Origin of the sequence: Streptomyces sp. NPDC057136, from assembly GCF_042670885.1 — a bacterium.
Taxonomy (GTDB): Bacteria; Actinomycetota; Actinomycetes; order Streptomycetales; family Streptomycetaceae; genus Streptomyces.
Genome location: NZ_JBHUUV010000006.1, coordinates 113,991 through 170,845 on the forward strand (window position 1 = coordinate 113,991; position 56,855 = coordinate 170,845).

49 protein-coding genes and 4 pseudogenes (2 of these 53 cut by a window edge) are annotated in these 56,855 nt (G+C 70.2%); 28 read left to right on the forward strand and 25 right to left on the reverse strand.

Annotation, left to right across the window (positions count from 1 at the left end; genetic code table 11):
* The 5 genes from ACFT7S_RS10210 to ACFT7S_RS10230 form a co-directional block, all read right to left on the reverse strand.
* Positions 1-248, reverse strand: the 5' portion of a protein-coding gene (locus ACFT7S_RS10210; RefSeq protein ID WP_382729414.1) for a DUF1772 domain-containing protein. 211 nt of this gene lie to the left of the window's left edge; the window shows 248 of its 459 coding nt (coding positions 1-248); its start codon is at positions 246-248; its stop codon lies beyond the left edge, outside the window.
* A gap of 77 nt (positions 249-325) precedes the next feature.
* Positions 326-1,924: a von Willebrand factor type A domain-containing protein gene (locus ACFT7S_RS10215; RefSeq protein ID WP_382729416.1), complete on the reverse strand. Its 1,599-nt coding sequence runs from the start codon at positions 1,922-1,924 to the stop codon at positions 326-328.
* Positions 1,925-2,050: 126 nt separating this feature from the next.
* Positions 2,051-2,929, reverse strand: a complete 879-nt coding sequence (locus ACFT7S_RS10220) for an ABC transporter permease (RefSeq protein ID WP_382729418.1) — start codon at positions 2,927-2,929, stop codon at positions 2,051-2,053.
* Positions 2,926-5,577: an alpha/beta fold hydrolase gene (locus ACFT7S_RS10225; RefSeq protein ID WP_382729420.1), complete on the reverse strand. Its 2,652-nt coding sequence runs from the start codon at positions 5,575-5,577 to the stop codon at positions 2,926-2,928. The genes ACFT7S_RS10220 and ACFT7S_RS10225 overlap by 4 nt, the downstream gene beginning before the upstream one ends.
* A 263-nt stretch (positions 5,578-5,840) precedes the next feature.
* Complete coding sequence (locus tag ACFT7S_RS10230) at positions 5,841-6,392, reverse strand: DinB family protein (protein ID WP_382729422.1); 552 nt, start codon at positions 6,390-6,392, stop codon at positions 5,841-5,843.
* A gap of 57 nt (positions 6,393-6,449) precedes the next feature.
* Here ACFT7S_RS10230 and ACFT7S_RS10235 point away from each other — a divergent pair, with 57 nt between their 5' ends.
* Positions 6,450-7,427, forward strand: coding sequence for a helix-turn-helix transcriptional regulator (locus tag ACFT7S_RS10235; protein ID WP_382729424.1), 978 nt, complete (start codon positions 6,450-6,452; stop codon positions 7,425-7,427).
* 62 nt (positions 7,428-7,489) lie between these two features.
* Here ACFT7S_RS10235 and ACFT7S_RS10240 read toward each other — a convergent pair.
* Positions 7,490-7,699, reverse strand: a pseudogene (locus ACFT7S_RS10240) (IS1380 family transposase); the annotation flags it as partial.
* 19 nt (positions 7,700-7,718) lie between these two features.
* Positions 7,719-8,312, reverse strand: a complete 594-nt coding sequence (locus tag ACFT7S_RS10245) for a helix-turn-helix domain-containing protein (RefSeq protein WP_382729426.1) — start codon at positions 8,310-8,312, stop codon at positions 7,719-7,721.
* A gap of 105 nt (positions 8,313-8,417) precedes the next feature.
* Here ACFT7S_RS10245 and ACFT7S_RS10250 point away from each other — a divergent pair, with 105 nt between their 5' ends.
* The 11 genes from ACFT7S_RS10250 (at position 8,418) to ACFT7S_RS10300 (ending at position 18,987) form a co-directional block, all read left to right on the forward strand.
* Entirely contained in the window at positions 8,418-8,921 is a 504-nt protein-coding gene (locus ACFT7S_RS10250; protein ID WP_382729428.1) for a flavin reductase family protein, read from the forward strand.
* Positions 8,918-9,805, forward strand: a complete 888-nt coding sequence (locus ACFT7S_RS10255) for an MBL fold metallo-hydrolase (RefSeq protein ID WP_382729430.1) — start codon at positions 8,918-8,920, stop codon at positions 9,803-9,805. The genes ACFT7S_RS10250 and ACFT7S_RS10255 overlap by 4 nt, the downstream gene beginning before the upstream one ends.
* A complete protein-coding gene (locus ACFT7S_RS10260) occupies positions 9,802-11,004 on the forward strand; it encodes an amidohydrolase family protein (protein WP_382729432.1) in 1,203 nt (400 codons plus the stop codon). Before ACFT7S_RS10255 ends, ACFT7S_RS10260 begins: the two co-directional genes overlap by 4 nt.
* Before the next feature lie 100 nt (positions 11,005-11,104).
* Positions 11,105-11,851 (forward strand): ABC transporter ATP-binding protein, encoded by a 747-nt coding sequence (locus tag ACFT7S_RS10265; protein ID WP_382729434.1) that lies wholly within the window; start codon positions 11,105-11,107, stop codon positions 11,849-11,851.
* The gene (locus tag ACFT7S_RS10270; protein ID WP_382729436.1) at positions 11,848-12,867 is read left to right on the forward strand and encodes an ABC transporter permease; all 1,020 of its coding nucleotides are present in this window, start codon (positions 11,848-11,850) and stop codon (positions 12,865-12,867) included. Before ACFT7S_RS10265 ends, ACFT7S_RS10270 begins: the two co-directional genes overlap by 4 nt.
* A 54-nt stretch (positions 12,868-12,921) precedes the next feature.
* Positions 12,922-14,088, forward strand: coding sequence for a hypothetical protein (locus tag ACFT7S_RS10275; RefSeq protein WP_382729438.1), 1,167 nt, complete (start codon positions 12,922-12,924; stop codon positions 14,086-14,088).
* Positions 14,088-15,485, forward strand: coding sequence for an FAD-binding oxidoreductase (locus ACFT7S_RS10280; protein ID WP_382729439.1), 1,398 nt, complete (start codon positions 14,088-14,090; stop codon positions 15,483-15,485). The genes ACFT7S_RS10275 and ACFT7S_RS10280 overlap by 1 nt, the downstream gene beginning before the upstream one ends.
* 2 nt (positions 15,486-15,487) lie before the next feature.
* Complete coding sequence (locus ACFT7S_RS10285; RefSeq protein ID WP_382729441.1) at positions 15,488-16,261, forward strand: creatininase family protein; 774 nt, start codon at positions 15,488-15,490, stop codon at positions 16,259-16,261.
* A gap of 32 nt (positions 16,262-16,293) precedes the next feature.
* Positions 16,294-16,722: a cupin domain-containing protein gene (locus ACFT7S_RS10290; protein WP_382729443.1), complete on the forward strand. Its 429-nt coding sequence runs from the start codon at positions 16,294-16,296 to the stop codon at positions 16,720-16,722.
* Positions 16,719-18,242: an amidase gene (locus tag ACFT7S_RS10295; RefSeq protein ID WP_382729445.1), complete on the forward strand. Its 1,524-nt coding sequence runs from the start codon at positions 16,719-16,721 to the stop codon at positions 18,240-18,242. Before ACFT7S_RS10290 ends, ACFT7S_RS10295 begins: the two co-directional genes overlap by 4 nt.
* Positions 18,235-18,987: a cysteine hydrolase family protein gene (locus ACFT7S_RS10300; protein WP_382729447.1), complete on the forward strand. Its 753-nt coding sequence runs from the start codon at positions 18,235-18,237 to the stop codon at positions 18,985-18,987. The genes ACFT7S_RS10295 and ACFT7S_RS10300 overlap by 8 nt, the downstream gene beginning before the upstream one ends.
* Positions 18,988-19,004: 17 nt before the next feature.
* Here ACFT7S_RS10300 and ACFT7S_RS10305 read toward each other — a convergent pair.
* Positions 19,005-19,292 (reverse strand): annotated as a pseudogene (locus ACFT7S_RS10305) (transposase); the annotation flags it as partial.
* 23 nt (positions 19,293-19,315) lie between these two features.
* Here ACFT7S_RS10305 and ACFT7S_RS10310 point away from each other — a divergent pair.
* Positions 19,316-20,422: an acetamidase/formamidase family protein gene (locus ACFT7S_RS10310; protein ID WP_382729449.1), complete on the forward strand. Its 1,107-nt coding sequence runs from the start codon at positions 19,316-19,318 to the stop codon at positions 20,420-20,422.
* Between the two features lie 43 nt (positions 20,423-20,465).
* Here ACFT7S_RS10310 and ACFT7S_RS10315 read toward each other — a convergent pair whose 3' ends face one another.
* Positions 20,466-20,783: a hypothetical protein gene (locus ACFT7S_RS10315; protein ID WP_382729451.1), complete on the reverse strand. Its 318-nt coding sequence runs from the start codon at positions 20,781-20,783 to the stop codon at positions 20,466-20,468.
* Between the two features lie 110 nt (positions 20,784-20,893).
* On the opposite strand from ACFT7S_RS10315, the gene ACFT7S_RS10320 reads away from it, so the two are divergent.
* Positions 20,894-21,175 (forward strand): hypothetical protein, encoded by a 282-nt coding sequence (locus ACFT7S_RS10320; protein ID WP_382729453.1) that lies wholly within the window; start codon positions 20,894-20,896, stop codon positions 21,173-21,175.
* 26 nt (positions 21,176-21,201) lie between these two features.
* Here the strand turns inward: ACFT7S_RS10320 and ACFT7S_RS10325 are convergent, their stop codons facing one another.
* The 3 genes from ACFT7S_RS10325 to ACFT7S_RS10335 form a co-directional block, all read right to left on the reverse strand.
* Complete coding sequence (locus ACFT7S_RS10325; RefSeq protein WP_382729455.1) at positions 21,202-21,879, reverse strand: ThuA domain-containing protein; 678 nt, start codon at positions 21,877-21,879, stop codon at positions 21,202-21,204.
* Positions 21,880-21,934: 55 nt separating this feature from the next.
* Positions 21,935-23,686, reverse strand: coding sequence for a DUF2264 domain-containing protein (locus tag ACFT7S_RS10330; RefSeq protein WP_382729457.1), 1,752 nt, complete (start codon positions 23,684-23,686; stop codon positions 21,935-21,937).
* Between the two features lie 65 nt (positions 23,687-23,751).
* On the reverse strand, positions 23,752-26,646 hold the full coding sequence (locus tag ACFT7S_RS10335; protein WP_382729459.1) for a polysaccharide lyase family 8 super-sandwich domain-containing protein: 2,895 nt from the start codon (positions 26,644-26,646) through the stop codon (positions 23,752-23,754).
* 319 nt (positions 26,647-26,965) lie between these two features.
* Between ACFT7S_RS10335 and ACFT7S_RS10340 the strand changes: the two genes are divergently transcribed.
* The 5 genes from ACFT7S_RS10340 (at position 26,966) to ACFT7S_RS10360 (ending at position 32,568) form a co-directional block, all read left to right on the forward strand.
* Positions 26,966-27,976 carry a hydroxyacid dehydrogenase gene (locus tag ACFT7S_RS10340; RefSeq protein WP_382729461.1) on the forward strand — a complete coding sequence of 337 codons (1,011 nt, stop codon included), beginning with the start codon at positions 26,966-26,968 and terminating at the stop codon, positions 27,974-27,976.
* A 59-nt stretch (positions 27,977-28,035) separates the two neighbouring features.
* Positions 28,036-29,460 carry an N-acetylglucosamine/diacetylchitobiose ABC transporter substrate-binding protein gene (ngcE, locus tag ACFT7S_RS10345; protein WP_382729463.1) on the forward strand — a complete coding sequence of 475 codons (1,425 nt, stop codon included), beginning with the start codon at positions 28,036-28,038 and terminating at the stop codon, positions 29,458-29,460.
* Between the two features lie 125 nt (positions 29,461-29,585).
* Entirely contained in the window at positions 29,586-30,494 is a 909-nt protein-coding gene (locus ACFT7S_RS10350; RefSeq protein WP_382729465.1) for a carbohydrate ABC transporter permease, read from the forward strand.
* A gap of 11 nt (positions 30,495-30,505) precedes the next feature.
* Complete coding sequence (locus ACFT7S_RS10355) at positions 30,506-31,450, forward strand: carbohydrate ABC transporter permease (protein WP_382729467.1); 945 nt, start codon at positions 30,506-30,508, stop codon at positions 31,448-31,450.
* Positions 31,451-31,497: 47 nt separating this feature from the next.
* Positions 31,498-32,568, forward strand: coding sequence for a LacI family DNA-binding transcriptional regulator (locus ACFT7S_RS10360; protein ID WP_382729469.1), 1,071 nt, complete (start codon positions 31,498-31,500; stop codon positions 32,566-32,568).
* A gap of 120 nt (positions 32,569-32,688) precedes the next feature.
* Here ACFT7S_RS10360 and ACFT7S_RS10365 read toward each other — a convergent pair.
* Positions 32,689-32,901: pseudogene (locus ACFT7S_RS10365) on the reverse strand (hypothetical protein); the annotation flags it as partial.
* Positions 32,902-33,006: 105 nt separating this feature from the next.
* A pseudogene (locus ACFT7S_RS10370) lies at positions 33,007-33,192 on the reverse strand (ATP-binding protein); the annotation flags it as partial.
* A gap of 440 nt (positions 33,193-33,632) precedes the next feature.
* Here ACFT7S_RS10370 and ACFT7S_RS10375 point away from each other — a divergent pair.
* The 3 genes from ACFT7S_RS10375 to hemC all read left to right on the forward strand — a co-directional run bounded on the left by ACFT7S_RS10375 (position 33,633) and on the right by hemC (position 37,151).
* On the forward strand, positions 33,633-34,655 hold the full coding sequence (locus ACFT7S_RS10375) for an isopenicillin N synthase family dioxygenase (protein WP_382729471.1): 1,023 nt from the start codon (positions 33,633-33,635) through the stop codon (positions 34,653-34,655).
* A gap of 13 nt (positions 34,656-34,668) precedes the next feature.
* Positions 34,669-36,024: a nucleobase:cation symporter-2 family protein gene (locus ACFT7S_RS10380; protein WP_382729473.1), complete on the forward strand. Its 1,356-nt coding sequence runs from the start codon at positions 34,669-34,671 to the stop codon at positions 36,022-36,024.
* Positions 36,025-36,218: 194 nt separating this feature from the next.
* The gene (hemC, locus tag ACFT7S_RS10385; protein ID WP_382729475.1) at positions 36,219-37,151 is read left to right on the forward strand and encodes a hydroxymethylbilane synthase; all 933 of its coding nucleotides are present in this window, start codon (positions 36,219-36,221) and stop codon (positions 37,149-37,151) included.
* 117 nt (positions 37,152-37,268) lie between these two features.
* On the opposite strand, the gene ACFT7S_RS10390 is transcribed toward hemC, so the two are convergent.
* The 7 genes from ACFT7S_RS10390 to iolC form a co-directional block, all read right to left on the reverse strand.
* Positions 37,269-37,892, reverse strand: coding sequence for a DUF4291 domain-containing protein (locus tag ACFT7S_RS10390; protein WP_382729477.1), 624 nt, complete (start codon positions 37,890-37,892; stop codon positions 37,269-37,271).
* A gap of 45 nt (positions 37,893-37,937) precedes the next feature.
* Complete coding sequence (locus ACFT7S_RS10395) at positions 37,938-38,972, reverse strand: aminoglycoside phosphotransferase family protein (RefSeq protein ID WP_382729479.1); 1,035 nt, start codon at positions 38,970-38,972, stop codon at positions 37,938-37,940.
* Positions 38,973-39,061: 89 nt separating this feature from the next.
* Positions 39,062-40,564: a CoA-acylating methylmalonate-semialdehyde dehydrogenase gene (mmsA, locus tag ACFT7S_RS10400; RefSeq protein WP_382729481.1), complete on the reverse strand. Its 1,503-nt coding sequence runs from the start codon at positions 40,562-40,564 to the stop codon at positions 39,062-39,064.
* Between the two features lie 14 nt (positions 40,565-40,578).
* Entirely contained in the window at positions 40,579-42,480 is a 1,902-nt protein-coding gene (gene iolD, locus ACFT7S_RS10405) for a 3D-(3,5/4)-trihydroxycyclohexane-1,2-dione acylhydrolase (decyclizing) (RefSeq protein WP_382729483.1), read from the reverse strand.
* Positions 42,477-43,367, reverse strand: a complete 891-nt coding sequence (gene iolB / locus ACFT7S_RS10410; RefSeq protein WP_382729709.1) for a 5-deoxy-glucuronate isomerase — start codon at positions 43,365-43,367, stop codon at positions 42,477-42,479. The genes iolD and iolB overlap by 4 nt, the downstream gene beginning before the upstream one ends.
* Before the next feature lie 34 nt (positions 43,368-43,401).
* Entirely contained in the window at positions 43,402-44,289 is an 888-nt protein-coding gene (locus ACFT7S_RS10415) for a deoxyribose-phosphate aldolase (protein ID WP_382729485.1), read from the reverse strand.
* Entirely contained in the window at positions 44,286-45,317 is a 1,032-nt protein-coding gene (gene iolC / locus ACFT7S_RS10420; RefSeq protein ID WP_382729487.1) for a 5-dehydro-2-deoxygluconokinase, read from the reverse strand. Before iolC ends, ACFT7S_RS10415 begins: the two co-directional genes overlap by 4 nt.
* 142 nt (positions 45,318-45,459) lie before the next feature.
* Between iolC and ACFT7S_RS10425 the strand changes: the two genes are divergently transcribed.
* Entirely contained in the window at positions 45,460-46,413 is a 954-nt protein-coding gene (locus ACFT7S_RS10425; protein WP_382729489.1) for a sugar phosphate isomerase/epimerase family protein, read from the forward strand.
* Positions 46,414-46,609: 196 nt separating this feature from the next.
* Positions 46,610-46,807 (forward strand): helix-turn-helix transcriptional regulator, encoded by a 198-nt coding sequence (locus ACFT7S_RS10430; protein ID WP_382729491.1) that lies wholly within the window; start codon positions 46,610-46,612, stop codon positions 46,805-46,807.
* A gap of 83 nt (positions 46,808-46,890) precedes the next feature.
* Here ACFT7S_RS10430 and ACFT7S_RS10435 read toward each other — a convergent pair whose 3' ends face one another.
* Complete coding sequence (locus tag ACFT7S_RS10435) at positions 46,891-47,949, reverse strand: zinc-dependent alcohol dehydrogenase family protein (RefSeq protein ID WP_382729493.1); 1,059 nt, start codon at positions 47,947-47,949, stop codon at positions 46,891-46,893.
* 63 nt (positions 47,950-48,012) lie between these two features.
* The gene (locus tag ACFT7S_RS10440; protein ID WP_382729495.1) at positions 48,013-50,343 is read right to left on the reverse strand and encodes an MMPL family transporter; all 2,331 of its coding nucleotides are present in this window, start codon (positions 50,341-50,343) and stop codon (positions 48,013-48,015) included.
* Between the two features lie 158 nt (positions 50,344-50,501).
* On the opposite strand from ACFT7S_RS10440, the gene ACFT7S_RS10445 reads away from it, so the two are divergent.
* The 4 genes from ACFT7S_RS10445 (at position 50,502) to ACFT7S_RS10460 (ending at position 54,548) form a co-directional block, all read left to right on the forward strand.
* The gene (locus tag ACFT7S_RS10445; protein WP_382729497.1) at positions 50,502-51,248 is read left to right on the forward strand and encodes a TetR family transcriptional regulator; all 747 of its coding nucleotides are present in this window, start codon (positions 50,502-50,504) and stop codon (positions 51,246-51,248) included.
* A 202-nt stretch (positions 51,249-51,450) separates the two neighbouring features.
* The gene (locus ACFT7S_RS10450; protein WP_382729499.1) at positions 51,451-51,717 is read left to right on the forward strand and encodes a hypothetical protein; all 267 of its coding nucleotides are present in this window, start codon (positions 51,451-51,453) and stop codon (positions 51,715-51,717) included.
* A 77-nt stretch (positions 51,718-51,794) separates the two neighbouring features.
* Positions 51,795-52,103 (forward strand): heavy-metal-associated domain-containing protein, encoded by a 309-nt coding sequence (locus ACFT7S_RS10455; protein ID WP_382729501.1) that lies wholly within the window; start codon positions 51,795-51,797, stop codon positions 52,101-52,103.
* Between the two features lie 114 nt (positions 52,104-52,217).
* Positions 52,218-54,548, forward strand: a complete 2,331-nt coding sequence (locus ACFT7S_RS10460) for a heavy metal translocating P-type ATPase (RefSeq protein ID WP_382729503.1) — start codon at positions 52,218-52,220, stop codon at positions 54,546-54,548.
* Positions 54,549-55,108: 560 nt separating this feature from the next.
* Here the strand turns inward: ACFT7S_RS10460 and ACFT7S_RS10465 are convergent.
* Both ACFT7S_RS10465 and ACFT7S_RS10470 read right to left on the reverse strand, forming a co-directional pair.
* Positions 55,109-56,407: a citrate synthase gene (locus ACFT7S_RS10465; protein WP_382729505.1), complete on the reverse strand. Its 1,299-nt coding sequence runs from the start codon at positions 56,405-56,407 to the stop codon at positions 55,109-55,111.
* 198 nt (positions 56,408-56,605) lie between these two features.
* On the reverse strand, positions 56,606-56,855 hold the end of the coding sequence (locus tag ACFT7S_RS10470; RefSeq protein ID WP_382729507.1) for an ATP-dependent RecD-like DNA helicase. The gene runs 1,991 nt beyond the window's last position; 250 of the gene's 2,241 nt are visible here — the last part of the coding sequence; the start codon falls outside the window, past its right edge; its stop codon occupies positions 56,606-56,608.

Genomic DNA, 56,855 nt, shown 5'->3' on the forward strand with positions numbered 1-56,855 from the left:
GCCCACTCGCGGTCACCGCGCCCGCCGAGGTCCGACACGAGTGCGGCGGCCGGCAGGGCGACGACGCCCAGGAAGACGAGCAGGAAGCCCGGTCCGGGCACCTTCTCGTTGAAGCGGCGCATCGCGGCCGTGAAGCCGTCGTCCGGCAACAGCGCGAGGCCGGGCATGATCACGACCATAAAGGTCAGCATGAAGCCGGCGTAGACCCCGGCAGTGATCACGGCGAGCATCAGAAGCAGTGAGGACATGGTGCACATCATGGCGCGGGAGCGCCGCCCGCACAGCCCCAACATACCGATGACTGTGCGGGCCCACCCGGCCTCGGTCAGCCGATCTCGCCCTCGTCCCCGCCGCTGTCGCCCGTGTCGCCGCCGCCACCCTTGAGCCGGTCCGCCGTCTCGATCGCGGTGGCCAGCTTCCGTACGGAGCTGTCCTCGGTCCGGTCCGCCAACGTGTCGGCCCGCGAGGAGAGTTCACCGAGTCCCGGCGCTCCCGGCAGCTCGCCGCCGCGCAGCGTCTCGGCGAAGTAGGCAGCCACGGCCGTCACTTGGAGCCGGGTGTTGTCGCCGCCCCACAGCGCCCCGTCGATCGCACCGGTCTCCACCGATCCGGTCTCCTCGTGCGCCTTCCGGGTCTTCGGGTCCTGCCAGCGCACCGTCGCGGTCGCCACGTGTCCGGACGCGCCGTCCCGGAGGCGTACGGCATAGAGCGCCGTCACCGTGTGGCCGGGGCCGATCTCGCCGCCGTCCACGCTGTCGTCGCGGAAGTCCTCGTCGGCGACCTTGCGGTTCTCGTAGCCGATGAGCCTGAACTGCTGGACGGTCTCGCGGTCGAAGGCCACCTGGGCCTTGGCATCGCGGGCCCGCAGTTCGACATGGGCGGGCAGCTGGTCGACGAAGACCTTGCGGGCCTGCGTCTCGTCGGAGATGTACGTGGTGTGGCCGTCGCCCTTGTTGGTGAGGCGTTCCATCAGCTCGTCGCCGTAGTCGCTGCCGACACCCACGCCGAAGAGGGTGATGCCGTACTCGCGGCGGGAGGAGTCGATGCGTTCGAGGATCGCGTCGGCGTCCGTCTCACCGGTGTTGGCGAGCGCGTCGGACAGCAGCACGACACGGTTGTTGGCACCCTTGCGGTGGCCCTTGACGGCCTCGTCGTAGCCGCGCCTGATACCGGCGTCCACATTGGTGGAGTCCTGCGGTTCCATGGCGTCGACGATGTCCCGGACCTTGGTGCGGTTGCCCTGGAGCCGGGTCATCGGGAGCCGGGTCTCGGCGCGGTCGCTGAAGGTGACCAGGGAGACCGAGTCGTCGTCGCGCAGTTCGTCGGTGAGGATGCCCAGGGACTTCTTCGCCAGGTCCAGGCGGCCCGGTTCGGCCATCGACCCGGAGATGTCGACGACGAAGGTGAGTGCGGCGGGCGGGCGTTCGCTCCGGTCGGTGGCGGCCTTGGTGGCGAGCCCGATCCGTACGAGCGACCAGTCACTCGCGTCCGCCCCGGCGCGTGCACCGTCGACGGTCACCGAGAAGCCGTTGTCCTTGGGCCGCTGGTAGCCCTGACGGAAGCTGTTGACGAACTCCTCGGGCCGTACGGTCTCCGGTCCCGGCAGCCGGCCGTCGCCGAGGGTGCGGCGCGCGTAACCGTAGCTCGCGGTGTCCACGTCCAGGGCGAAGGTCGACAGATAGTCCGGCGGCGCCACGTCACGGGCCGCACCCTCCCGCTGTTCCGGGCCGGCCTCGTCCGCCGCCCCGTCAGGTGCGGTCGCGGCCGGCGCCGGTGCCGGCGCCCCGCCGCTCGTACCACTGGCATCGGTCTTACGGTCCGCGGAGGCCCCGCCGTCCGATCCCGCGCCGCAGCCGGTGAGCAGCATTCCGCCCGCCAGCAGCAGTGCGAGCGTCCCGCTGTACTTCGCTGTCCGGTGTTTCATCGGTACCCCCCACATCGTCGACATCTGTGAATGTGACGTATGGGGAGGGGCGAAAGAGCAGACGAACGAGTTGCGGATCAATCTCGATGCGGCAACGGCGGGCGGAATCGGTGCGGAATGTCAGCGTCAGGACACGATGTCCTTACGACTGAACCCACGGAAGGCGAACGCGAACAGGATCAGGGCATAGGTGACGGACACCGCGGCGCCCTTGACCATGCCGCCCCACTCCAGATCCGGCTGGAGCGCATCCGCCCAGGCGAACTGCCAGTGCGCGGGCAGGAATTCGCGCCAGGAGCCGAGTGCGGTGACCGCGTCCAGGACATTGCCGACGATGGTGAGGCCTACGGCGCCACCGACCGCGCCCAGGGGTGCGTCAGTCTTCGTCGACAGCCAGAACGCCAGTGCGGCGGTGACCAGTTGGGAGACGAAGATGAACGCCACGACGAGCGCGAGTCGCGGCACCGTGTCCCCCGTGGCGAGCGCACCGCCGGTGGGGAGTTCCAGTGGCCCCCAGCCGTACGCCGCAGCTCCCGCCGCGAGTGCGACCACCGGCAGCAGCACCATCGCGGCCAGGCTGAAGCCGAGCGCGACGACGAGCTTGCTCCACAGCAGCCTGGTCCGTGGCACGGGCGCCGCGAGCAGATAGCGCAGGGACGACCAGCTGGCCTCGGAGGCGACGGTATCCCCGCAGAACAGGGCCACCGGCACCACCAGCAGGAAGCCGGCCGAGACGAACAGGCAGGTCGCGGCGAAGTTCGCGGCGGAGGCCGTCGCGGTGTCCATCAGGGTGAGCCGTTCACCGCCGCCGGGTCCGCCGTCCGGGGTGCCGCCGATCGCGAAGGCGATGATCAGGATGAACGGCAGGGCGGCCAGCACCCCGCCCATGAGCAGCGTGCGGCGCCTGCGCAGCTGCCGCATCGCCTCGACGCGCAGCGGCAGCGTGCGCCGGGCCCGGTAGCCGGGCGCCTCGGGGGCGTGTGTCACATCGACTGCGGCACTCATGCGGAGCCTCCGGAGATCAGGGTGAGGAACGCGTCCTCCAGGCGGCGGTGCGGGCCGACGCCCGTCAACGGCAGGTCAAGGCGCACCAGTTCGGCGATCAGCTCGGACGAGGTGGCACCGTCGAGCCTTACGAGCAGCCCGAGCCCGTCGCCCGTACGCACCGCCGATCCGATCCCCGGGAGTGCGGCGATCTTCTCGACGAGCGGTTCCGCGACCTCCCGGGCGGTGGTGACGAGCAGCATGTCGCCGGAGCCGGTGATCTCGGCGACGGGTCCCGCCTGCACGAGCCGGCCCAGGTCCATGACCACCAGGTGCGTACAGGACTGCTCCACCTCGGAGAGGAGGTGGCTGGAGACGATGACGGTCCGGCCCCCGGCCGCGTACCGGATCATCACGTCACGCATCTCGCGGATCTGGGGCGGGTCGAGGCCGTTGGTCGGCTCGTCGAGGATGAGGAGGTCCGGCATTCCGAGCATGGCCTGGGCGATGGCGAGCCGCTGCCGCATGCCCTGCGAGTACGTCCGCACGGCGCGGGCGAGAGCGTCACCGAGCCCGGCGATCTCCAGGGCTTCCTCGATGTGCGAGTCATCGGCGGGCCGTCCGGTGGCCTGCCAGTACAGCTCCAGGTTGGCGCGCCCCGACAGATGCGGCAGGAAGCCGGCTCCTTCGACGAACGAGCCGACCCGCGACAGCACGGGCGCACCCGGCCGGATGGCATGCCCGAAGACGCGGATGTCGCCGTCGTCGGGCGTGATGAGCCCCATGAGCATGCGCAGGGTGGTGGTCTTCCCGGCGCCGTTCGGCCCGAGGAGTCCCAGCACCTGCCCCTTCTCCACCCGGAAGGACAGCTCCCGGACGGCGTACCGGTCGGCTGACTTGGCGTACTTCTTCGACAGGCCGGTGATCTGGAGCGGTACGTCGGCGAGCGCCGGGTCGGGCGCGGGAGTCGCGGTGCGGCGGCGTGCGGAGAGCAGGAGCGCGGCGGCGATCACGACGGCCGCGGCCGGAAGTCCCCAGGTCCACCAGGGCAGGGCGGTCGACGCGGTCCTGACCTGCGGTGCGGTGGGGAGGGTCAGCGGGCCTTCGAGTGAGGCGGTGTACGTGGCGGGGGCGGCCGGTGACGCGTAGCCGAGGTCGGTGGCGGACAGGACGAGGCGGAGCCGGTGCCCGGAGTCGATCTCGTGGTCGACGGCCGGGAGGGTCAGCTCGATGGGCCTGCCCTGCTGGGCGGGCGTGATCCGGTGGGCGGTGACGAGCTGGGAGGGCAGCACCTGCTGCTTCCCGTCGGGCGACACGTCGTACACCTTCCCGAACAGCACGGCGTCGCCGCTGCCCGCCGTAACGTTTACGCGGACGGTGGGTGACCCGGTGACGCGTACGGAATCGGCGAACGGCCGGGAGTCGAACCGGGCGTACTGCCCGGGGAAGTCGAGCGAGAGCCCGACGCCGAGGGACGACAGCTGCGAGAGCCCACCGCCGAGCCCCGGCACTGCGGAGATCGCGGGCGGACTGGCCCCGGCGGGGTTACGGAAGGTCTGCTTGTCCCCCGCGAGCGCGATCTCCTCGCCCCCACCCCTCAGCCCCGGATAGCGGACGCTGCTCGCGCCCCGCTGCTGGGCGGCCCCATCGGTGGAGTCGATCCCTCCGGTACGTGTGACGCGGAAGGCGGGCCCTGTATCGGCACCTTTCTCCTCCTTGAGATACCGGTCGAACCACGCACCGACGCGACCCTCGACCCGGTCGCCCTCCCTGTCCCCGCCGTCGTGCCCACCCGCGATCCAGTCGACGGAGACGGGCGCGCCGTTCCCGCTGATGGCCTTCGCCATGGCGTCGGCGTGGTCGAGCGGAAAGAGGGAGTCCGACTGGCCCTGCACGATCAGTGCGGGCACCTTGATGCGGTCGGCGACGGCGACCGGGGAGCGCTCGGCCAGCAGCTCACGCGCGGCGGCGTCCGGCTTCCCGCTGACGGCGACCCGCTCGTACATCTCGCAGAGCTGCTTCTCGAGCTGCTGGCAACCGCCGCCGGTCGTGACGAAGATCCCGGCCCAGAGCTTCTTGAAGACACCGTCGGGGAACAGCGCATCGGCCAGATTCCAGTAAGTGATCACCGGCGCAACGGCATCGACACGCTTGTCGTGCCCCGCGGCGAGGAGCGACACGGCGCCCCCGTAGGAGACCCCGGTGACACCGACCCGAGGGTCGCCCGCGCCATCGAGCTCCACCTCGGGCCGCCCGGCCAGCCAGTCAATGAGCCCGGACACATCCTTGACCTCGGCGTCGGGCGCGTTGAGCGAGATCTCCCCACCCGACTTCCCGAACCCGCGGGCGGACCATGTCATCACGGCATACCCGTCCCCGGCCAACTTCTCGGCCTGGGCCCGCACATCGGCCTTGCTGCCGCCGAATCCGTGCCCGATGAGCACGGCGGGCCGCCGCTCCGAACCCCCGCTCGTGAAGTACGAGGTGTCGATCGGCACCCCGTCCATCCGCAGCATCCGGTCCTCGCGCTGCACACCGGGACCGCTGTCGTCGGCGACCGCGGTCCACGTACCGCCACCCGCGAGCACGATGAGCGCGGCGAGGCCGGCAGCCCATCGGCCGCGCTTGCGTGGCAGCCGGGGCCGCCACCGGGAAGTTGGGGAGTCCATACCCAGACCCTAAGCGGGCGACAGCACTCCGAAAGAGGCCGCCAGGGGGAGGTACCCGGCCTCCCTCAGAGGTACGGGGCACCCCCTCCGTACTCCGTACGCGGTACATCAGCCCTCGTGCACACGGCTCCGCAGCGGACGGGGCACTCGTCCGGTGAGGGGCCAGGAGTCTCCTGCGGCAGCAGCTTCCTCAGACTCCCCTGCCCGCAGCGCGCTGACCTGATCCTCCGGGACCGGCCGGCTCATGCCGGACACCCTCGTCTTCATCGCGGAGGATCTTCTCCTACCAGCCCGTCGATGGACTCGCGGATGAGATCGGCATGCCCGACGTGGCGCGCGTACTCCTCGATGAGGTCGACGAGCAGGCACCGCAGGCTGGGCGAGCCCCCGCGCGGGTGGACGAACGCCGCGATGTGTCCCGGGCCCCCGTCGGCCAGCGCCTGCCGCACGTGGGCGCGGGAGCGGGCCACGGTGTCCTGCCAGAGCGCCAGGAGCTGCTCCGGGGTGTCCTCGGCGGCGGTGCGCCACTCCCAGTCGGGATCGGCGTCCCAGTCCACGGCGTCCCACGGGGCCGCGGGCTGGTGCCCGAGCAGCTTCTGCGAGAGGACGTCGTCCTCTACCAGCGCCAGGTGCTTGAGCAGCCCGCCGAGGGTCATCGACGAGGCGCCCACAGTCACCCGCAGCCCGGCCGCGTCCAGCCCTGCGCACTTCCACTCAAAGGTCCTGCGCTGGCGTTCCAGGGAACCCAGCAGGGTGTCGGTCTCGTCGCCCGCGAGCGGCGGCTCGGTCAGAACCGCCTCGGTGTTCTCAGCCATGGCGGGGAGACTACGGTCGGTTCCGGACGATCCACTGCCGGAATTCCGAGGTTGCCGATGAAGCACGACGAGAGCCCGACCGCCCGGGCGCTGCTGCTCCTCGAACTGCTCCAGAACAGCCCGGGAATCACGGCGAACCGGCTGGCCGACAGGCTCGGTGTCTCGGAGCGGGCGGCGCGCCGGTACGTATCCATCCTGCGCGAGGCAGGTGTCCCGATCGAGTCCGCCCGCGGCCCCCACGGGGGATACCGCGTGGGCCGTGGCCTGCGGGTGCCTCCCCTGATGTTCACCGGAGCCGAGGCGCTGGGGCTGGTGATGGCTGTCCTGGACGGCCATCGGAACGCAGCTGACCCGGCTGACCCGGTGGGCAGCGCACTGGGCAAGATCATGCGCGTACTTCCTGAGCCGGTCGCCAACCCGGCGCAGGCGGTACGGACGGTGACCACACTGGGCCCGGACCCCCAGGCGTCGGCCCCGAGTCCCGAAACCACGGCCGCGCTCGTCCAGTCCTGCGCCGCGCACCGCAGGCTGCGACTCGGCTACCGGATGGGCGCCGACCGGGCACGGGTCATGGACGTCGACCCCTGGGCGGTCGTCGTGCGCCAGGGCCGCTGGTATCTGCTGTGCTGGTCGCACACGAAGAACGCGAGACGAGTCCTCCGCGTGGACAGGATCACCACCGTCGATGCCCTCGACTCCGCCTACATCCCTCCGGCCGGCCTCAAACCGGCGGAAGCACTCGAGGAACACCTGGCCGAGGGCTGGAAGTACGAGGTGGAGATCGTCATCGACGCCCCCGCCGACGCGGTCACCCAATGGCTCCCGCGCAATCTGGGCCGGCGCGAACCGATGGACGCGGTCACCACCCGGCTGATCGCCACCACGGACGAACCGGACTGGTACGCGGAACAGCTCACGGCGATCAAGGCCCCATTTCGCGTCGTCAAGCCCCGAGAGCTGAGAGAGGCCACCCGCGCCCTCGGCGCGCGCCTCCTGCGTGCGGGCGGAGGCCCCACCGAAAGAGCCGAGGACTGACACGCCAAGCCTTGTTCGTAGCCCTTTCCATGTTCTTCGCGGGGCACTTGTCGGCGAGTGGCCTGCAGCCAGGCCACTTCCCGAGCCCGGGCCCTTGCCGATCGCAGCGGAGCAAGTACAGCCTCGTCCATGTCAGCGAGCAGTCGCCAGGCCGTGGGCGTAGAGGCAACGGCGCCGAACTCCTCGCCCTGGTCGCGCAGGACGGCCAGGTCCGTGATGGTCTCGCCGCCGTCGGCGATCATCACCCCGTGTCGGCCGGCATCCGCGCCAGCCCCGACCGAAACGGCGAGGCTAGCGAGGGGCGTTCTGTACGGTGAGTATGCGCACCCCGGAGAGGTCCTGGTCCTCCGTCAGAACCCGCCATCGGTGCGGGGTTCCGCCTGAGTAGAGCAGGCTGTCACCGGCGTAGAGGCGGTGCAGTTCACGGCCGCCGGGGCCCAGTAGGTCGACCTCGATCGCGCCGTGCACCACGTAGAGGAACTCATCGCCCGGGTGGTCGTAGTACTCCTCGAAGCCGGTAGGTCCTCCCGTGTATTCGACCGGATGGACGGCGAATTGGGGTGCCCCGAGCATCCTGGCCGAGCCGCCGCTGTTGGCGACGGGGGTGCCGGTCCCTTCCCGTACGACATGGATGTCGGCGGGGGAGGTTGCCGAGTGCGCCAGCAGGGCCTGTTGGGTGGTGCCGAGCGCCTGGGCGATCCGGTGCAGCGAGGGCATGCTCGGGCGGGTCAGCCCGCGCTCCAGCTGGCTGAGGAAGGGGTGCGAAAGGCCTGCGCTGCCCGCGAGTTGGACAAGGGTGAGGCCGCGCTTCTTGCGTAGCCGACGGATCGCGTTACCAAGCTGCTGGTCCGGATCGGCGGGGGTTTCGGTGGGGCGGTCTGCCATGGCGGAAATCCTAAGCGGTCACTTCGGAGTGGGATTTACTCCCGCGAAACACATGTCTCCTACGCTCAATGTTGATGTGACGAACATTCTAGGCGAGGAGCCCGAATGACTGCGACCACCGCCGACCGACCCGCCACGGCCGGATTCCTCGATGCCATGGCCGCCCTCGCGGGCGGCGTCTGCGTGGTGACCGCCGCCGCAGCCGATGGCACACCTGCCGGATTCACCAGCACCGCCGTGATGAGCCTAAGCCGCACGCCGCAGCTGATAGCGATCGGTGTCCAGCGCGGCAGCCGCACCCTGCCGCTGCTCCAGGGCGGCGGCAGGCTCGCCCTCAACATCCTGGCCGCGGACGGCGAATCCGTCTCGCGGCGGTTCGCCGATCCGTCCGCCGACCGGTTCGCCGGGCTGGAGTGGACGACAGGAGAGGGAGGTGAGCCGCTGCTGCTGGCGCAGAGCACGTACGCCGTTCTGTGCCGCGTACGGGAGGAGGTGGCGGCCGGGGACCACCTGCTGCTGATAGCCGCCATCGAGGAGATCATCCCCGGCCAGGGCGGGGTCAGCGCTCTCGTCCACCACGCCCGCCGCTACCACGGCATCGGCGCGTGAGCGGGCGCGACTGGTTCTCCGTACAGGAGACCGGACCTGGGACCTTCCTCATCGCCGAGCCCGGGCACGTCAACAGCTATCTCGTCGTGGGCGACGACCTCGCCCTGCTGTACGACACCGGGATGGGCATCGGGGACATCGGGCGCGAGGTGCGCGCGCTGACCTCGTTGCCGCTGCTCGTCGTCAACTCCCACCACCACTACGACCACCGGGGCGGCAACACCTCGCTTGTGGGCGAGGCCAAGGACTTCGCCGTCCACGAGGCGGGCGCAGACCTGCACGGCGAGCCCGCACCGCGCGAGTGGCTCGAGGCGTACGAGCACATCGCCCAGGACATGCGACAGCGCTACATCGAGCTGAGCGCACTCTCCGCCGAGGGCTTCTTCCTCACCGACTCGCGGATCGAGGTGCGGCCCGTCCCCGAGCTGACCCAGTGGCGTATAGACGCGGTGCGACCGACCCGGCTGCTCAGGGAAGGGGAGCAGCTCGACCTGGGCGGGCGGAGGCTGCAAGTCCTGCACACCCCCGGGCACTCACCCGACGGCATCTGCCTCTGGGAGCCGGAGAGCGGCCAGCTCCTCGCCGGCGACACCCTGATCAGCGGTACTTTCTTCGCCCATGTGCCGGGCGCCGAGGTACCCGCCTTCGCCGCATCGACTCGCCGATTGGCCGAACTCCCTGTCAGAACAGCCCTGTTGGGGCACAACCTTCGCCACCGCGAGGACCACAACTTCGTGGGCCGGGTCGCCGAAGCTTTCGACCAAGTGGTATGCCGACGGACCCGCCCGGTCCGCCGCCAGGACATGTTCGGCGCGCCCGCGATGTGGCACGCCTTCGACGGCTTCTCGGTACTCACCGCACCGGAGAACGGGGACGTACGATGACGGCGACGGCACTGCTGCTGCGCGCGGCGCGGCTGCCCGAAGGGCAGGTCCGGGACGTACTGATCGAGGACGGGCGGGTGTCGGCCGTTGCACAGGCCGGTCAGCTGCCCTCCGCATATGAGGAGATGGACCTCTCCGGCTTCATACTGTTGCCCGCCCCCGCCGAACCCCACGCCCACCTCGACAAGGCCCTCACCTGGGACCTGGCCGGTGCACCGCCCTGCGATCTGCCGGGGGCGGTCGCCGCCTGGCGCGGCTATGCCGAGCAGGTGACGGAGGAGGACGTGCTGGTCAGAGCCCGCCGCGCCCTGGACGAGCTGGTCGCCAATGGCGCGACCGCCGTCCGCACCCACGCCGACGTCCTGCCAGGCCCCGATCCGCTCCGGGGGCTGCGGGCGCTGTTGCGGCTGCGCGAGGAGCTGAGCGAGCGGGTTGCGCTGCAGATCGCCGTACTGCACATCGAGGCGCCCGACGAAGTCCTCGACGAGGCACTGGAGTTGGGCGCCGACCTGCTCGGTGGCTGCCCGCACCTCTCCGACGACCCGCAGGCCGCTGTCGCCCGCGCCCTGGCCATCGCCGAGCGGCACGGCGTCGGCGTCGATCTGCATGCGGACGAGCATCTCCGTCCGGACCCCAAGGATCTGCTGCTGCTCGCCCAGGCGGTACGGGAGCGGGGCTTCGCCCACGGTGCGACCGCCAGCCACTGTGTGGGACTGGGCGGCCTGGACCCGGCCGAGGCCGCCCGGATAGCCAAGGAGGCGGCGGCATCCGGGATCGGGGTCGTCGCACTGCCGCTCACCAACCTCTACCTCCAGGGCCGCGACACCCCTGTCCGCACCCCGCGCGGTCTGACCGCCGTACGCGCCCTCCTGGACGCGGGCGTGCCCCTCGCCGGGGGCGGCGACAACATCCGCGACCCCTTCAACCCGGTGGGCAGGGCCGATCCCCTGGAGACCGCCGGACTCCTCGTCGCGGCAGGCCACTTGACGCTGCCCGAGGCCGTCCACGCGGTGACCACAGGCGCCCGCACGGTCCTCGGGCTAGCCGCCGCAGGGCCGTACGAGGGGGCGGTCGCCGACCTCCTCGCCGTACGGGCCGACTCGCTCTCCGGGGCCGTCGGGGCCTCGTACCCGGACCGGATCGTCTTCAAGGGCGGGCGAGCGGTGAGCCGTACCACAGTGATCCGCGAAGTGCTCTGACTGATCCAGGGCCTAAACGCCCGGGACATCCCCCCGAAACAAAGAATGTTGATGCTATGAACATCGGTGAAGGCACCACAGGCCCACAGGAAGGAGCGACGTGGCGACAGCAGTGCAGACGGCGCTGAGCTTCGTAGCCGTCGACAAGCGTTTCGACAGCGGGACCACCGCACTCTCGGGAGTGGAACTCCACGTCGGCGAAGGGGAGTTCGTCGCAGTCGTCGGCCCCTCCGGATGCGGCAAGTCGACCCTGCTGCGGCTCGCCTCCGGTCTCGATGCCCCCAGCGCGGGCGAGATCAGCACCCCGGGCGGGGACATCGGTTACGTCTTCCAGGACGCCACCCTGCTGCCCTGGCGGAGCGTCCTCGCCAACGTGGCGCTGCCGGCCGAACTGGCCGGCCGTCCCAAGGCCGAACGGCACGAGCGCGCCATGGACGCCATCCGTCTCGTTGGCCTCGACGGCTTCGAGAAGCAGTTGCCGGGACAGCTCTCGGGCGGGATGCGGATGCGGGTCTCGCTGGCCCGCGCGCTGATGATGCGCCCCGCGCTCTTCCTCTTCGACGAACCTTTCGGCGCGCTGGACGAGATGACCCGGCTTCGTATGCAGGAGGAGCTCCAGCGGATCTTCGCCGAGACGGGGTTCGCGGGTCTCTTCATCACCCACTCGGTGACCGAGGCGGTCTTCCTGGCCAACCGGGTCGTGGTGATGTCGGCCCGGCCCGGACGCATCACCGCCGCATTCGAGGTCCCGTTCGCCCACCCCAGACCCGCTTCGCTCCGTTACGAACCGGAGTTCGCCGCGATCGCGGGCGCGGTCTCCGCAGCCCTGCGAGGAGACGCCCAGTGACCGCGAACACCCCGGCCGCCACGGCCGCCGACGCGCCGACTGCCCACGCGACCACGGCCGCCTCGGTCACCGTCGGCCCGAGGGGCGAACCGTCTGCCGCTCCCGAAGGGGCCGTCACCGGTTCGAGCGCTGCCGCTCCGGCCCACGAGGGGAAGACCCCCGTGCACCAGTCCGATGCCGCCACCGGCGCCACGGTCGAGACTTTTCCGGCCGCCGAGGCGTCCGTCCGCACCCGCCGCAGCCCCGTCGCGCTGCTCGCCCCCATCGGCTCACTCGCCGTCGCCATCGGCCTCTGGTACGCGGTGAGTTACCTGCTCCTCGCCCCCGCCCGTCGCTTCCTCGTACCGCCCCCGCATCAGGTCCTCCAGATCGCCGTCCTCGACTGGACCCACCTGCAGCCCATGCTCCAGGCCCTCGCCCTCACCGCGCAGGTCGCTCTCGCCGGGCTCGCCATCGCCGCCGGCCTCGGCATCACCGGGGCCGTCGTGATGAGCCGCGCCCGATGGCTGGAGCGCTCCCTCTATCCGTACGCCGTCATCCTGCAGACCGTCCCGATCCTCGCCATCGTCCCCCTCATCGGCCTCTGGTTCGGCTTCGGCTTCACCAGCCGGGTGGTCGTCTGCGTCCTCATCGCCCTCTTCCCACTGATCGCCAACACCCTCTTCGGACTGCAGTCCGTGGACCGCGCCCACCACGACCTCTTCACCCTCCAGGAGGCGAGCCGCCGGGACCGCCTGCGCAAGCTCGAACTGCCCGCGGCGCTCCCCGCCATCTTCACCGGGCTGCGTACCTCCTCCGGGCTCTCCGTCATCGGCGCGGTCGTCGGCGACATGTTCTTCAAGCAGGGCGCGCCCGGCATCGGCACCCTCCTCGACGTCTACCGCTCACGCCTCCAGTCCGAGGACCTCTTCGCCGCGATCATCCTCGCCTCCCTCTTCGGGGTCGCCGTCTTCGCGCTCTTCACGCTCCTGTCCCGCCTCGCCATCGGTTCATGGCACGCGTCCGGCCGCAGCTGAGCCGGCCCCACCCCCTCTCCGCTTCCTCGTCAGAGCCCCTCCCGGGAGACAGCCATGCCAAATTCCGTCAGAAGAAGCCTTGTTGCGGGACTGAGTACCTCGCTCCTCCTCGCCGCCACCGGCTGCGGCGCCGGCGCCACCCCAGCCCGGTCCTCTACCGACCTCAAGCCCGCCCCCGCCGCCCAGCGCCTCGACAAAGTCTGCCCCGCCACCGTCGTGGTCCAGGCCGACTGGGAGCCCGAGGCCGAACACGGCCCGGTCTACAACCTGGTCGGCCCCGGCTACACCGTCGACACCGACAAGAAGCGGGTCACCGGCCCGCTCGTCATCGGCGGCAAGGACACCGGCGTCAAGATCCAGGTACGGGCGGGAGGTTCGGCCGTCGGTTTCCAGAGCCCGGCCTCGCAGATGTACATCGACCAGTCCATCACCCTCGGCATGGTCACCACCGACAGCGCCATCCAGGCGGCAGGCAAGCAGCCCGTCACCGCGGTGGCCGCGCTGATGAAGAAGAGCCCGCAGGTCCTGATGTGGGACCCCAAGACCCACCCGGACTGGCAGACCGTCGCCGATATCGGCAAGAGCGACGCAAAGGTCGTCTACCGCGACGGCGAGATCTTCGCCCCGATGCTGGTGTCGAAGGGGCTCATCAAGAAGAGCCAGCTGGACGGGAGTTACGACAGCGCACCGTCCCGCTTCGTCGCCGACCCCACCATCGCCCAGCAGGGCTTCGCGACCGCGGAACCGTACCTCTACGAGCACGAGATCGCCGCCTGGAAGAAGCCGGTCAGGTTCCAGCTGCTGGCCGATGTCGGCTACACCGCCTACCCACAGGCACTCTCCGTCCGCGTCGGCGCACTGAAGAAGCTCAGCCCCTGCCTGAAGAAGCTGGTCCCCGTCATCCAGCAGTCGGCAGCCGACTTCGCCGCCGCACCGGACACAGCGATCACACTCATCGACGACATCGTGAAGCAGTACGGCACGAGCTGGGTCTACTCCAAGGGCACCGGCCAGTACGCCGCCAAGGAGATGGTCAGGCTCGGCATCCTCGGCAACGAGGCCGACGGATCGATCGCGAGCTTCGACAAGAAGCGCGTCGCCGACTCCCTGAAGACCTTCGGACCGATACTCACCAAGAGCGGCGTCAAGATCCCGGCCGGCCTGAGCGCCGACGACCTGGCGACCAACGCATTCATCGACACCGAGATCGGAATGAAGTGATGGCCGTCGACCCCAAGGGCACGACCCTGTCCGCCGCCGAACTGCGCCGGATGACCGAACTTGTCGCAGACGACGCGGTGCTGGGTGTCGGCCCAGGTGCCACCCACCGCACCCCCGGCGTCGACGCATTCTGCACAGAGGCTGCCGCACTGCTGGGCGAGGATGCCGTCGTACGCGAGGACTCCGCCCTCGACAAGGCGTCCCGCGACTGGGCTCACATGTCGCCGATCCTCGCCGCCAAGCTCCCCGCCGGTCGCGCCGAGGTGGTGCTGCGCCCGTCGTCGTACGAGCAGATCCAGCCCCTCGTCGCCCTCGCCCACCGCCTGCGCATCCCGCTCACCCCGCGCGGCAAAGGCACCGGCAACTACGGCCAGGCGATCCCGCTGCACGGCGGCGCCGTCCTCGACCTCACCGGATGCGGACGCATCCTGGGCGCGGGCGACGGGTGGATCAGGGCCGAGGCGGGCGCAAAGATGTCCGACCTGGAGGCGCATGCGCGCACGCTGGGCCAGGAGCTGTGGATGTTCCCCTCCACCTTCGGGACATCGCTCGGCGGCTTCCTCTCCGGTGGGAACGGCGGCACGGGATCGCTCGCCAACGGCACCAACGGGGACGGATTTGTACGGGAATTGACCGTCGTCCCGTGCACAGCGGAGGCCGAGCCCTTCACCGTACGCGGCGAGGAAGCACTCCCGTACATCCACGCCTACGGCACCACCGGCATCACCACGACAGCGACCGTCGCACTTCAGCCGGCCCGCGTCTGGACCGGCCTTTTCGCCTCCTTCGACACGTGGACCTCCGCCACCGCCGCGCTCAGCGACCTCGTACGCCTGGAGCCCGCCCCGCGCCTGGTCTCCCTCGACGAGCCCGGCCTCGTCGAGACCTTCGAGGCCGACCCGGCCCTCGACCCGGCCGCGCTGAGCGTCCGCGCGATCATCGAGGAGCAGGCCGGGGACGACGCTCGGGCGATCATCGAGAAGCACGGCGGCCGGGTGACGGAGGTACGTCCCGCGCCGCGCGGTCCCGCCCTCATCTCCTCGCTCTCCTTCAACCACCCCACGTACCACCTGATGAAGGCCAAGGACGGCTACTTCCACCTGGAGATCGGCGGCGACGTACTGCTCGGCGACCCGGCGGCGGTCAAGGCCGTCTTCCCCGGGACGGTGCTGCACCTGGAGGGCATGCGCTCGGGGACCGTCGGCATGCTGATGGCGCACTACCAGGACGAAGCCACCGTGTACGAGGGGATCGCCGCCCTGGAGGCACTGGGCATCGGCGTCCATGACGTCCACAACTGGTACGTCGACCGGCGCCTCGACCTCGTCCGTGCCACCGCCGGCACCGCCGACCCGCTGGGGCTGCTCAACCCCGGCCACCTCCTGGGAGCGCGCTGACCATGGCCTTCACCCGCTTCACCGACCTCAGCGGACCGTCGGTCACCGACCTGTCCGCCGACACCGTGGCCGTCCTTCCTGTCGGCGCGATCGAACAGCACGGGCCCCATCTGCCCGTCGCCACCGACTACTTCATGGCGGAGGCGGTAGCGGAGGGCGCCGCCCTGGCCGCATCCGGCAGCTGCGACATCACGCTGCTGCCGGGCCTCGCGTACACCAAGTCCGACGAACACGCCTGGTCGCCCGGGACGCTGTGGCTCAGCGCCTCGACGCTCTTCGCGGTACTGGACGACCTGGGACGCTCTCTCGCCACGGGGCCCGTCCGGCGGCTCGCGTTCCTCAACGCGCACGGCGGCAACAGTGCGCTGCTGGGAGTCGCTCTGCGCGAACTCCGCACCAAATACGGTCTGTTCACCTTCCTGCTGCACGCCTCGCTCCCTGCGGACCAGGGCGGCGCGTCCCCGTCCGGCGAGCTGGGTCTGGGGGTGCACGGCGGGCTGAACGAGACCGCGGCGATGCTCCACCTCCACCCGGAGACGGTGGACATGTCGCTGGCCGAGCGGAGTGTCCCCGAGCACCTGACCGCCTACGAGCACATCGGCTTCGGCAAGTCCGTCTCCTTCGGCTGGACGAGCGACGACTTCGGTACGGGCAACGGCGTCATCGGCGACCCCAGGGGAGCCACGCCCGAACTCGGCCGCAAGCTCGTCGACACCGCCATCGCCGACAACGCGGCCGCACTGCGCGAATGCGCCCGCTTCCTGCCTTCCGCCTGACCGCCTTCCACCTGACGTCGAGGACACCCGCCATGGCCATCCCCCCGCTCCACACGCCGCTCAGCAAGATCACCGCCCACCACATCACCGCGGGCGACACGGTCAAGCTCGCCGTCCTCACCGGACCGGCCGACGGCGCACCGACCACCGTCGTCTTCGAGGTGTGGGAGCCGGGCGGCGCCCAGCCGCTCAACTGGCACCCCGAGTCCGTGGAGACCTTCGTGGTGCTCGCGGGCGAGGGCCGCGCGGTCAGCGACGAGCACGAACGCGACCTCGCACCGGGTGATGTCCTCGTCCTGCCCCTCGGCTCCAAGCACCGGATCACCAACACCTCGGCCACCGAGCGGCTCTACACCCTCACGATCATGTCCCCCGACGAGGGCTTCGCCGACCTGATCCAGCGCGGCCCCTTCGCGGTGCTCGACGACGCGGACCTGGCCGTCCTCGGAGCCGCACGATGAGCGAACTCCTCGACGCCTTCTGGTCGTACGAACATGCCCTCGGCGCCAATGACGTGGCAGGCCTCGACCACTGGTTTCTGGACGCCCCGGACACGGTGCGCGCCGAGGGTTCCATGGTGCTGAGCGGGCACGCGGCCATCTCGGACTTTCGTCGCGGCCGCAGCGGGGGAGCCCCGGCCCGTACGGTCGAGCGCGTCCATGAGGTGCGGATCGCCGAGGACGTCGCCGTACTGACCGCCGAAACGCTGCGGGCCGGCGGGTCGCGCGGGATGCAGACACAGGTGTGGCGACTGACGGGGGAGGGCTGGCGGATCGCGGCCGCGCACGTCAGCGCGGTGCCGGGTCCGGTGGCCGACGAGGCTCCGGACCCCGCGGTGTGGCGGGTCGTGGGCGAGCCGCTGGTCGCCGGGGCGGAGGCGGGGCCGCTCACCGGTGTACGTACTGCCGTCAAGGACCTCTTCGCCGTTGCCGGACAACGGATCGGCGGGGGCAACCCGCAGTGGCTGGCCGATGCGCCGATGGAGCCCCAGCATGCCGACGCCGTAAGGGAATTGCTCAGCGCGGGCGCCCAGCTCGCCGGGATCGCCCAAACCGACGAACTCGCCTACAGTCTCGCCGGGACCAACATCCACTACGGCACCCCCGTCAACCCCGCCGCCCCCGGCCGGATCACCGGCGGCTCCAGCAGCGGCCCGGCGGCGGCGGTCGCCCGCGGTTGGGCGGATCTGGGGCTGGCCACGGACACCGCGGGCTCGATCCGGGTCCCCGCCTCCTACTGCGGCCTCTACGGCTGGCGCCCCACCCACGGAGCCGTCCCCACCGGCGGCCTGCTCCCGCTGGCCCCGTCCTTCGACACGGCGGGACTGCTTGCACGGGACCCCGACCTGCTGCGTACAGCGGCGAAGGTGCTCCTGCCCCGGGACGACGAAGCCCCGATGGCCACGCTTCTGGTCGACGACGCCCTCACCGCGCTCGCCGAACCCGAGGTCCAGGCATCCTTCGAGGCGGCATGCCGGGCGCTCTCCCTCCGTATCGGCCTGGAGCTCGTACGGACCGACACCGGCATGGCCCCACACCTGGAGGAGTGGCTGCCCGCCTTCCGTACCGTCCAGGCTGCCGAGGCGTGGGCCGCGCACGGGGAGTGGATCGAGAAGCACCCAGGCGCGCTGGGGGCCGACATCGAGGCCCGGTTCGCAGGGGGGAGCCAGGTCGCGGAGGGTGAAGTGCGTGACGCCACCTCCGGGCTCCTGTCCGCCCGTTCGGTCATCGTCGAAGCCCTCCCGCCCGGCACTGCGCTCCTTCTCCCCGCCACGAGCAGCCCGGCCCCCCGCGCCGATGCGACACCGGCCGAGGTCGAGACCGTACGAGCCGCAACCCTCCGCCTCACCTGCCTTGCCTCGCTCGCCGGGCTGCCCGCCGTCACCATGCCCCGGCTGCGGGTCCGCGACCTCCCGGTCGGCCTCTGCGCGATCGGCGCACCGGGCACGGACCACGCCCTCCTGGAGCTGACCCATGCATGAAATCGGCCCCAACTCCCGCAACTCCTGGCGCGCGGACGCCACACACGTCGACCTCCGCCGCCCGCAGCGCCCGGCCCGCCCCGTGACCGTGGAGGCTCAGCCCCAAATCCTGACGCTCGACCTGGCCTCAACGGCGATCGTCGTCATCGATATGCAGAACGACTTCTGCTCGCCCGACGGCTGGCTGGCCTCGATCGGCGTGGACGTGTCCTTGGCCCGCACCCCCGTCCCCGTACTCCAGCGGCTCCTCCCCGCCCTCCGGGCGGCCGACGTCCCCGTCGTCTGGCTCAACTGGGGCAACCGCCCCGACCGCGCGAACCTCCCGCCCGGTGTCCTCCATGTCTACGACCAGGATGGAACCGGAGGCGGCCTCGGCTCCCAACTGCCCACCGGGGCCAGGGTCCTCGAACGCGGCAGCGCGTCCGCCGACATCACCGCACCCCTCTTTGCGGCACCCGGCGACCTGCACATCGCCAAGTACCGCATGAGCGGCTTCCAGGACACCGAACTCGACAGCGTCCTGCGCAATCTCCGCGCCGACACGCTCCTCTTCGCCGGAGTCAACGCCGACCAGTGCGTCCTGGCCACCCTCATGGACGCAGCGAGCCTCGGCTACGACGTGCTGATGCTGGAGGACGCGGTGGCCACCACCTCACCCGCGTACTGCATGGACGCCACCGTCTACAACATCCGCCAGTGCTTCGGCTTCACCCTCACCGCCGCCGACCTCCAGGAAGCCTTGTGACCCTCCTCCAACCGTTCCTAAAAACTGAGCGGGAGTGAGTCCTGTTGCCAGGCCCCATGCTCAGCCGCGTGTCCCGAACGGTGTTGGGCACGCTGGTTCCCCGCTGTGACCGCACGGCCGGTCGCCGCCCTCTGGGGGCTGGTTCCGTTCCGTGTCCGGCGAAGTTCCTCACACCCCCGGGTCCCACGATCGGCCTGGACGGTCCGATGCCCGCCACCATCGCTCTGGTGGTGGCGGGGCGGTTTCGTCCGTCGCCGGATCGGGCGCCCGAGGGCGCGCCTGCCGATCGCGATGCCCGCTGCATCCCGACCGTAAGGGCCACTCACCCATGAACGCTCATGATCGCTCGTTCTTCACTAGAACGAGTGCAGTTCAAACCCTCCTCCAACCCCACCGGGGTCCCGTCGACGGCGACCACTACCTGCCCGCAGACCCAGCCGCAGTCCACTGGGGGCTGCTCCCCAACGCCCGCTCCAAGCCAGCCCTTTCGGTCTCCTCCGGCGCGATCGTCAGCCTCGACACCATCAGCCACGAGGGCATCCTCGCCGACCAGGGCCGAGACCCGGACGCCTTCTTCGCCGCGGCCGGAATCCACGGCATCCTCCACGACACGGCCGAACTCGCCGCTTCCACCCGCCTTCACGACCCCGGCGTCCACGGCCCGCACGTTGTCACAGGACCCGTCCACATCCAGGGGGCCGAGCCCGGCGACGTACTCGAAGTGGAAGTCCTCCGCCTGCGCCGCCGCGCCCCCTACGGCGTGATCAGCAACCGCCACGGCAAGGGCGCGCTCCCCGGCGAATACCCCCGGGGCCCCGGCCCCGACCCGGTCAGCCTGGTCGCCACCGTCGACGACGACGGTCGTGGTCGCCTCCCCGTGGGCGACGGTCGCGACATCCGCTTCCCGCTCCGTCCCTTCCTCGGCATCATGGGCACCTCCCCCGCCACCGAAGCCCCGGTCCACTCGGTGCCTCCCGGCCCGCACGGAGGCAATCTCGACGTACGCCACCTCGGCGTCGGCGCCCGCCTCTTCCTCCCCGTTGCCGTCGAGGGCGCCCTCTTCTACGCCGGCGACCCGCACTTCTCCCAGGGCGACGGCGAAGTGGCCCTCACCGCCTTCGAAGCCCCTCTGCGCGCGACCCTCCGCCTCACCGTCCACCGCGACCCCGCCCTCCGCCGACTCGCATCCCGCCTGCGCGCCCCCTTCGCCGAGACCGACACCGAGCACATCGTCATGGGCCTGGCCACCGACCTCGACGAGGCGATGCGCCATGCCGTACGCGACGCCCTCACCCTCCTCGACGAGCGCTTCTCTGTCCCCGGCCCGGTTGCCCTCGCCTATCTCAGCGCGGCCGCCGACTTCCAGGTCTCCCAGGTGGTCGACATCGTCAAGGGCGTCCACTGCCGCATTTCCAAGGCGGACCTGACCTTCTGACGCCACACTGCTCGCGCTCTGCGAGGGGGAGCCAGCCCGGATCTCAGGTCCCGACTTCTCCCGCCCCGGCGTCCGTCCGGCCCACTCGGTCTGCCTTGCTCAGACCGTCGTGACGGCCTGGTGGGGAGCCCAGCCAACGCAAGGCGGTATCGACCTGCGCCACGCCGCCATCGGCGTACTCCGGCTCGACGAAGACCAGCACCCCCTCCCGCCCCTCCAACTCGACGGTCTGGTCCCCCGATCGCTCGAACCCCATCACCGTCCGCTCCGCGAGCGCCTGGCTCTGCTCAGCCGCGACCTCGACGGGTACCGACCCCAGCCGTACCAGCAACTGGCCGGCGTCTACCAGTCCGTCAGCCACGACCGTGATGCCCGAACCGTGCTCCTGACCCGCCAGCGCCGCCGCCGTGCGACGCTTCCCTGATACGCCCGTGGGGTTATGTACAGGACACCACCGTCGGCTACGGCTACGTGCCGGCACGTGCGGCGGTCTGGCTCGTGGCCCTGCTCGCCGCAGGCGCCACCGTCTTCGCCCTCCACCGGCCCACACCGCTGAGCAAGGCGCCAGGGCCGGACTTCAACCTCGCGATCTACACCCTGGACCTGCTCCTGCCCGTCGTCGACTTCGGGCAGGAACGGGCGTTCCAGCCGGCCGAGCCGACCCAGTGGATCGCCTGGGCCCTGATCGGCGCAGGCTGGCTCCTGGCCACGGTCCTCGCGGCGGGCATCACCCGGGTCCTCTCCCGCCAGTAACCCTCGGCAGTGCCTGGACCGCATCCTCAACCAGCATGGTCAAGTCCCGGAGCATCACCCTCCGGCCAGGCGGCCGCCCATCGCAGGGCGCCGAGGAGATGCGCCCTGAAGGCCGGATCGGCGTAGGCCTCGGGCGCATGGCCGAGTGCGGTGTAGAAGCTGCGCCCGCGGCCGTGGTTCCGGTACCAGACGAGGGGGTGATCGGCCCCCATGCCGCCGCCGGTGTAGGTCGTTTCGTCCACGGTGGCCAGAACCGTGACGTCGCGGGGCGGTGTCCTGAAGTCGTACCACTCGTCGGTCCAGTGCCACTGCCCCGGCAGGTGTGCGGTGGCCGGGTGCGAGCGGTCGACCGTGAGGACGGCCGGCTGTACCGGCGGATGCCCTGCGAACCGGGCGCCGAGGAGTTCGCCGTACGCGGACCACTCGTACTCGGTGCAGGCGGCGGAGTGGACCCCCAGGAATCCGCCGCCGCCCGTGACGTGGTCCAGCAGCGCCGACCGGCCCTGTTCGTCGAGGACCTCGCCACTGGTCGACAGGAACACGACGGCGTCGTACCCGTCCAGGGAGCGCAGGGGCTCCTCGGTGGCGTGGACCTCGAACCCGTGCTCGGCTCCCAGTTCGCCGAAGGCGGCCACACCGGCGGGTATGGACGCGTGCCGGTAGGCGGCGGTCGCCGTGTACACGAGGATCTGGCTGGCGGACATGCATGCTCCAGTGAGAGGAACGGACTTCGGCGCCGCCTTCTGGACGGCGCTGTGATCAGCGGCGGGTGAGGGATACCCGGCAGCGCAGGACGTGCTCGCCGGGATCGAGTACGCCGCGCAGTGTCGGCAGCACTGTGCGCGGGTGCAGGAGGTGCGAGCCCGGCAGTTGCAGTACGACGACGCCCTCGCGCGGTGATGCGTCGGCGGCGAGGCAGACGATCTCGCTGACGGCGGTGTCGGCCGTCGCCCGGGCCAGGCCGGGGTGCTCCGTGACGTTGTGGGGTGTCGCTCCGACGCCGGTCTTCGGGACGCAGAAGGCGCCTTCGGCCGTGTACAGCCGGCGCCCGGTGGTGATGCGGTGCTCGCGCAGGTGCCCGCCGTCGGTGTGCCGCAGCCGGGTCTCGACGGCCACGTCCGGCCATGGCTGCCAGCGCACGACGAGCGTCTCGCCCTCGATCCGGGACTCTCCGGTGGAACGCGTGCGCCAGCGTTCGCCGTCGTCGGAGAGGGCCAGCGCGCTGTCGAAGCCTCCTTGCTCCAGGGACGGTTCGCCGGTGGGCACGCTGAAACCGGCGAGCGTGGAGTAGGCGAACTTCGCGTACTTGGCGGTCCCGCCGCGGGGGTTCCAGGCGGGCGCGTTCTGCCCGGCGAGCGCGACGACGTCCCCCGCCGTGTCCCGCGCGAGAATCATCGCCGCGGCCGGCTGCCTGCTGATCCCCGGCGGCAACTCCGGCGTGGGCGTCGCCGTCCAGAACGGATGGTCCTCGGCGGCGGCGAGGCTCGCGAAGACCTTCGTGCCCCAGTACGGGGAGCCGCCGGCCAGGTACTGCTCGACGACGCCGGTGTTCGGGTAGGCGTAGCCGACGCTCAGCGAGCCGTTCTCGGCCAGGACCGGCCGCTGCCACCACCAGGCGAGGTTGCGCTGGGCCAGCGTGCGTGCGGTGCTCCAGCCGACGGCGGGCTGGTCCGCCGCGGCCAGGGCCGACCAGAAGGAACCTTGGGCGAACCGGTAGCCGAGGCTGCGTCCGAAGGGCAGGGCTGCTCCGTCGGCGGCGAACCAGTGCTGGAACTGCGTGGCGAACTCGGCGGCACGCTGCCGGTAGCGCCGGCTCCGCTCCTCGCCGACCGCCTTCAGCGAGGCAAGCAGCAGCCCGTAGAAGTGGAAACCGAACGGGACGTAGTAGTCGCGCGAACCGGGGCGCTCCGGTGTGCCGGGCCCGTCGGCGTACCAGCCGTCGGACAGGGCGAAGTCCTCGATACGGTCCAGACGCGCGGCCATCCGCGTCTCGTCCACGGGCACACCCACCGAGCGCAGCCCGACAGCGGCGAGCACCGGGAAGAAGCACCAGTTGTTGTCCCACGGCGTCGCCGACGCCGACGCCGACAGCCAGTCGGCGAGCTGCTGCCGCTGCCGTTCGGTGAGCGGGTCCCAGAGCTGGTGCCGCGCGACGGCGAGCGCGTAGCCGACAGCGGCGGATTCAACGAGGCGCTGGTCCATGTCGGCCGGCCGGCCGACGTACCACGGATGTTCGGGGTCGACGGCGGAGGTCAGCGCATGGCGCACTTCCTCCCACTGCCGGTCCGCGCCGGACAGGCCGCCGGCGGCGTGCGCGGCGAGTCCCCACAGGGGACGGGCGACGAGCTCGAACCAGACCGCCCGGCGGTCGCTCATGCTCGCGTGCACCGGCATTCGTCCGGGGCCGGCGGCCGCTGTGCGCGTGGCGGGTGCGGTGAGAGCGAGCAGGGCTCCGGCCCAGCCTTCCCGGGTGGTGGGGGCTGGGCCGAACAGCTGTGACGGGGTGGGCATGGACGTCATCGTAGAGATCGATTACGGGGTGTGCAATCGGTTTCATGTGTTTCATAAAAACTTGCTCAACCGGTGATGACCTGCAGGAACGGCTGGTTCGCCGAGCTGCTCCGGCCGGCAAGGAGAACGGCGACACCGGCCGCGCTCTCGACGAGGGCCACGGTCGCCGTTCCATCGACCGCGTACTGGGTCTGCACGTGGCCGGTGACCTCGATCGGGATCCAGTCCTTGGCGTTGCCGATCGAACCGGAGGACAGCGCGTCGCCGAGCGTCGGCTGGTTGTTCCAGGTCAGGCCGGTCTCCGTCCAGCTGTCGCTGCTCACCGCGTATCCGGTGAGGGTGGCCTGAGTGCCGGTGGAGTCGGAGGTGGCGCCGCGCACCCACAGCACCGCGCGCCTGGGTGTGCCCGCCAGGGCGGACAGGTCGAACTTGAGGAAGGACCGGCGGTGGTAGCCGGTGCCTGCGTTCTTGACGACCAGGTCGGTGGTGCTGCCGTAGTTGGTGTCGGCGTAGGAGCCGTCACGGACGTAGGCGTCGGCGGTCGGGGCGAGTGCGGTGTACGTGCCGGCGGTGACGGTCGTGCCGGTTCCGAGCGTGATGGTGCGGGAGGCGCCCTGGGCGCCGCCGACCTCCACGACCAGGGTGAGGGGAGCGAGACCGACGACGCTGACGCCGTCGTCCGCGCTGGCCGTGGTGTATCCGCTGCGGTCGACGGTGACGGTGACCGTCGCAGCGGCGCGGGTAGGGTCGGCGACGCTGACCGACAGCGTGCCGCCGGACTCCCGCACGAGGACGGAGCACGGCGACGAGACGGTGATCGGGCCCGCGGTGCCGGCGGCGAAGAAGTTGGCGGCGGTCACGCCGGTGGCGGTGTCCGTGACCGCCTGGACGGAGGCCGTGTTGGCCAGAACGGTGATCGTCGGGGAGGCCGCGCGGGCGGCGGTGAGGGCCGGCGTGGCGCCGGGCAGGAGTACGTAGCTGTAGGAGGCGCCGCTGGGGTCGGTGCCGTGGTCGACCCACAGGGTCAGATATCGGCGGGTCAGGGATGTCGTGGAGCTCCCGGTGTTGATGTCACTCCAGGCGCCGGTACGGGCCTGGCGCAGCGCCTTCAGGGTGGCCCCGCCGGGGAAGACGTAGCCGCCGACCCCGGTGATCGACGCCCAGGAGGCAGCGGCGAAGGTGCCGGACCAGCCCAGCGTGGTCGACTGAGCGGTCCCGTCGACGGTCAGCGCGTTGGAGGCGGCGGAGCCCAGGTTGCGGTTGTCGACGGTGGTCTCGACCGCGTATCCGTCGCTGGCGGTGATCCCGGCGCCGAGGCAGACGACCTGGTCGTCGAGGCAGAACCAGGACTTCTTGGCGGCCAGGGTGGAGCCGAGGCCGCGGGTGTCCTGGCCGAGCGCGCTGTACGTTCCGTCGGTGGCGCCTCCGGCCCAGACGGCTCCCGTGGGCGGGGTGGGCCGGGGGGTCCCCTGTCCGTCCGTCAGCGGGATGCGGGAGACGGTGGTCCCCGGCAGGCGGTAGGGGTCGACGGTCGGCCAATAGGCGTCCGAGTACTGGCCGTTGCCGTAGGTGCCACCCCACCAGTAGGTCATTCCGGAGCCGGTGTGCCAGCCGCGCAGGTTCTCGCCGTTGATGCACTCGTAGAACGCGGTTCTCGCGGAGCACATGGAGACGGCGAGGGCCCAGGAGGCGCGGCGGTGGGTGGCCCGGTCCATGCTGCCGAAGACCCGGGAGGCGACCGGTTCGGCGGTCGCGGTGATCGAGGTGTCGTCGAGGACGGAGCTGCCGAGGGCCAGCACGGGCAGCGTCTGGGAGAAGTCCTCCAGGAACGGAGCCCAGTAGTCGCGCTCCAGCCAGCCCTTGGCCATCGCCTTCCAGGTGGCGGCCTCGGCGGTGGAGGCCGCGTCCGCCAGCATCAGGATGCTGCCGATGATGAGATGGCCGCGTACGTGGTCGTCCTGCTGGATCCCCAGCGCGTTGTCCACGGTCTTGACGCCGCGGCTGATCGCCCGCCCGGACACGCCGTCCATCATCAGCCCGTTGAACAGGAACGGGGCGAAGGCGTCGGTGACGGCGTCGAAGAGCAGCTGCCTGTTGTCGTCGGTCAACTCCCAGGTCGATCCCGCCAAGAGCGAGAGCAGACCGGCCAGTCCGCTGATCAGGACGGAGCCGTAGGACCCGGTGTAGGGCACGTTGGTGTGCTGGACGAACGATCCGTCGGCGTAGAAGCCGTCGCCGCTGCGGACCAGCGGGAACACGGGGGAGAGACCGGCGACGCCCGTGGCGATCTTCGCCGAGCTCTTGGCGAGGATGCCGCGCAGGATGAGCACCCGGCACAGGTCGACCCGGTTGGCTCCGGTGCTCACCCCGCTGTAGGAGGCGACCGCGGAGTCCGGCACGAAGGTGTCGATCGCCGCCAGGTAGTTGGCGAGTTGGGCGCTGCTGAGCTCGGCGTACACCAGGCAGGCGATGTCGAGCGAGAGACGCGAGGCGCCGATCTGCCAGTCCCACCAGTTGTCGTACGTGGTGGTGGTCGGCGTGTACGCGTAGGCGTACATCCAGTCGAGGCCTGTCAGGACGGCGGCGAGGAGATCGGCGTCCCCCGTCAGCCCGGTGCCGTCGAAGGCCCATGCCTGGGCCATCACCTTCAGGCGCACGTAACTCGAGGTGACGTTGGCGCTGACGCTGCCGATCGGCAGGTCGTCCCAGAGCGAGGCAGTCGACGGGTTCATGTCAGACAGGAAGCCGGACGCGGTGCTGCCCGTGCGGGCGAGCACGGTCACGAACGGCTCCTGCGTGGCGTCGTAGCCGGTGCCCAGCAGGGTCCTGTCGATCCAGCGCAGGCGAAGGGTGTCGTACTCGTCGGCGGCGAAGGCCGGCCGCGAGCCGATCACGGCCACGCCCAACGTGGCGCCGGCCGTGGTGGTGGCGAGGCGTAGCAACTGTCGGCGAGTGAGCATCGGGGAATCCCCTCCGCACCCCGTGCGGGGCGCGCGGTCATACGGACGTGGGCGCCCGTCGTCGGGTGGTTGGCCGACTCCCCCGCCTGCTGGGTGGGGCAGTTGGGCGGGGACGGTAAACCGGTTTCATCCAAGGAGGCAACCCTCAGACCTCGACTCGCCCCGGATTCACAGCTTTCTGACCACTGGAAGTCCATTTCTGCAGAGAGCCCCTTGACGGATCGTCTCAACGCTCAATAGCTTGACGGCCACCTCACGTGAAACCGGTTGCACATCATGAAGCAACCCACCGTCCCAACCCCCAAGGAGCAGTGAACCGGTGAGCCGTCGCATGACCGTCGCGATCGCGATGCAGCCAGAGGTCGCCGCCCTCGCCCTCACCGAAGAGCTCACCGCTCGGCTGGACAAGAGCGTGGCCGTCCGGCCCGGCATCATCGTCGACTTCGCGGACCCGGCCTCCCGCAGAAAGCTGGCGGACGTGGACGTGCTGCTCACCGGCTGGGGCTGCCCGCTCATCGACGGCGCCGTCCTCGACGCGGCTTCCCGGCTGCGCGCGATCGTGCACGCCGCGGGATCGGTCAAGCACCACCTCACACCCGAGGTCTGGCGGCGCGGAATCCTCGTCTCCTCGGCGGCCTCCGCCAACGCCTTCCCCGTCGCGCAATACACCGTCGGCGCGATCCTGCTCGCGGGCAAGCGTGCCTTCCGGCTGGCCCGCGACTACACACGGGGCCAGTACAAGAACAAGCTCGCCGGCGACACCGGCAACCATGAGCGCGTCGTCGGGATCGTCGGCGCGTCCCGCACGGGACGTCTCGTCCTGGAGCTGCTCGCCCCGCACGGCTTCCAGCTGCTGGTCAGCGACCCGACCCTGGATGCGCCCGCGGCGGCCGAGCTGCATCCGGCCGGACAGGTGGAGCTGGTCGAGCTGGACGACCTGCTGCGCCGCAGCGACATCGTCAGCCTGCACGCCCCGGCCCTGCCCGAGACCCACCACCTTCTCGACGACCGCCGTCTCGCCCTGCTGCGGGACGGTGCCGTCCTGATCAACACCGCACGCGGACAACTGATCGACACCGAGGCGCTGCTCCGGCACTGCGCAGACGGCCGGATCGACGCCGTCCTGGACGTGACCGACCCCGAGCCGCTGCCCGTCGGCCACCCGCTGCTGTCCCTGCCCAACGTCATGGTCACGCCCCACGTGGCCGGGGCGATGGGCACCGAGATACGTCGGCTCGGCGAGTTCGCCGTCGCCGAGATCGAACGCCTCACCGCCGACGAGCCCCTGCACGGGGGCATCCGCGCCGACCAGTTGGCGCAGCTCGCCTGAGCCGGCCCTCCCCGTACCACCCCCTCGCACAGCGAACCCCGTTGCACAAAGGAGCACCAGTGAACACCCAGCCCCCGACGTTCTCGAGACGAAGCCTGCTGAGAGCGACAGCGGTCGCCGCTTTCGCCGTGTCCGGCTCCGGCCTGCTGGCCGCCTGCGCCTCCGCCGACGGCGACGCCGACGCCGGCTCGGCCAAGGGCAAGGCCAGCGCCACCAACCCGTTCGGCATCGACGAGAGCGCCGCGTTGGACGTCGTCGTCTTCAAGGGCGGTTACAGCGACGAGTACGCCAAGTTCGACGAGAAGCTGTACGCCAAGAAGTATCCGAAGACGAAGATCAGCCACTCCGGCATCACCGAGATCCAGACCGAGCTGCAGCCGCGGTTCGTCGCCGGGAACCCGCCGGACGTCATCGACAACTGGGGCGCCAAGAAGATCGCGATGGGCACGCTGGTCGCCGACGGCCAGCTGGCCGAGCTGGCCGACCTGCTGAAGGCCCCCTCGATCGACGACCCGGCCACCACGGTCGGGGACACGCTCCTGCCGGGCGCCCTGGACCCGGCCACGTTCGACGGCAAGGTGATGGGCCTTCCGTACGTCTTCACCGTCAACGGCTTCTGGTACTCCAAGACGCTGTTCGACCAGCACGGCTGGACCTGGCCGACCTCCTGGGACGGCCTGACCGAACTGGCCGCCAAGATCAAGAAGGCGGGCATCGCCCCCTTCGCGTACGGCGGTACGACGGCGCCCGACTACTTCTTCAGCCCGCTCATGGCCCTCGCGGCCAAGCAGGGCGGCGTCGACGTGATCAAGGCCATCGACAACCTGGAAGCCAAGGCGTGGCAGGCCGAACCGGTCAAGGCCGCCGCCGAGGCGATCGAGGGGCTGGCCTCGTCCGGGTACTTCCTCAAGGGCAGCGAGGGACTGGACCACACCCAGGCGCAGACCGCATGGGTGCAGGGCAAGGCCGCGCTGTACCACGCCGGCTCGTACGTCGAGAGCGAGATGAAGGCGATCACCCCGGACGGGTTCGACATGGTCTTCGGCGCGGTCCCCCCGCTCTCGTCGGACGGTGCCCTGCCGCAGAGCGCGCTGCACGCCACCACCGGGGAGATCTTCGTCGTCCCGGCCAAGGCCAAGAACGTCCGCGGCGGCAAGGAGTTCCTGCGGATCATGCTCTCCAAGGAAGCCGCGTCCAACTTCACCGAGACGACCCATGCCCTCACCGTCGTCAAGGGGGCCGCAGGCGACAAGGACTTCGGTTCCACCGCGCTGGGCTCGGTGCTGAAGGCCGTCACCGCGGCCGGGGACGACCTGTTCAACTACCGGTTCATGACCTGGTACGCCGACCTGGCCACCACGCTGAAGTCCGAGTTCGCCAACCTGCTCGCCGGGCGCATCGACGCGGCCGAGTTCCTCTCCACGATGCAGGCCAAGGCCGACGACATCGCCGCCGACTCCTCCATCACGAAGTTCAAGGTCTAGGACCTGCCCGGCGGATCAGGTCGCAGGCAGGCAAGGCGCCGGATCACGCCACAGACACAGCGGATTCGCCGTCCCTCGCCCCGCAGGGACGGCGGGTCCCGTCTCCCCCATCCCCGGAGTCGTTCGTGAACCACGGAAAAACCCGCGTCATCCTTCTCTTCCTGGCACTGCCGCTCACCCTGTACGGGGTGCTGGTGGTCTCCCCCTACGCGCAGGCGTTCTCGATCTCGCTGACCAGCTGGTCGGGGTTCACCGCCGACAAGCCCTTCGTCGGGCTGGACAACTTCCAACGCCTCTTCCAGGACCCGGACTTCTGGCAGGCTCTGGGCCACAACGGGCTGCTCCTGCTGGTGGTGCCGCTCGTCACGATCGTGCTCGGGATGTTCTTCGCCGCCATGCTCAACGTGGGCGGCTCGGGCGGCAAGATCCAGGGGGTCCGGGGCTCGGCCTTCTACCGCCGGGTCTACTTCCTGCCACACATCCTCCCCGTGGTGATCACGGCGATCCTGTGGCAGTTCATCTACAACCCGCAGATCGGGCTGCTCAACGGCGGACTGGACGCGCTCGGTCTGGGCGGACTGGCCCACACCTGGCTCGGCGACCCGGCCGTCGCCCTGTGGTCGCTGATCGCGGTGATGGTCTGGGCCGGCGTCGGCTTCTACGTCGTCCTTTTCAGCGCCGCGATGCAGTCCATCCCCAAGGACATCTTCGAGGCCGCCGAACTGGACGGTGCCGGACGCTTCCAGACGCTGACCCGCATCACCCTGCCGCTGCTGCGCGAGTCCGTCCAGGTCGCCTGGATCTATCTGGGCATCCACGCGCTCGACGCGTTCGCGCTGTTCATGGTTCTCACCCCGACCGGCGGCCCGGACAAGTCCACCATGGTGCTCTCCCAGTACCTCTACCTGTCCGCGTTCGGGAACGGCAAGTTCGGCTACGCCACGGCGATCGGCGTGATGCTCAGCCTGCTGAGCCTCCTGCTGACGGCGCTCACCTTCCGCGGCTCCCGCGGCAAGAACACGATCGAGTTCTGAGGCCTACCACGATGAAGACTTCGTCCCACCCCACGCAGGCCGGCGCGAGCCTTCCACACATCCCGCGACAGGAGGACCACCGGCCCCCGAAGCCCACCTCGCCGCCAACTCCTCCGCTTGTCAAGCGTGTTGGTGCTCACGCGGCCACCGGCGCGACCCACGCCCTGCTCGTCTTCTGGGCCCTGCTGTCCACCGTGCCCCTGCTCTGGGCCCTGATCAGCGCGTTCAAGGACAACCGAGAACTGTTCGGCAACCCCTGGCAACTGCCCGGCACTTGGCACGCCGACAACTTCACCCGAGCCTGGTCCAGGGCGAGCATCGGCGACTACTTCGTCAACACCCTTGTCGTCGTGCTCGGTTCGCTTGCCCTCACCATGATCCTGGGCTCCATGGTCGCCTACGTGCTGGCCCGGTTCACCTTCCCCGGCTGCCGGCTGATCTACTACGCGTTCGTCGCCGGAATGGCGTTCCCCGTCGTACTTGCCCTGGTCCCGCTCTTCTTCGTCGTCAAGAACCTCGGCCTGCTGGGCAGTTACCACGGCATGATCCTCGTCTACACGGCGTACGCGCTGCCATTCACCGTCTTCTTCCTGACCAGTTTCTTCCGCACGCTGCCCACGGCGGTGGCCGAGGCCGCGCTCATCGACGGTGCCTCGCAGGAGGCCATCTTCTTCCGGGTCATGCTGCCCATGGCCAAGCCGGGCCTGCTGTCGGTCGGCATCTTCAACTTCCTGGGCATGTGGAACCAGTACCTGCTGCCGGTCGCGCTCAACACCGACCGCGACAAGTACGTGCTGTCCCAGGGCCTGGCGAACCTGGCCAGCCAGCAGGGCTACGAGGCGGACTGGAGCGCACTGTTCGCCGGACTCGTCATCGCGGCGGTCCCCGTGATCGGCCTCTATCTGGCACTCCAGCGACGCATCCAGGCCGGCCTCACCGTGGGGATGCTCAAGTGAACCCGTTGTCCCCGGAGGAAACAGACAGGCAACCGTATACTCCGAGCATGCACGACCCCCAGGACGCGCCTCCGAGAGCCGCAACCATCCGCGACGTCGCCGCAAGGGCCGGGGTCTCCCCGGCGACCGTCTCCCGGGTTCTGACCGGCAGCCGCCCGGTGTCCTCCGCGGCGCAGTCGCGCATCCAGCAGGCCATCAAAGAGCTGGACTACGTGGTCAACGCCCAGGCACGCGCCCTGTCGGCCCCGCACGCGCGCACCGTGGCGATCCTGCTCCCCGGGCTGTCCTGGCAGTTCCACAACCGGGTCGCCAGCGGCATCGAGCAACAGGCCACCAACGAGAACCGGCTCTGCATCGTCTGTTCCACCAGAAGCGACCCGGAGCGGGAGATCGCGCTGCTGGAGACGCTGCGCCAGCACAACACCGAGGCGGTCGTGCTCATCGGCGGGACGGTCGTCACACCCCACTACGCCGAGCGCATCGCCCGCTTCGCCCGGGTCCTCGACGCCAGCGGCTCCAGGCTGGTGCTCTGCGGACGGCCCGCCCCGGCACCCGACCTGCCGATCACGGTCGTGAACTACGACCATGAGGGCGGCGCCCACGCGGCCGTCAGCCACCTGCTGTCCCTCGGCCACCGGCGCATCGCCCTGCTCGGCGGCCCGCGTGACCACACCACGACCGACCTGCGTATCGCCGGCTACCGTCGCGCCCACGAGGACCACGGCATCACTCCGGATCCGAGCCTCCTCCACATCGGAGGCGCCGACCGGACGTTCGGCTACGAGACCGTGCGATCCCATCTGGCCGCCGGGCGCCTGCCGTACACGGCGGCCTTCTGTTTCGACGACTACCTCGCGGCCGGCGCCATGACCGCCGCCCGCGAAGGCGGTCTGACACTCCCGGATGACCTGTCGCTCATCGGCTACAACGACGAGGCGATCTCCGCCGATCTTCCCCTGCCGCTGAACTCGGTCCACGTGCCCTTCGACGAGCTGGGCCGCGCCGCGGTACGGATGGCACTGCACCGCGACGACCCGATGTACAGCGATCAGAACGTCATGCTGGGCACGCACCTGGTCATGCGACAGAGCGTGCGCTCCGCCCGTGCGAGACCGTAGGCAGGCATCTGGACCGGCACCGCGGCAGCAACAGCAGCCCGGCGAGGGACGGCCCGTGTCCGAATCGGGTGTGGCAGCCGTCGGCTCGTCGATGCCTGCGGGCTCCGGTACGTCGATGTGGAGCAGCTTGAGCAGGTCGGCGGTGACGACCCGGTAGGCGTTGCCCAGCCGCAGGACCGTGCACGGATATCGGCCGCGCTTGGCGAGGTCGTACCCGGTGGTGCGGCTGAGGGACAGCGCGCGGTTCGCTGTTTCCAGGTCCACAGCCGCGGGCAGCGCGAGCAGTTCCTCGCGCGTCAGCCCACGGGACGCGTCGTCGCGCTTGGTGATCACAGAGCATCTGTACCCCGGAGCCAGGCAGTCCGCACCTGCGTCCGGGCAGGCCACAACGCCGCAGAATCACCCACCCGAACAACAAGAGTGTTGTCTGCCGCCGTCTCACGCTCTGCGCCAGGCGCTGAGCAGCTCGTCGGGGCCGTATGCCGCCTTGACCGAGCCGAGGAAGAGCAACTGCTTGGCCACCGGCTGCCGGTCGGCACCCACCAGGTCGATCTCGACGTCGTTGCCGCAGGTCCAGTACCCGCCGATCACCGGGGCGGCGGGCAGGAGCCCGTCCGGCAGGAGGCTCGAAGAGCCGGCCGTCGCGGAGATGCCGGCGATCTCCGCGCGGCGCCGATGAGGTGCTCGGGCTCGACGCCTGCGCGGACGGTGTGGCGCCGGGGACCAGGGCCGACCTCGTGCTGCAACGTTTCGACCGGACTACGTGTGCCTTCCGGTGCGCGACGGGCGCAGTGCCCGCCTTCCCCCGGCGTTCCTCGTGGACGTGCTGTCGCAGTAACAGAACTGGTTCCCGGACGAAACAAGCTGCCGCCAGTCTGACTTCATCGCGCATGGCCCCTGTCGACGGGGCGTATGCCAGCCCACGGCGCCGGGCCCACGGACGGGTCCGAGGCCGACCGTGCTCGCGGACCTCTGTGTGTCCGCGGTGGGGGTGCAGGGGCGGTGACTGCACCTCGTAGGACTCGGAGAACACCACTCCGACGTACTCAGGAGTACTTGCCGCGATGACTGAAATCACGACGCGTGCTGTGCAGCACACGACGCCTCAATCGACGTACGGCCTCGCCGAACTCGACAAGGAAACACGCATGGGCGGGGCCGGGACCGAGACCACGGCCCGGGAGATCCGCCGCATCGACCTCTCCGACTTCGAGGCCCGCAAGGCCGAGATCACCGAGGAGCTGTGGGCGGCGGCCACGGACATCGGGTTCTTCCAGCTGGTCAACCACGGCATCGAACAGGCCCTGCTGGACGAGGCGTTCACGAACGCCGAGGGATTCTTCGCGCTGCCCGAGGCACACAAGGCCCGGCATGGGCTGAAGAAGGGCCTCAACTCCGGGTGGGAGTCCATGACCCAGGTCAGGCCGTCCGTCGGGACACCGGACCAGAAGGAGTCGTACCAGGTCACCCGCCCTCACATGGAGGGGCTCTGGCCCGACGACGTCCTGCCCGAATTCCGGCTGCGCGCCCTCGACTTCGAGACGCGCTGTCGCGAGGTGGCGATGCGGGTCCTGTCCTGCTTCGCCGACAAGCTTGGCTTCGCCGGCGACTTCTTCACCCGCGCCCACGACCCTCAGAGCATGCACTACCAGTCCACCCTGCGGATGCTGCACTACTTCGCGATCCCCGAGGACGCCGAACCCGACCCGAACGTGTGGCGGGCCGGTGCGCACACCGACTTCGACTGCCTGACGCTGCTCTTCCAGCGGGACGGGCAGGGCGGGCTGCAGGTATGCCCGGGAAAGGAGGCCGAGGCCCAGGAGTGGACTCCCGTGGTGCCCTCGGCCGACGCCATCACCTGCAACATCGGCGACATGCTGATGCGGTGGAGCGGCGACCGGCTTCCGTCCAACTTCCACCGGGTCAAGTCCCCGGGCGCCGGCGAGGACCTGGGCGCCCGCTACAGCATCGCTTTCTTCGCCCAGGCCAACCGTGACGTGGTGATCGAGGGGCCGGACGGCCGGTATCCGCCGATCACGGCGGAGCAGTACATCCAGCAGCGCATCGCCGCCAACTTCACACGATAGAGGAGCTGTTTTGATGATGTCCGCGAAAAAGCGGGCGCCGTTCGGGCGGCTCGCGGTGCTGGGTCTCCAGCACGTTCTGGTGATGTACACCGGCTGTGTCACGGTGCCGCTCGTCTTCGGCGCGGCCGCCGGGCTCGATGCCTCGACCATCGCTCTGCTCATCAACGCGGACCTGCTGGTCGCGGGCGTCGTCACGATGATCCAGGGCGCGGGCGTCGGGCGGGTGCTCGGCGTCCGCATGCCCGTGATGGCCGGCGCGGCCTTCACCGCCGTGGCGCCGATGATCCTGATAGCCGGTGAGTACGGGCTCCAGGCCGTATACGGTTCGATGCTCGCCGCCGGGATCTTCGGCCTGCTCGTCGCCTGGCCGTTCGCCAAGGCAGCGCGCTTCTTCCCGCCGCTGGTGAGCGGTGTGGTGATCACCGTGGTCGGCCTGGCGCTGATCGGTGTCGGCGTCAACCTTGTCGTCGGCAGCGACCCCAAGGCGGCGGACTACGCGGCGCCGTCGCGCCTCGCCCTCGCCGCCTTCGTCGTCATCGTGATCCTGCTGGTGGCGAGGTTCGGCCGGGGCTTTCTGGCCCAGACCGGCGTCCTGCTCGGGCTGCTGGCCGGTACCGCGGTCGCGGTGCCGCTGGGTCTGGTGGACCTGTCCGCCGCCCGTGGCGCCGACTGGATCGGGGTGAGCGCTCCGTTCCAGTTCGGCGCGCCCGAGTTCCCGCCCGTCGCGGTCATCTCCATGTGTGTCGTGATGCTGGTTCTGTTCGCCGAGTCGACCGCGGACCTGATCGCGGTCGCCGAACTCACGGGCAAGGAGCTGACGACCGCGGACATGGCGCGCGGGCTGGCCGCCGACGGGCTGTCCGGGGTGCTCGGCGGAGTGATGAACGCCTTCATCGACACCGTCTTCGCCCAGAACGTGGGCCTGGTGTCGATGACCCGGGTGCGCAGCCGCCATGTGGCCACCGTCGCGGGCGCCATCCTGGTTGCCCTGGGCCTGGTTCCCAAGCTGGGGGCGGTGGTGGCCGGGCTGCCCGGACCGGTCGTGGGCGCGGCGGGACTGGTCATGTTCGCCACGGTCGCTGCCGTCGGCATCAGCACACTGCGGAAGGTCGAGTTCGAGGGAACGCACAACCTGTTGATCGTCGCCGTGTCGATCGGTGTGGGCATGGCGCCCGACGTGGCACCGGACCTCTACTCCCGTTTCCCAGACGGTGTGCGCATCGTGCTGGGCTCACCAGTGACGAGCGCGACCCTGATCGCGTTCGGTCTGAACCTGGCCTTCAACCGGGCCCGCCCGGCACGCACGGCGGACGACGAGGCAAGGGCAGAGAAGCAGACTCGGCCGACGTCCACCACCCCGGCGGGCTGAACCTGCCGGCACCCGGCGGCCTCTACATCGTCGACGACCTCTTGCCGCAACCCACCGGGCCCCCCGACCACCAGCCCCGCGTCGACGCCTTCCTCGGACAATTACCTGGTCACACCAACTTGCTTGGAACCGCCATGACATGGGCATCAGGGCTAGTCATCGGAACCCGTATCTGACGGTCTATCGTGGGCGACATGGCCGCTGATCTCATTCGCATCGTGTCCCGCGACTCGCCCATGGCGCTCGCCCAGGTGGAGCGCGTCCGCGCCGAACTGGCCGCGCTCTACCCCGACACCCGCACCGAGGTCGTCGCCGTGAAGACGACCGGCGACAAGTGGATGGGCGACCTCAGCGCGGTCGAGGGCAAAGGCGCGTTCACCAAGGAGGTCGACCAGGCGCTGCTCGCCGGGGACGCGGACCTCGCGGTGCACTGCGTGAAGGACGTCCCCGCCGACCGGCCCCTGCCGTCCGGCACGACCTTCGCCGCCTTCCTCAAGCGCGACGACATCCGGGACGCCCTCATCCACCCCGACGGCCTGCCCCTCGACCAGCTCCCGGCCGGGACCCGGATCGGCACCTCGTCCGTACGGCGCATCGCCCAGCTCGCCGCCTCGCACCCGCACCTGGAGTGCGTACCGATGCGCGGCAACGCCAACCGCCGCCTGGAAAAGCTCGCCGCAGGTGAGGCCGACGCGCTACTCCTGGCCGTCTCCGGCCTGGAACGCATCGGCCGCACGGACGTGATCACCGAGATCCTGTCGCCCGAGATCATGTGCCCGCCGATCGGAGCCGGAGTCCTCGCCCTTCAATGCCGCGAAGATGACACCGAGCTCATCGACCTCGTGAGCGCGCTCGGCGACCCCGACACGCACCGCGAGACGACGGCTGAGCGAATGTTCCTCCACGTCCTGCAAGGGCACTGCAACTCACCCATCGCCGGGTACGCCCAGGTCGAGGGAAACGGTGAACTCTCGCTGCGAGCGAAGGTCTTCACCCCCGACGGGAAGACAGTCCTGAACGCGCACGAGTGGGCCGGCCGCCTCGACCCCGCCACCCTCGGCACCTCCGTCGCCGTCGCCCTGCTGCGCCAGGGCGCGCGAGAGCTGATCGACGGCATCGCGCACTGACAGAGCGCGATGCGGCCGAGATCGAATGGGCCGCCCTTGTCGCCGGACTGCGGGCCGCCACCCACGGGGACGGGACGCCTTCCCCGTTACGTCCAGCCCAGTTCGCTGCTGCCGACGTCAGCTCCCGTGCGCGTCGGGCGCCGAAGGCCGGGGCACTCTTCCGGTGGCGGACCACGGGGTTTCCCTCGGCAGCAGCGCGGCGGCGGCCTCGGATTCCCCTGCCCGCACCAGGGTGTGGATCTCCCGGGCGAGCGGGGTGACGTCGCGGATGGAGACCGTCCACTCGTCCGCGTACCGCCGTGCCGCCTCACCCGCGAGCCCGAGTTGCAGGGAGCGGTACGGGAGCTGGTTCAGGTGGAGGTCGCGTTCGGGGTCCCACTGGACGCGGGTGGGCGCGCGGCGCAGGTTGCGCTGCCAGGTGGCCTGGTCCGGATGCACGTCCCGTACGTAATGGGAGAGTTCGGCGTTCTCCAGTGCCCAGGCGAAGCCCTCGCGGGTGATCTCGACGGCTAGGACCGTCTCCTGGCCCTCCTTCGTCGCCCAGCCGCAGCGATACATCATCCACAGGAAGCTCGGCTTGATCCACGTCATGCGGTCGCGCTTCCAGGCGGCGGGGAAACGGCCGTCGCGGGCGGCCGGGAGGCCGATGGCGGGCGGGTACGCCTGGTAGACGGTGATGGTCGATTCGGTGTGCTGGGCGCGGATCTCGTGGGGCTGTGCAGTCAGGGATTGTGCGGTCATGGTGTACACCATGCGTGGAAGGGCGGACCCCCGCCACCAGGTTTTCTACGGGCGCTTCGAGGGCACGGGCGACAGCCTCGGCCAGCGTGTCCGTATGCGGTGGCGCAGGTCCGTGGCGAGGGTGCTCAGACCGCCGAGTTCCGGGTGGCCCGTGGTCAGTTCGGCGACTAAGCGCAGGCGATGGACGAGGCGGCCCCGGGCGGTCGTGGTGCCCCACTTCCAGTCCTGGTCCGGGATGCGGGCCAGGTGGTCGGTGGTGCCGCGGTGGGCCCGCTGGACCAGGGCGTCGCCGCGGATCAGCCAGCCCGCGCAGGCGTCGGTGAGGCCCGTGTCGTCGAGTTCGGTACCGGTCGCGGTGTGCCAGGCCGTGCGGTAGGCGGTGGTGGCCCGGTCCAGCAGCGGTTCGGCCGCGGCAGTGACGCACCAGCAGGTCGGGAAGCCGATGCGCAGGTAGGCGAGTTCCATCAGGCCGTTGCCCAGCGAGGCCTGTTCGAAGTCGATGAACCTGATGCCGTCGGTGGTATGCAGATCGTTGCCGGGGCACGGGTCCCCGTGGAGCAGGGCGTTCCCCGGTGCATGGGCGAGCCGGTGGACGAGGGCGTCCAGCTCTGCGGCCACGCCCGGTGCCACCGGGGCCCCGAGGGTTTCGGCCAGGGTGAGGAAGGAGGTGACGTCGGCCTCCGTCGGGCCCTGCCAGCGGGGAAGGGCCCCCGTGTCGCCGGGTTCCACGGTGGCGTGCAGCCGGGCCAGGGCCGCCGCGTAGTCGACGATCCAGTCGGCGGCCGGACGCCGGTCGTCCACGTGTTCCAGGACCAGCACCCGTTCCTCGGGGTCGGTGCCCAGCAGCGCGGGCACCACGGGGCTCGCGGCGCGGGCGGCGATCCGCAGCGCGGCCACCTCACGCCCGTACCGTTCCTCGGCACCGGGCCCTTCGACGAGCTGTTTCAGCACCGCCGTCCGCCCGTCCAGCTCGATGCGCCAGACCCGCGAACGCGGGCTGCTCTCCAGGCTGCGGGGGCTCTTGGGCGCGCCCAGCTCGGCCCGCAGTGCTTCCCCGAACGGCAGTCGTGAACCCCTCATCCGGCCAGCATTTCATCCCGGACTGCCGAGGACCACGAAGCCCCCGCCCGCTGTGTGCGGGCGAGGGCTCAGGGGATCCGGTCTACGGATCAGTGGTTGCGGGGGAAGCCCAGGTCCACGCCCGACGGGGCGTCCGCCGGGTCGGGCCAGCGGGTCGTGACGACCTTGCCGCGGGTGTAGAAGTGCACGCCGTCGTTGCCGTAGATGTGGTGGTCGCCGAAGAGCGAGTCCTTCCAGCCACCGAAGGAGTGGTAGCCCACCGGCACCGGGATCGGGACGTTGACGCCGACCATGCCGCACTCGATCTCCAGCTGGAAGCGGCGGGCGGCGCCGCCGTCGCGGGTGAAGATCGCGGTGCCGTTGCCGAACGGCGAGGCGTTCATGAGGGCGACGCCCTCGTCGTACGTGTCGACGCGCAGGACGCACAGGACCGGGCCGAAGATCTCGTCCTTGTAGGCGTCGGAGTCCGTCGACACGTTGTCGAGCAGGGACAGGCCGATCCAGTGGCCGTCCTCGAAGCCCTCGACCGTGTGACCGGTGCCGTCGAGGACGACGTCGGCGCCCTGGGCGGCCGCGCCCGTGACGTAGGAGGCGACCTTGTCGCGGTGGGCGGCGGTGATCAGCGGGCCCATCTCGGAGGCGGGGTCGTTGCCGGGGCCGATCTTGATCTTCTCGGCCCGCTCCTTGATCTTGGCGACGAGCTCGTCCGCGATGGAGCTGACGGCGACGACGGCGGAGATCGCCATGCAGCGCTCACCGGCGGAGCCGTACGCCGCCGAGACCGCCGCGTCGGCCGCCGCGTCCAGGTCGGCGTCGGGCAGGACCAGCATGTGGTTCTTGGCGCCGCCGAGTGCCTGGACGCGCTTGCCGTTGGTGGAGGCGGTGGTGTGGATGTAGCGGGCGATCGGGGTGGAGCCCACGAAGGAGACCGCGGCGACGTCGGGGTGGTTGAGGAGTCCGTCGACGGCGACCTTGTCGCCGTGCAGGACGTTCAGCACGCCGTCCGGCAGGCCGGCCTCGGCGGCCAGCTCGGCCAGCAGGTTGGCGGCCGAGGGGTCCTTCTCGCTGGGCTTCAGGATGAAGGTGTTGCCGCAGGCGATGGCGAGCGGGAACATCCACATCGGCACCATGGCCGGGAAGTTGAACGGCGTGATGCCCGCGACGACACCGATCGACTGGCGGATGGAGGAGACGTCGACCCGGCTGGAGACCTGGGTGGACAGCTCGCCCTTGAGCTGGGTGGTGATGCCGCAGGCCAGCTCCACGATCTCCAGACCGCGGGCGACCTCGCCCAGCGCGTCGGAGTGCACCTTGCCGTGCTCGGCGGTGATCAGCGCGGCGATGTCGTCGCGGTGGGCGTCGAGCAGTGCGCGGTAGCGGAAGAGGACCGTGGTGCGGGCGGAGAGGGAGGACGTGCCCCACGTCTCGTACGCGGCCTTCGCGGCGGCGACCGCGGCGTCCACCTCGTCGATCGAGGCGAGCGCGACGTTGGTGGTGACGGCGCCGGTGGCGGGGTCGGTGACCGGACCGTAATTGCCCGACGTGCCCTCGACGCTCTTGCCGCCGATCCAGTGGTTGACGGTCTTCGTCATGACTACGTGCTCCTTCAGAGGTGGCGGCGTCGGGCTGCGACGTGGCGTTCGTACTCTTCCCTGGCCTTGACCGCCGACGGGCGGGTCGCGGTTTCGGCTACCGGAACATCCCACCACGCCTGCGCCGGAGGGGGGCCCGACACAGTGTCTGCCGTTTCGGTCTCGACGTAGACACAAGTAGGACGGTCCGCTGCGCGGGCGTCGGCGAGGGCTTCGCGCAGGTCAGTCACGGTCTCGGCGCGCAGGACCCGCATGCCGAGGGAGGCCGCGTTGGCCGCGAGATCGACGGGGAGCGGCGGCCCGCTGAAGGTGCCGTCGGCCGCCCGGTGGCGGTAGGCCGTACCGAAGCGCTCACCGCCGACGGACTCGGAGAGACCGCCGATCGAGGCGTAGCCGTGGTTCTGGAGGATGACGACCTTGATGGGCAGCCCCTCCTGCACGGCCGTAACGATTTCGGTGGGATTCATCAAGTATGTACCGTCGCCGACGAGTGCCCAGACGGGCCGGCCGGGAGCCGCGAGCTGGACTCCGATCGCTGCGGGGATCTCGTATCCCATGCAGGAGTAGCCGTACTCGACGTGGTACTGGTCGGCGGAGCGGGTCCGCCAGAGCTTGTGCAGGTCACCGGGGAGCGAACCGGCGGCATTGATCAGGATGTCGTCCTCGGTGACCAAGGTGTCGAGTACGCCGAGGACCTGGGCCTGGGTGGGGCGCGCCGACGGGTCCGCCGGGGCGTAGGCGGCCGTGACCCGCTCCTCCCACCGGGCCTTGGCCGCGCCGTAGCCGGCTTCGTACGCCGCGTCGACCCGGTAGGGGGCCGCGTCCAGACCGCTGTGCAGGTCTTCGAGCGCCGCGCGGGCGTCGGCGAGCACGGTGAGCGCGGAGAGTTTGTGCGCGTCGAAGGAGCCGATGTTGACGTTGAGGAAACGGGCCGAGGGGGCGAAGAGCGTCGACGACGCGGTGGTGAAGTCGCTGTAGCGCGTGCCGACGCCGATCACCAGGTCCGCTGCGCGGGCGAGCTCGTCGGCGGTCGCCGTCCCGGTGTGCCCGATGCCGCCGACGTCGCAGGGGTGGTCGTGGGGCAGTGATCCCTTGCCGGCCTGGGTGGAGGCGACGGGGATGCCGGTCGCCTCCGCGTAGGCGCGCAGCGCCGCCTGGGCGCCGCTGTGGCGGACGCCGCCGCCCGCGACGATGAGCGGACGGGCGCTGTTCCTGATCGCCTCGGCCGCCGCGGTCAGTTCGCGGTCCTCGGGGCGGGGCCTGCGGATGTGCCAGATCCGCTCCCGGAAGAACTCCTCCGGCCAGTCGAACGCCTCCGCCTGGACGTCCTGCGGCAGCGCCAGTGTGACGGCGCCGGTGGCCGCCGGGTCGGTGAGGACGCGCATCGCGGCGAGGGCGGCGGGGATCAGCGCTTCGGGGCGGCCGATCCGGTCGAAGTATCTGGAGACCGGCCGCAGACAGTCGTTGACCGAGACATCGCCCGCGTACGGCACTTCGAGCTGCTGGAGTACGGGATCGGCGGGCCGGGTCGCGAAGGTGTCGCCGGGGAGAAGGAGCACGGGCAGGTGGTTGACCGTGGCGAGGGCGGCGCCGGTGACGAGGTTGGTGGCGCCGGGGCCGATGGAGGTGGTGACGGCCTGCACGGAGAGCCGGCCGGACTGGCGTGCGTACCCCACGGCCGCGTGCACCATGGCCTGTTCGTTGCGGCCCTGGAGGAAGGGCATCTCGTCCGGTCCGGATTCGATGAGCGCCTGGCCGATCCCGGCGACGTTGCCGTGGCCGAAAATGCCCCAGGTCGCGTTGATCAGACGGTGGCGGCGGCCGTCGCGCTCGGTGTACTGGCGGGCGAGGAAGGCGACGAGGGCCTGGGCGGTGGTCAGCCGCCGGGTGGCCGGTGCGGTGGGCGAGGGAGTCATCGGCCGGCCTCCGGACCGTAGAGGGGGAGCCGGGGGTCGACGGGCTGGTCCGGCCAGGTGTCGCGAATCCAGCTGTGGTCGGGGTGGTCGCGGATCAGCCACTCGCGCTGCTGCCCCGGCCCCGCCATCACGTTCAGGTAGTACAGGGTGCGGCCGGGCGGGGCGATGGACGGGCCGTGCCAGCCGTCGGGGATGAGGACGGCGTCGCCGGTACGGACTTCGGCGAGGACGTCCGTACCGCCGGCCCGGGACGGTGACACCCGGTGGTAGGCGAGGCCGTCCCCCTCCACCTCGAAGTAGTAGATCTCTTCGAGGACGGACTCGGCTCCGGGGTGGTGCTCGTCGTGCTTGTGCGGCGGGTACGAGGACCAGTTGCCCCCGGGGGTGAGGACCTCCACCGCGATGAGGCGGTCGCAGTCGAAGGTGTCGGCGGCGGCGAAGTTGTTGACCTGCCGGGAGCAGTTCCCGGTGCCGCGCAGCTCGACGGGTACCTCCGGCGCGGGACCGTAGCGAGCGGGGAGTAGTCGCTCGCACTTCGCTCCTGCCAGGGCGAAGCGGCCTCCTGCGCCGGAGGCGATCTGTGCGTGGGCGTCACGCGGTAGGTACGCAAAATCGCTCACCCCACTGAACACACTTTCCCTGCCCAGCAGTTCAAAGATCTCACCTGCCGTGTGCACCGTACAGCCACCCGTCAACGGCAGAATGATCCATTCGCTCTCCCCGGTTACCAGGGTGTGAACACCACCCGGCTCCAGTTCGAGCACGCGCAGACTCGACCGGTCCCATCCGGCCCGCTCCGGGTCGATGTCGAGGGCGTAGGCGTCGCTCCCCGCACTGCCGGCCGGGAGGTGGTGGCGGTGCTGCCGCTGGTCCTCGTACGTCGTCATCTCCATGCCCTTTCCATGCCCTTCCCCCGCCCTCCTAGAGCAGCGCCACGGCCGCGTCGACCGCCCCGGCCACATCGCCGTCGGCCGGATAGAGCAACGAACGGCCCACCACCAGCCCCTGCACGGACGGCAGTCGCAGCGCACCGCGCCACTTCTCGTACGCACCGTCGAGATCGCCGCCGACCTCGCCGCCGAGCAGCACGGCGGGCAGGGTGGAGGTCTCCATCACCTGGGCCATGTCGTCGGGATTCTCCGTGACGGGGACCTTGAGCCAGGTGTACGCGGAGGTGCCCGCCAGCCCCGAGGCGATGGCGATGGACAGGGTGACGGCGGCCGCGCCCAGGTCGTTGCGGAGCCGTTCGTCGACGCGACGGCAGAGGAACGGCTCGACGAAGACGGGCAGTTGGTGCGCAGCCATGTCGTCGATGGTGCGGGCGGTGGTGTGCAGGGTGTCGAGGGAGCCCGGGTCGTCGTAGTCGATGCGGAGGAGCAGCTTGCCCGCGTCGAAGCCGAGCCTGGCCAGATCGGTGGGGCGGTGACCGGTGAACCGGTCGTCCAGTTCGAAGGAGGCGCCCGCGAGTCCGCCGCGGTTCATGGAGCCGATGACGACCTTGCCCTCCAGGGCTCCGAGCAGCAGCAGGTCGTCGAGGATGTCGGCGGTGGCGAGGACCCCGTCGACACCCGGCCTGGAGAGGGCGAGACAGAGCCGTTCAAGGAGCTCGAAGCGGTTGGCCATGGCCAGTCCGCGGTCACCGACGGCGAGCGAGCCGCGGGCCGGATGGTCAGCGGCGATGATCATCAGTCGGCCGCCGGGCACGACGAGAGGCCGTCGGCGTCGCCGGGCGGCGGCCTCGGCGACGGCCTCCGGGTGGTGCACCCGCAGCCGGACGAGCTCGGAGGCGGAGGAGGCGGCGGGCGTCATGGGGTCGCTCCGGTCGTGATGACGGCGCCGTCGGCCAGGGCCTGTTCGACCTCGGCCGGATACGGCATCGCGGACGAGCAGGCCAGGCGGGAGGCGACGAGGGCGCCGGCCGCGTTCGCGTACCGCATGATGCGTTCGGTCGCCCATCCGGCGAGCAGCCCGTGACAGAGCGCCCCGCCGAACGCGTCCCCCGCGCCGAGTCCGTTGACGACCTCCACGGGCAGGGGCGGCACGTCGGCCGTGGTGCCGTCGCGGTGAACGGCCAGGACTCCCTTGGGTCCCTGCTTGACGACGGCCAGCTCGACTCCGGCCGCGAGCAGGGCGCGGGCCGCCGCGTACGGCTCGCGTTCCCCGGTGGCGATCTCGCACTCGTCGAGATTGCCGACGGCCACGGTGGCGTGGGCGAGCGCTTCCCGGTACCGCGCGGGTGCCACCGCGCTGTGGTCGCCGCCCTCCCAGAACATGGGCCGCCAGTCGAGATCGAAGACGGTGACACCGGCCGGCCCGTCCCCGGTCGTCCCGCCCCCGGCCGGTGCTTCGGTGCGGGCTTCGCTCCGGGCGCGGAGTGCGGCGAGGGTGGCGGTGCGGCTCGGTTCGGCGCAGAGTCCGGTGCCCGTCATCCAGAACACCCGGGCGGCACGGACCGCGTCCAGGTCAAGTTCCGCGCCGTGGATCTCCAGGTCGGGCGCCTTGGGCTGCCGGTAGAAGTAGAGGGGGAAGTCGTCCGGCGGGAAGATCTCGCAGAAGGTGACGGGGGTCGGATACTCCTCGACGGCCGCCACCCACCTGTCGTCCACCCCGAACTCCCGCAGCTGCCCCCGGAGATAGTCGCCGAAGGCATCACGGCCGGTCCGGGTGATCACGGCCGTGCGCCGGCCGAGGCGGGCCGCCGCCACGGCGACATTGGTCGGCGAACCGCCGAGGAACTTCCCGAAGGTCTCGACGCGAGCGAGCGGCACACCGGTCTGCAGGGGGTAGATGTCCACCCCGATCCGCCCCATGGTGATCACGTCGTACGGCTCAGGCATACGCATCCCTTCGCGCCGCGGTTCGACCGCGGCCGGACGGCTGGTCCCAGGTCTAGCCCTCCCCCGGAACCCTGTCAACATTTTGTCCGGACATTCGGACGAACTCTTGACACTCCTCGGCGAGGACCGGAGGGTGGGCGATATGACCTCCTCCGTGCCCTCTCCGGCCCGCATCCGTATCGGCTCGGCACCTGATTCGTGGGGGGTGTGGTTCCCCGACGATGAGCGGCAAGTGCCCTGGCAGCGCTTCCTCGACGAGGTCTCCGAGGCCGGTTACGAGTGGATCGAACTCGGGCCGTACGGCTATCTCCCCGTCGACCCGGCCCGGCTGACGGAGGAGACCCAACGCCGTGGACTCCAGGTATCGGCGGGCACCGTCTTCACCGGATTGCACCACGGCCCCGCCGTCTGGGACCGGACCTGGGCTCATGTCGCTGACATCGCGGCACTCACCCGGGCCATGGGCGCGGACCACCTGGTGGTCATCCCTTCGTTCTGGCGCGACGACAAGACCGGCAAGGTGCTGGAGGACCGCACGCTCACGGCTGCGCAGTGGCGCGATCTGACGGCCCAGACGGAGCGGCTCGGCCGCGAGGTCCAGGACCGGTACGGGCTGCGCATCGTCGTGCACCCGCACGCCGATACGCACATCGACAGTGAGGAGAACGTCAGCCGCTTCCTCGACGCCACCGACCCCGCCCTGGTCTCGCTCTGCCTGGACACCGGCCATTACGCGTACTGCGGCGGGGACAGCGTCAAGCTCATCGAGACCTACGGCGAGCGCATCGGCTATCTGCACCTCAAGCAGGTCGATCCCGAGATCCTCGCCGAGGTCGTCGCCAACGAGGTGCCGTTCGGCCCGGCCGTGGCCCGCGGAGTGATGTGCGAACCGCCGCACGGGGTCCCGCCACTGGAACCGGTCCTGGAGGCCGCCCGCGCCCTGGACATCGATATGTTCGCGATCGTCGAGCAGGACATGTACCCCTGCGCACCCGACAAGCCGTTCCCGATCGCCCGCCGCACCCGGGACTTCCTCCGCTCCTGCGGCACGCCCCAGAGCCCTCGCGGCCCTCGCATCCCGCGAAGTCCCCACTGACTTCGTTCTGTCACAGCTGTCACCCCCTTGTCACACTTGTCTCCGTTACGCGGGGCTTCCGTCACAGACGCCCGACATCCCTCCCCGCTCGTCACTCTGCATCGTTGACCGGACACAGGCCGAGTGATCGTCAGCGTTCATGCCGCACATCCCCCGACGGCTCCCGCCGCCGCTGCGGTACAGAGAGGTGTCACCTATGACGGACAGAAGTCTCTGGTCCTACAAGGACATTGCCGCGCACATCCGGGTGCAGCCCGACACCATCCGCTCATATCGCAAGCACGGTCTGCTGCCGCCTCCCGACCATGTGGAGAACGGCAAGCCCTACTGGTACGCGGAGACGGTCCGCGCCTGGGTCGCCTCCCGCCCCGGCAACCGCGGCCGACGCGACTGACGCGACCAGCACCACCGGCACCGCCAAACCCCCACTTCTCAGGCCCTGTACAGCGATCGGCTCCACCGATTCCGTGCAGGACCTCAGCTACGCCGTTTCCCTGACGGTTCGATGATCGTCACGCCCGCCCCGGGCGTCGCCCCCATCGCGGCGAGCGCGGCCGGTGCCGCGTCCAGCGGGATGGTGGAGGTCACCAGCAGATCCGGGCGCAGGGTGCCGGCCCGCACCATGTCCATCATCGGCCGGTAGTCGTGTGCGGCCATGCCGTGGCTGCCGAGGATTTCCAGCTCCAGACCGATCACCCGCGCCATGGGCACGACCGGGTCGCCGGTCGCGGACGGCAACAGGCCGACCTGTATATGACGGCCCTGCCGACGCAGGCTCCGTACCGAGGCGGCGCAGGTGGCCGGTGAGCCGAGCGCGTCGATCGACAGATGCGCACCGCCGCCGGTGAGTTCACGCACCGCTTCGTCCGCACCCTCGGGGTGCGCGGAGGCGTCCACGCACTCCACCGCACCGAAGGTCCGCGCCAGCTCCAGGGCGCGAGGCAAGACATCGACGGCCACGACTCTCGCCCCGCAGGCCACCGCGATCATCACGGCCGACAGGCCGACCCCGCCGCAGCCGTGGACGGCGACCCACTCCCCCGGCGCCACCCGCCCCTGGCCGACGACGGCCCGGAACGCCGTGGCGAACCGGCAACCGAGTCCGGCCGCCGTGGCGAACGACAGCCCCTCGGGCAGGCCGACCAGATTCACGTCCGCCTGCTCCAGGGCCACGTACTCGGCGAAGGAGCCCCAGTGCGTGAACCCGGGCTGGGTCTGCCGTTCACAGACCTGCTGGGCGCCGGCCGCACAGGCCTCGCACCGGCCGCAGGCGCAGACGAAGGGCACGGTCACCCGGTCGCCCCGCCGCCAGTTGACGACGCCGGCTCCCGCGGCTTCGACCACTCCGGCCAGTTCGTGCCCGGGTACGTGCGGGAGGATGATGTCCGGGTCGTGGCCCATCCAGCCGTGCCAGTCGCTGCGGCACAGTCCGGTGGCCTCGACCCGGACCACCACCCCCTGGGCGGAGGGAGCCGGATCGGGCACGTCCCGCAGCCGGGCCTCCTGCCCGAACTCCTCGAACACAACTGCCCGCATCGGTGCCGCCCTTCGCCTCGCCCGCCGCTCGGACGCCTCGCCCGCCGTTCGGAGGCGCCGAATCTACGCCCCGCTGCCGATCTTGTCCCGCTTCTCTCCGGACTCGGATATCCCGCCCGCCTCCGCTTCCGCCGCTGTCTCCAAGGAGGGCGCAGGCAGGCTCTCCCGGTCGGCCGGGGACGGGACACCGCCGGGAGGGGAGGTCGGCGCCGATTCGCCCTCGCTCACCCCGAATCGTCGGTGGAACGCCCGCAGCGGTGCCGGAGCCCACCAGGTGGCGCGGCCCATCAGCTTCATCACCGAGGGCACCAGCAGGCTGCGGACCACCATCGCGTCCATGAGCACAGCCAGCGCGATTCCCAGGCCCAGCATCTTGGTGTTGGTCACCCGTGAGGTGCCGATGGCAACCATCACCACAGCGAGGATCACCGCGGCTGCGGTGATCAGCCCGCCCGTGTGCCGCAGCCCGAACGTCACCGCGTGCTCATGGTCGCCGCTGCGGTCGTACTCCTCCTTGATGCGGGAGATCAGGAACACGCCGTAGTCCATGGAGAGCCCGAAGGCGACGCAGAACATCAGCACGGGCAGGGTCGTTTCGATGTCACCGGTGCTGGTGAAGGAGAGCAGCCCGGACAGATTCCCGTCCTGGAAGACCCAGACCACCGCACCGAACATCGCGGTCAGGCTCAGTGCGTTCAGCACGACCGCCTGGAGGGGGATCAGCACACTGCCGGTGAGCAGGAAGACCAACAGCAGGGTCACCACGACGATGATGCCCACCGCCCACGGCAGCCGGTCCGCGATGGCGTCCTTGGAGTCGACGAGGACGGCCGCCGTGCCGGTCACCGACGTGCCGAAGGGTGCGTGCACGGCCCGCAGCTCCCTGACGAGCTGCTGAGCCTCCTCTCCCACCATCTCCCCTTCCGGCAGCACGCTGAAGTACGCGTACGTACCGGAGGTGACCGGGCCGTCGACCCGCAGCACACCGGGGAGTTCGGCGATATCGCTGCGCAGCGCGGCGTACTGGGCGGGGGTCGCTCCCCCCGAGGCGAGCAGTTCGAGGCCGCCGCCTGGGCTGCCCGGGAAGCCCTCCCGAATGTGCTCCTGCACGACCCGGGACTCGGCTGTCGCGGGCAGCTGACGGTCGTCCGCCGTACCGAACTTCACTCCGAGGAACGGCAGGCCGAGCAGGACGAGCCCGGCCGTGGTGACTCCGGCGAAGAGGGGAGCCCTGCGCATCACCAGTGCCGCAAGCCGCCCCCATCCCTTCCCCGAACCTTCCGACCCTTCCAAGCCATGAGGCTCGACGGCCGGCTGCGGCTTCCGGGTGCCGCGGCGCAGCAGCCTGCGCAGGTCCAGGGAATTGACCCGCGGGCCGAGCAGCATCAGGGCGGCCGGCAGCAGGATCAGCGCGGCGGCCGCGGCCAGCAGCACGACGGCGATCCCCGCATAGGCGAAGGAGCGCAGGAAGTACTGCGGGAAGACCAGCATCGCCGCCAGTGACACGGCCACCGTCAGCGCGGAGAAGAGCACCGTGCGCCCCGCCGTACGCAGGGTGGCGCCCACCGCCGTCCGGGGGTCCGCACCCGAGGCCAGCTCCTCACGGAACCGGCGCACGATGAACAGGGCGTAGTCGATGGCGAGGCCGAGCCCCAGCGCCGTGGTGAGGTTCTGCGCGAAGACCGAGACGTCGGTGAACTCGGTGATGCCGCGCAGGACGGCATTGGTGCCGAGGATCGCCACGATCCCGACACCGAGGGGCAGCAGGGCGGCGATCGCACTGCCGAAGACCATGACCAGCAGCACCAGCGTCACCGGCAGGGCGATGAGCTCGGCCCGCAGCAGGTCCTCCTCGATGATTGTCTGCATCTCGTGCTGCACGGCGACGGGTCCGCCGACGGAGACCTCCACCGGGCCGTGCTCCCCCTGGAAGGCCGGGGCTGTCCGGTCGAGGATCTCGCCCGCGGTCTTCTCGTCGCCCTCGATCCGGGCGGCGATGATCGCTTCGTGCCCGTCCTCGGAGCGCAGCGCGGGGGTCTTGGCCTGCCAGTACGAACCGACGCCCGTGATCCCGTCCTCGGCGCCCAGCAGCTCGGTGAGCCGGGCGGCCTCGGCCGCCACCGCCGGATCGTCGACGGAGGCGCTGCCGCTGTCGATCAGCAGCAGCAGATTGGGCTGGGAGGCGGGGAACTCACGCTCCAGCACCTCGGTCGTATAGGCCGACTCGGCGTCGGGGGCCTCCCAGCCGCCGCTGCCCATACGGTCGGCCACCCCGCTGCCCGCGAACACGGCAAGAGCCGTGATCACGAGGGCGGCGAGCAGCGCGAATCGTGGTCGCGCGGTGACGAAGCGGGTCCAGCCGCCGACACGCGTCGGACTGTTGACTTCGGACATGGTGCGGTGTCCCCTTCACCGAGACCCGGGCAGCACAGGGCAGCATGGGTCAGTCGTTGCCACTTACACTGGCAAACACGAGTCATCGCTCGCGTTTCATTAGAATGCGAGTGGTCGCTCGCGTTTGTCAACCGCACCATGAGAGCTGGGGATAGACCGTGTCGGATGCCAGAGCCGGAAAAGGCATCGAGCCCACGCCGACCGACGAGGCCGCGCGCAGCACGAAGGAGAGCGGCAGGCAGGAGGGCGGCACACAGAGCGGCGGAGGGGCCATCCGTCCGCGCCGCCGCCAGGCCCGCGGCGAAGCCCGTATCGCCCAGCTCCTCGATGCCGCAGCCAGCGTCTTCTCCAGTACCGGCTACACCGCAGCCAGCACCAACGCCATCGCCCGCGAGGCCGGCGTCTCGCCGGGGACGCTCTACCAGTTCTTCCCGAACAAGGAAGCCATCGCCATCGAGCTCGGCGACCGGCTCCTCGACCGCTGGCGGGAGACCTACGGCGCCGCCTTCGTGCCGAGCCACATCGAGCTCCCGCTCGACGGGATGCTCGACGCCATCCTCGACCCGCTGATCACCTTCAACTGCGAGAACCCGGCGTTCAGCGTCCTGATGCACGGCTCGGAGATCCCCGGTGCGATCACCCAGGAACACGACACCGTTCACGCCACGATGCTCACTCGGGTCGAGACGATCCTCGCCGGATACCTCGCCGACCTCCCTGCCGACCAGGTCAGCCGTATCGCGAGCATGTCCTTCGTCATCTTCACGGCCGGGCTCGACCTGATCATGGGTCACGAGGGTGCTGAACGGGACGCGTACGTCGAGGAATTGAAGACGATCCTGTTCCGCTATCTGGACCCGCTGGTCAGCGACTCGGTGTGCCCTCCGGCTTCACACGCCCGATAAGGTCATGAAGCATAGGATTTGGGCACCCTAGGAGCCGTACAACGGGAGTACGTGTGAACTGGACCGCCTCAGAAGCCCGCACAGACCCCTCGGCCCGCACAGACCCGCAGCCGGCCCGGCCCAATCGGCCCCCGCACGACCCATCAGCCGCACCGGCGCCGCGCCCGTCCTCGACTGCTTCCTGACCGGCGGAATCCTGGGCATGCTCGGCGCCTCCGTCATGGAGTACCACCTCCTGCACCCGTCCGTACGGATGTTCCGGATCTGCGCGACCTGCTGGAGACCGAGGTGCTGCGCGGGGTGCTCGCCCCGTTCGGGCACGGCCTGTGGCCTGAACCGCGCGCTCTTCGCGCAGGGCCACATCCCGCAACCCTCCAACGAGCAGCAGCATCTGTTCACCCTGTTCTCGGTGGGCGGCATCGTGGCGATCACGCGACTCGCATTCATACCCCCTAGGGGTATAGTGTGATGCCGGTGAGGGCGCACCGGCATCACCGGGGCTCCCGCACGTCACGCCCACCCGTGTTTGCCGAAGAGGAGAACGCCATGACCGCCGAGACCGAGACCCCCCAGGCCACCACCGGCTCCTGCTGCTCGCCCACCGGCTCCTGTCACGACAGCGCGACCGACATCCAGGTGGGCGCCGTCACCACGGTGTACGAGGTCAAGGGCATGACCTGCGGCCACTGCGAAGGCGCCGTCTCCGAGGAGATCTCCGGAATCGCCGGGGTCACCTCCGTGCAGGCGGCCGCCTCCACCGGACTGGTGACCGTGGCCTCCCAGGCACCCCTGGACGAGGACGCGGTGCGCGCCGCCGTCGACGAGGCGGGCTACGAGCTCGTCGGCCGCGCCTGAGACTCCCCGGAGTCCCACCGAAGCACCCGCACCATCGCTCTACGCCGTCGGGCCGGACCTGCCAGCAGATACTGGTGGGGTACGGCCCGATCTGCGTGACCCAGGAGTTCGGATATGGCCAGCACCACAACAGCCGAGGCCCCGGCTGCGGAATTCTCCGAGACCGAGCTCACGATCGGTGGGATGACCTGCGCCTCGTGTGCGGCCCGCGTCGAGAAGAAGCTCAACCGGATGGACGGCGTCACCGCCACCGTCAATTACGCGACCGAGAAGGCCCGCGTCTCCTTCGGCGAGGGGACGGAGGTGGCGGACCTCGTCGCCGTGGTCGAGAAGACCGGCTACACGGCCCGTCCCGTACCCCGTCCGGCCCCGGCGCCACCGCCGTCGACCGCACCCGAAGCCGAAACATCGGGAGAGGCCGGTGAGACCAGAGAAGTCGAAGAAGCCACAGAGGCCCCAGAGGCCGGAACCCCCGACTCCCTCACCGCGCTCCGCCAGCGCCTCCTCGTCTCGGCCGTACTTTCCCTCCCCGTCGTCCTGCTCGCCATGATCCCGGCCCTCCAGTTCGACAACTGGACGTGGCTCTCCCTCACCCTCGCCGCCCCCGTGGTCGTCTGGGGTGGGCTGCCATTCCACCGCGCCACCTGGACCAACCTCCGGCACGGCGCGGCCACCATGGACACCCTCGTCTCGATCGGCACCCTCGCGGCGTTCGGCTGGTCCCTGTGGGCCCTGTTCCTCGGGGACGCGGGCATGCCCGGCATGCGGCACGGCTTCGATCTCACCGTCTCGCGCGCCGACGCCGCCTCGACGATCTATCTGGAAGTCGCGTCGGGCGTCATCACCTTCATCCTGCTGGGCCGCTATCTGGAGGCGCGGTCCAAGCGGAAGGCCGGTTCGGCGCTGCGTGCGCTGATGCATCTCGGCGCCAAGGACGTCGCGGTGATCAGGGACGGTACGGAGGTGCGCGTCCCGGTCGGCCGGCTCGCCGTCGGGGACCGTTTCGTGGTCCGCCCCGGCGAGAAGATCGCCACCGACGGCACGGTCGTCGAGGGCTCCTCGGCGGTCGACGCCTCGATGCTCACCGGCGAGTCCGTCCCGGTCGACGTGGCCGTGGGCGACCCGGTCACCGGAGCCACCGTCAACACCTCCGGCCGGATCGTCGTCGAAGCCACGCGGATCGGCGCCGACACCCAGCTCGCCCGGATGGCCAAGCTCGTCGAGGACGCCCAGAACGGCAAGGCCGCGGCCCAACGCCTGGCCGACCGGATCTCCGCGGTCTTCGTCCCCGTGGTGCTCCTGATCGCCCTGGGCACGCTCGTCACCTGGCTCCTGATCACGGACGACGCCACCGCCGCGTTCACCGCCGCAGTCGCCGTACTGATCATCGCCTGCCCCTGCGCCCTCGGCCTCGCCACTCCCACGGCCCTCATGGTCGGTACGGGCCGCGGCGCGCAGCTCGGCATCCTCATCAAGGGACCCGAGGTCCTCGAAACCACCCGCCGCGTCGACACGATCGTCCTCGACAAGACCGGCACCGTCACCACCGGCCGCATGACCCTCCTCGACGTCCACACCGCCCGGGGCACGGACGAGCACGAGGTACTGCGGCTCGCAGGCGCCCTGGAACACTCCTCCGAACACCCCATCGCCCAGGCCGTCGCCGCCGGCGCCGCCGAGCGCACCGGCGCCGCGCTCCCCACCCCCGAGAGCTTCGCCAACGTCCCCGGCCTCGGCATCCGCGGCGCCGTCGAAGGACATCAGGTGCTGGTCGGACGCCCGAAGCTGCTCAGCGAGGCCGGGATCGCCCTGCCGCCGGCCCTGGCCGCCGCCATGACGGACGCGGCGGAGCAGGGCCGTACAGCCATCGCCGCGGCCTGGGACGGGGAGGCGCGGGCGGTCCTCGAAGTCGCCGACGCGGTCAAGGACAGCAGTGCGGCGGCCGTCGCCGACCTGCGCGCCCTGGGCCTGCGTCCCGTGCTCCTCACCGGAGACAACCGGGCCGTGGCGGACGCCGTCGCCCGTACGACCGGGATCGACGAGGTGTACGCGGAGGTGCTCCCCGAGGAGAAGGTGGACGTGATCCGGCGACTTCAGGCCGAGGGCCGGACCGTCGCCATGGTCGGCGACGGGGTCAACGACGCGGCGGCACTCGCCACCGCCGACCTCGGCCTGGCGATGGGGACGGGCACGGACGCCGCGATCGAGGCGAGCGACCTGACGCTCGTTCGTGGAGATCTCAAGGTTGCCGCCGATGCCATCCGGCTCTCCCGCAGCACACTGGCCACCATCAGGGGCAACCTCTTCTGGGCGTTCGGCTACAACGTGGCCGCCCTGCCGCTCGCCGCATTCGGCCTGCTCAACCCCATGATCGCGGGCGCGGCCATGGCTTTTTCGTCCGTCTTCGTGGTGACGAACAGCCTCCGTTTGCGCTCCTTCACGTAATTTCCACAAAGAGATCTAGATCACACTGCTTTTGGGGTAACCATCTGAAGGGTTCGCGAGTCTTAGAGTGCGATGCCAAGGATGTCTTGGGGGACGTCCGATGGAGTGTCTTGGGGGACACTCCTGGCTAGCGTTGGCCGGGGCACGTGCACCGGGGAGCTTTGAGCGGCCCTCCCGTACGTACCCCGGCGGAACGCCGGGCGGCATCCAACTGAATACGTACGAACCAGCGCAGCACCCGGAGCTTCGGCTCCGCACAGACGCCCGGCCGGATCCCGTGGGGGGAATCCGCTCCGGGACAAGGGAAGCGCCCTGTACGTCGACCCGTGGGGGGATCGGCGGCGGGGCGCTTCTCGCTATCTCCCACCGAACAACCATCTCCCGCCGAACAACCATCTCCCGCCGGACAACCAGACAGCCGCGCCCCCCTGAAACGCCGAATCGCCCCGGACACCGCGCTCTGTGCGAAAGCGCGGTACGCGGGGCGAAGGCAGACGGCCCGAGGGAGGGCCAGGTGCGGCAGAGTCAGTCGTACCGGAAAGCTCTGCGGAGGGTCTGGGTCAGCGACCCTCGACCGGGACGAAGTCGCGCAGGACCTCGCCGGTGTAGATCTGGCGCGGGCGGCCGATGCGCGATCCCGGCTCCTTGATCATCTCGTGCCACTGGGCGATCCAGCCCGGCAGCCGTCCGATCGCGAAGAGCACGGTGAACATCTCGCTCGGGAAGCCCATGGCCCGGTAGATCAGGCCGGTGTAGAAGTCCACGTTCGGGTAGAGGTTGCGCGAGACGAAGTACTCGTCGGAGAGCGCGTGCTCCTCCAGTTTGAGCGCGATGTCCAGGAGCTCGTCGGACTTGCCGAGCGAGGACAGCACGTCGTGGGCCGCGGCCTTAATAATCTTGGCGCGCGGGTCGAAGGACTTGTACACCCGGTGGCCGAAGCCCATCAGGCGGACGCCGTCCTCCTTGTTCTTCACCTTGCTGATGAAGGAGTCGACGTCGCCACCGTTGGCCTGGATGCCTTCCAGCATCTCCAGCACCGACTGGTTGGCGCCACCGTGCAAGGGGCCCCACAGCGCCGAGATGCCGGCGGAGATCGAGGCGAACATGTTCGCCTGCGAGGAGCCGACCAAACGCACGGTGGAGGTCGAACAGTTCTGCTCGTGGTCCGCGTGCAGGATGAGCAGCTTCTCCAGCGCCGAGACGACGACCGGGTCCGGCACGTACTCCTGGGCCGGGACCGAGAACGTCATCCGCAGGAAGTTCTCGACGTAGCCGAGGTCGTTGCGCGGGTAGACGAACGGGTGACCGATCGACTTCTTGTACGCGTACGCCGCGATCGTCGGGAGCTTGGCCAGCAGCCGGATCGTCGAGAGGTGGCGCTGCTCCTCGTCGAACGGGTTGTGGCTGTCCTGGTAGAACGTGGACAGCGCGCTGACGACCGAGGACAGCATGGCCATCGGGTGCGCGTCGCGCGGGAAGCCGTCGAAGAACCGCTTGACGTCCTCGTGCAGCAGCGTGTGCTGGGTGATCTCGTTCTTGAAGTCCGACAGCTCGTCGGCCTTGGGAAGCTCACCGTTGATCAGCGTGTAGGCGACCTCAAGGAAGGTCGACTGCTCCGCGAGCTGCTCGATCGGGTAGCCGCGGTACCGCAGGATGCCCTGCTCACCGTCGAGATAGGTGATGGCGGATTTATACGCGGCGGTGTTGCCGTATCCGCTGTCCAGCGTCACCAGGCCGGTATTGGCCCGGAGCTTCCCGATGTCGAAGCCCTTGTCGCCGACGGTGCTGTCGATCACCGGGTAGGTGTACTCGTCATCGCCGTACCGCAGTACTACAGCATTGTTGGTCTGCTCGCTCACGTCATCCCTCACCGACGTAGTGCCTCTTCTTCGAGGTGCCCTGACTGTCTTCCACCCTCCCCCATTTGGCTCAGGAGAGTGCACTCGGGGTCGTCCATTGGACCTACTCGCGGCACTGAGTGCCGCGAACTTACTCATCCTGCCCCCTTGATTCCGGTTCCGGAAGGCCTCAGTGATGTTTCCCACCGATTTGATCGATCATTTTTGTACGAAGTCTTCGACGGCCCCGCCCCGCAGCCGGAAATCCAGCCCCGTACAGCGTCTGCCGGCGGAAACCGTGCGGACCGCCTGCCCGATGGCCTTACGCGATCCGACCAGCACGACCAGCTTCTTTGCCCTGGTCACGGCCGTGTACAGCAGGTTTCGTTGGAGCATCATCCATGCGCTGGTGGTGACGGGGATGACGACCGCCGGGTACTCGCTGCCCTGGGAGCGGTGGATGGTCATG

Bases quoted from the DNA above. Each gene is read 5' to 3' on its own strand.
- ACFT7S_RS10310 (WP_382729449.1), top strand. From the start codon at position 19,316: ATGAACGCTCATGATCGCTCGTTCTTCACTAGAACGAGTGCAGTTCAA.
- ACFT7S_RS10360 (WP_382729469.1), top strand. From the start codon at position 31,498: ATGCACGACCCCCAGGACGCGCCTCCGAGAGCCGCAACCATCCGCGAC.
- ACFT7S_RS10290 (WP_382729443.1), top strand. From the start codon at position 16,294: ATGGCCATCCCCCCGCTCCACACGCCGCTCAGCAAGATCACCGCCCAC.
- ACFT7S_RS10355 (WP_382729467.1), top strand. From the start codon at position 30,506: ATGAAGACTTCGTCCCACCCCACGCAGGCCGGCGCGAGCCTTCCACAC.
- ACFT7S_RS10285 (WP_382729441.1), top strand. From the start codon at position 15,488: ATGGCCTTCACCCGCTTCACCGACCTCAGCGGACCGTCGGTCACCGAC.
- ACFT7S_RS10425 (WP_382729489.1), top strand. From the start codon at position 45,460: ATGACCTCCTCCGTGCCCTCTCCGGCCCGCATCCGTATCGGCTCGGCA.
- ACFT7S_RS10375 (WP_382729471.1), top strand. From the start codon at position 33,633: ATGACTGAAATCACGACGCGTGCTGTGCAGCACACGACGCCTCAATCG.
- ACFT7S_RS10260 (WP_382729432.1), top strand. From the start codon at position 9,802: ATGACGGCGACGGCACTGCTGCTGCGCGCGGCGCGGCTGCCCGAAGGG.
- ACFT7S_RS10435 (WP_382729493.1), bottom strand. From the start codon at position 47,949: ATGCGGGCAGTTGTGTTCGAGGAGTTCGGGCAGGAGGCCCGGCTGCGG.
- ACFT7S_RS10430 (WP_382729491.1), top strand. From the start codon at position 46,610: ATGACGGACAGAAGTCTCTGGTCCTACAAGGACATTGCCGCGCACATC.
- ACFT7S_RS10225 (WP_382729420.1), bottom strand. From the start codon at position 5,577: ATGGACTCCCCAACTTCCCGGTGGCGGCCCCGGCTGCCACGCAAGCGC.
- ACFT7S_RS10295 (WP_382729445.1), top strand. From the start codon at position 16,719: ATGAGCGAACTCCTCGACGCCTTCTGGTCGTACGAACATGCCCTCGGC.
- ACFT7S_RS10455 (WP_382729501.1), top strand. From the start codon at position 51,795: ATGACCGCCGAGACCGAGACCCCCCAGGCCACCACCGGCTCCTGCTGC.
- iolD (WP_382729483.1), bottom strand. From the start codon at position 42,480: ATGACTCCCTCGCCCACCGCACCGGCCACCCGGCGGCTGACCACCGCC.
- ACFT7S_RS10250 (WP_382729428.1), top strand. From the start codon at position 8,418: ATGACTGCGACCACCGCCGACCGACCCGCCACGGCCGGATTCCTCGAT.
- ACFT7S_RS10300 (WP_382729447.1), top strand. From the start codon at position 18,235: ATGCATGAAATCGGCCCCAACTCCCGCAACTCCTGGCGCGCGGACGCC.
- ACFT7S_RS10380 (WP_382729473.1), top strand. From the start codon at position 34,669: ATGATGTCCGCGAAAAAGCGGGCGCCGTTCGGGCGGCTCGCGGTGCTG.
- ACFT7S_RS10215 (WP_382729416.1), bottom strand. From the start codon at position 1,924: ATGAAACACCGGACAGCGAAGTACAGCGGGACGCTCGCACTGCTGCTG.
- hemC (WP_382729475.1), top strand. From the start codon at position 36,219: ATGGCCGCTGATCTCATTCGCATCGTGTCCCGCGACTCGCCCATGGCG.
- ACFT7S_RS10330 (WP_382729457.1), bottom strand. From the start codon at position 23,686: ATGCCCACCCCGTCACAGCTGTTCGGCCCAGCCCCCACCACCCGGGAA.
- ACFT7S_RS10415 (WP_382729485.1), bottom strand. From the start codon at position 44,289: ATGACGCCCGCCGCCTCCTCCGCCTCCGAGCTCGTCCGGCTGCGGGTG.
- ACFT7S_RS10450 (WP_382729499.1), top strand. From the start codon at position 51,451: ATGCTCGGCGCCTCCGTCATGGAGTACCACCTCCTGCACCCGTCCGTA.
- ACFT7S_RS10460 (WP_382729503.1), top strand. From the start codon at position 52,218: ATGGCCAGCACCACAACAGCCGAGGCCCCGGCTGCGGAATTCTCCGAG.
- ACFT7S_RS10395 (WP_382729479.1), bottom strand. From the start codon at position 38,972: ATGAGGGGTTCACGACTGCCGTTCGGGGAAGCACTGCGGGCCGAGCTG.
- iolC (WP_382729487.1), bottom strand. From the start codon at position 45,317: ATGCCTGAGCCGTACGACGTGATCACCATGGGGCGGATCGGGGTGGAC.
- ACFT7S_RS10440 (WP_382729495.1), bottom strand. From the start codon at position 50,343: ATGTCCGAAGTCAACAGTCCGACGCGTGTCGGCGGCTGGACCCGCTTC.
- ACFT7S_RS10220 (WP_382729418.1), bottom strand. From the start codon at position 2,929: ATGAGTGCCGCAGTCGATGTGACACACGCCCCCGAGGCGCCCGGCTAC.
- ACFT7S_RS10335 (WP_382729459.1), bottom strand. From the start codon at position 26,646: ATGCTCACTCGCCGACAGTTGCTACGCCTCGCCACCACCACGGCCGGC.
- ACFT7S_RS10275 (WP_382729438.1), top strand. From the start codon at position 12,922: ATGCCAAATTCCGTCAGAAGAAGCCTTGTTGCGGGACTGAGTACCTCG.
- ACFT7S_RS10325 (WP_382729455.1), bottom strand. From the start codon at position 21,879: ATGTCCGCCAGCCAGATCCTCGTGTACACGGCGACCGCCGCCTACCGG.
- ACFT7S_RS10245 (WP_382729426.1), bottom strand. From the start codon at position 8,312: ATGGCAGACCGCCCCACCGAAACCCCCGCCGATCCGGACCAGCAGCTT.
- ACFT7S_RS10280 (WP_382729439.1), top strand. From the start codon at position 14,088: ATGGCCGTCGACCCCAAGGGCACGACCCTGTCCGCCGCCGAACTGCGC.
- ACFT7S_RS10230 (WP_382729422.1), bottom strand. From the start codon at position 6,392: ATGGCTGAGAACACCGAGGCGGTTCTGACCGAGCCGCCGCTCGCGGGC.
- ACFT7S_RS10235 (WP_382729424.1), top strand. From the start codon at position 6,450: ATGAAGCACGACGAGAGCCCGACCGCCCGGGCGCTGCTGCTCCTCGAA.
- mmsA (WP_382729481.1), bottom strand. From the start codon at position 40,564: ATGACGAAGACCGTCAACCACTGGATCGGCGGCAAGAGCGTCGAGGGC.
- iolB (WP_382729709.1), bottom strand. From the start codon at position 43,367: ATGACGACGTACGAGGACCAGCGGCAGCACCGCCACCACCTCCCGGCC.
- ACFT7S_RS10390 (WP_382729477.1), bottom strand. From the start codon at position 37,892: ATGACCGCACAATCCCTGACTGCACAGCCCCACGAGATCCGCGCCCAG.